Source organism: Methylomonas sp. Uni0009 (assembly GCF_054188105.3).
Map to the genome: position 1 here is coordinate 4,024,175 of NZ_JBTAFN010000001.1, position 54,687 is coordinate 4,078,861.

Annotated in this window: 66 protein-coding genes (2 of these 66 only partly in view); 18 read left to right on the top strand and 48 right to left on the bottom strand. The window is 52.4% G+C overall.

Features of this window, described 5'->3' with window-relative positions; all coding sequences use genetic code 11:
- From thiL to ACWAU0_RS18480, 9 genes are all read right to left on the bottom strand, one after another.
- Window positions 1–97, bottom strand: partial view of a thiamine-phosphate kinase gene (thiL, locus tag ACWAU0_RS18440; protein ID WP_033158639.1) — the beginning only. 836 nt of this gene lie to the left of the window's left edge; 97 of the gene's 933 nt are visible here — the first part of the coding sequence; it begins with the start codon at window positions 95–97; its stop codon lies beyond the left edge, outside the window.
- On the bottom strand, window positions 97–540 hold the full coding sequence (gene nusB, locus ACWAU0_RS18445; protein WP_033158640.1) for a transcription antitermination factor NusB: 444 nt from the start codon (window positions 538–540) through the stop codon (window positions 97–99). Before nusB ends, thiL begins: the two co-directional genes overlap by 1 nt.
- Window positions 540–1,016, bottom strand: a complete 477-nt coding sequence (gene ribH / locus ACWAU0_RS18450; protein ID WP_033158641.1) for a 6,7-dimethyl-8-ribityllumazine synthase — start codon at window positions 1,014–1,016, stop codon at window positions 540–542. The genes nusB and ribH overlap by 1 nt, the downstream gene beginning before the upstream one ends.
- Window positions 1,017–1,078: 62 nt before the next feature.
- Window positions 1,079–2,191 (bottom strand): bifunctional 3,4-dihydroxy-2-butanone-4-phosphate synthase/GTP cyclohydrolase II, encoded by a 1,113-nt coding sequence (gene ribBA / locus ACWAU0_RS18455; protein ID WP_033158642.1) that lies wholly within the window; start codon window positions 2,189–2,191, stop codon window positions 1,079–1,081.
- Window positions 2,188–2,844 (bottom strand): riboflavin synthase, encoded by a 657-nt coding sequence (locus ACWAU0_RS18460; protein WP_458137538.1) that lies wholly within the window; start codon window positions 2,842–2,844, stop codon window positions 2,188–2,190. The genes ribBA and ACWAU0_RS18460 overlap by 4 nt, the downstream gene beginning before the upstream one ends.
- 36 nt (window positions 2,845–2,880) lie before the next feature.
- Window positions 2,881–3,141: a hypothetical protein gene (locus tag ACWAU0_RS18465; RefSeq protein WP_458137539.1), complete on the bottom strand. Its 261-nt coding sequence runs from the start codon at window positions 3,139–3,141 to the stop codon at window positions 2,881–2,883.
- A 4-nt stretch (window positions 3,142–3,145) separates the two neighbouring features.
- Window positions 3,146–4,237, bottom strand: a complete 1,092-nt coding sequence (gene ribD, locus ACWAU0_RS18470; RefSeq protein ID WP_458137540.1) for a bifunctional diaminohydroxyphosphoribosylaminopyrimidine deaminase/5-amino-6-(5-phosphoribosylamino)uracil reductase RibD — start codon at window positions 4,235–4,237, stop codon at window positions 3,146–3,148.
- Window positions 4,227–4,685: a transcriptional regulator NrdR gene (gene nrdR, locus ACWAU0_RS18475; protein ID WP_064037024.1), complete on the bottom strand. Its 459-nt coding sequence runs from the start codon at window positions 4,683–4,685 to the stop codon at window positions 4,227–4,229. Before nrdR ends, ribD begins: the two co-directional genes overlap by 11 nt.
- 84 nt (window positions 4,686–4,769) lie before the next feature.
- Window positions 4,770–8,141: a mechanosensitive ion channel domain-containing protein gene (locus ACWAU0_RS18480; protein WP_458137541.1), complete on the bottom strand. Its 3,372-nt coding sequence runs from the start codon at window positions 8,139–8,141 to the stop codon at window positions 4,770–4,772.
- Between the two features lie 42 nt (window positions 8,142–8,183).
- Between ACWAU0_RS18480 and ACWAU0_RS18485 the strand changes: the two genes are divergently transcribed.
- Both ACWAU0_RS18485 and grxC read left to right on the top strand, forming a co-directional pair.
- Window positions 8,184–8,846, top strand: a complete 663-nt coding sequence (locus ACWAU0_RS18485; RefSeq protein WP_458137542.1) for a class II aldolase/adducin family protein — start codon at window positions 8,184–8,186, stop codon at window positions 8,844–8,846.
- A gap of 37 nt (window positions 8,847–8,883) precedes the next feature.
- On the top strand, window positions 8,884–9,138 hold the full coding sequence (gene grxC / locus ACWAU0_RS18490) for a glutaredoxin 3 (RefSeq protein ID WP_033158647.1): 255 nt from the start codon (window positions 8,884–8,886) through the stop codon (window positions 9,136–9,138).
- Between the two features lie 150 nt (window positions 9,139–9,288).
- Here the strand turns inward: grxC and ACWAU0_RS18495 are convergent, their stop codons facing one another.
- The 14 genes from ACWAU0_RS18495 to smpB form a co-directional block, all read right to left on the bottom strand.
- Window positions 9,289–9,867, bottom strand: coding sequence for a PilZ domain-containing protein (locus tag ACWAU0_RS18495; protein ID WP_458137543.1), 579 nt, complete (start codon window positions 9,865–9,867; stop codon window positions 9,289–9,291).
- An 86-nt stretch (window positions 9,868–9,953) separates the two neighbouring features.
- On the bottom strand, window positions 9,954–11,144 hold the full coding sequence (locus tag ACWAU0_RS18500; RefSeq protein ID WP_458137544.1) for an O-succinylhomoserine sulfhydrylase: 1,191 nt from the start codon (window positions 11,142–11,144) through the stop codon (window positions 9,954–9,956).
- Window positions 11,145–11,155: 11 nt separating this feature from the next.
- Window positions 11,156–12,664 carry an amidophosphoribosyltransferase gene (purF, locus tag ACWAU0_RS18505; RefSeq protein ID WP_033158650.1) on the bottom strand — a complete coding sequence of 503 codons (1,509 nt, stop codon included), beginning with the start codon at window positions 12,662–12,664 and terminating at the stop codon, window positions 11,156–11,158.
- Window positions 12,665–12,676: 12 nt separating this feature from the next.
- A complete protein-coding gene (locus ACWAU0_RS18510) occupies window positions 12,677–13,195 on the bottom strand; it encodes a CvpA family protein (RefSeq protein ID WP_171695309.1) in 519 nt (172 codons plus the stop codon).
- A gap of 42 nt (window positions 13,196–13,237) precedes the next feature.
- Window positions 13,238–14,071: an SPOR domain-containing protein gene (locus tag ACWAU0_RS18515; RefSeq protein WP_458137545.1), complete on the bottom strand. Its 834-nt coding sequence runs from the start codon at window positions 14,069–14,071 to the stop codon at window positions 13,238–13,240.
- Between the two features lie 11 nt (window positions 14,072–14,082).
- A complete protein-coding gene (folC, locus tag ACWAU0_RS18520; protein ID WP_458137546.1) occupies window positions 14,083–15,348 on the bottom strand; it encodes a bifunctional tetrahydrofolate synthase/dihydrofolate synthase in 1,266 nt (421 codons plus the stop codon).
- A gap of 11 nt (window positions 15,349–15,359) precedes the next feature.
- Window positions 15,360–16,298 (bottom strand): acetyl-CoA carboxylase, carboxyltransferase subunit beta, encoded by a 939-nt coding sequence (accD, locus tag ACWAU0_RS18525; protein ID WP_458137547.1) that lies wholly within the window; start codon window positions 16,296–16,298, stop codon window positions 15,360–15,362.
- Window positions 16,299–16,322: 24 nt separating this feature from the next.
- Complete coding sequence (gene trpA, locus ACWAU0_RS18530) at window positions 16,323–17,126, bottom strand: tryptophan synthase subunit alpha (RefSeq protein ID WP_458137548.1); 804 nt, start codon at window positions 17,124–17,126, stop codon at window positions 16,323–16,325.
- A complete protein-coding gene (gene trpB, locus ACWAU0_RS18535) occupies window positions 17,123–18,325 on the bottom strand; it encodes a tryptophan synthase subunit beta (RefSeq protein WP_101052402.1) in 1,203 nt (400 codons plus the stop codon). The genes trpA and trpB overlap by 4 nt, the downstream gene beginning before the upstream one ends.
- 5 nt (window positions 18,326–18,330) lie before the next feature.
- The gene (locus ACWAU0_RS18540; protein ID WP_458137549.1) at window positions 18,331–18,951 is read right to left on the bottom strand and encodes a phosphoribosylanthranilate isomerase; all 621 of its coding nucleotides are present in this window, start codon (window positions 18,949–18,951) and stop codon (window positions 18,331–18,333) included.
- 119 nt (window positions 18,952–19,070) lie between these two features.
- Window positions 19,071–19,832, bottom strand: a complete 762-nt coding sequence (locus ACWAU0_RS18545; RefSeq protein ID WP_458137550.1) for a DUF2231 domain-containing protein — start codon at window positions 19,830–19,832, stop codon at window positions 19,071–19,073.
- A gap of 52 nt (window positions 19,833–19,884) precedes the next feature.
- Window positions 19,885–20,910: an FAD:protein FMN transferase gene (locus ACWAU0_RS18550; RefSeq protein WP_458137551.1), complete on the bottom strand. Its 1,026-nt coding sequence runs from the start codon at window positions 20,908–20,910 to the stop codon at window positions 19,885–19,887.
- Window positions 20,911–20,925: 15 nt separating this feature from the next.
- A complete protein-coding gene (locus tag ACWAU0_RS18555; RefSeq protein ID WP_458137552.1) occupies window positions 20,926–21,492 on the bottom strand; it encodes an isochorismatase family protein in 567 nt (188 codons plus the stop codon).
- Window positions 21,493–21,497: 5 nt separating this feature from the next.
- Window positions 21,498–21,983: an SsrA-binding protein SmpB gene (smpB, locus tag ACWAU0_RS18560; protein WP_020481594.1), complete on the bottom strand. Its 486-nt coding sequence runs from the start codon at window positions 21,981–21,983 to the stop codon at window positions 21,498–21,500.
- Window positions 21,984–22,083: 100 nt separating this feature from the next.
- Between smpB and ACWAU0_RS18565 the strand changes: the two genes are divergently transcribed.
- The 4 genes from ACWAU0_RS18565 to ACWAU0_RS18580 all read left to right on the top strand — a co-directional run bounded on the left by ACWAU0_RS18565 (window position 22,084) and on the right by ACWAU0_RS18580 (window position 24,871).
- On the top strand, window positions 22,084–23,442 hold the full coding sequence (locus ACWAU0_RS18565; RefSeq protein ID WP_458137553.1) for a sodium-dependent transporter: 1,359 nt from the start codon (window positions 22,084–22,086) through the stop codon (window positions 23,440–23,442).
- Window positions 23,443–23,880 carry a type II toxin-antitoxin system RatA family toxin gene (locus ACWAU0_RS18570; protein ID WP_201798987.1) on the top strand — a complete coding sequence of 146 codons (438 nt, stop codon included), beginning with the start codon at window positions 23,443–23,445 and terminating at the stop codon, window positions 23,878–23,880.
- Window positions 23,870–24,151 (top strand): RnfH family protein, encoded by a 282-nt coding sequence (locus ACWAU0_RS18575; RefSeq protein WP_458137554.1) that lies wholly within the window; start codon window positions 23,870–23,872, stop codon window positions 24,149–24,151. Before ACWAU0_RS18570 ends, ACWAU0_RS18575 begins: the two co-directional genes overlap by 11 nt.
- 252 nt (window positions 24,152–24,403) lie before the next feature.
- Entirely contained in the window at window positions 24,404–24,871 is a 468-nt protein-coding gene (locus ACWAU0_RS18580; protein ID WP_458137555.1) for a hypothetical protein, read from the top strand.
- A 164-nt stretch (window positions 24,872–25,035) separates the two neighbouring features.
- Here ACWAU0_RS18580 and ACWAU0_RS18585 read toward each other — a convergent pair whose 3' ends face one another.
- The 3 genes from ACWAU0_RS18585 to ACWAU0_RS18595 form a co-directional block, all read right to left on the bottom strand.
- Window positions 25,036–25,227, bottom strand: a complete 192-nt coding sequence (locus tag ACWAU0_RS18585) for a hypothetical protein (protein ID WP_033158664.1) — start codon at window positions 25,225–25,227, stop codon at window positions 25,036–25,038.
- A gap of 178 nt (window positions 25,228–25,405) precedes the next feature.
- On the bottom strand, window positions 25,406–27,112 hold the full coding sequence (locus tag ACWAU0_RS18590) for an AAA family ATPase (RefSeq protein ID WP_458137556.1): 1,707 nt from the start codon (window positions 27,110–27,112) through the stop codon (window positions 25,406–25,408).
- Between the two features lie 4 nt (window positions 27,113–27,116).
- Complete coding sequence (locus ACWAU0_RS18595; RefSeq protein WP_458137557.1) at window positions 27,117–28,472, bottom strand: (Fe-S)-binding protein; 1,356 nt, start codon at window positions 28,470–28,472, stop codon at window positions 27,117–27,119.
- Window positions 28,473–28,741: 269 nt separating this feature from the next.
- Here ACWAU0_RS18595 and ACWAU0_RS18600 point away from each other — a divergent pair, with 269 nt between their 5' ends.
- The 3 genes from ACWAU0_RS18600 (at window position 28,742) to ACWAU0_RS18610 (ending at window position 30,622) form a co-directional block, all read left to right on the top strand.
- On the top strand, window positions 28,742–29,050 hold the full coding sequence (locus tag ACWAU0_RS18600) for a DUF6156 family protein (protein ID WP_033158667.1): 309 nt from the start codon (window positions 28,742–28,744) through the stop codon (window positions 29,048–29,050).
- A 116-nt stretch (window positions 29,051–29,166) separates the two neighbouring features.
- On the top strand, window positions 29,167–29,769 hold the full coding sequence (locus ACWAU0_RS18605) for a GNAT family N-acetyltransferase (protein WP_458137558.1): 603 nt from the start codon (window positions 29,167–29,169) through the stop codon (window positions 29,767–29,769).
- Complete coding sequence (locus ACWAU0_RS18610) at window positions 29,762–30,622, top strand: carbon-nitrogen hydrolase family protein (protein WP_458137559.1); 861 nt, start codon at window positions 29,762–29,764, stop codon at window positions 30,620–30,622. Before ACWAU0_RS18605 ends, ACWAU0_RS18610 begins: the two co-directional genes overlap by 8 nt.
- Window positions 30,623–30,698: 76 nt before the next feature.
- Here the strand turns inward: ACWAU0_RS18610 and ACWAU0_RS18615 are convergent, their stop codons facing one another.
- Window positions 30,699–30,872 (bottom strand): hypothetical protein, encoded by a 174-nt coding sequence (locus ACWAU0_RS18615; protein WP_458137560.1) that lies wholly within the window; start codon window positions 30,870–30,872, stop codon window positions 30,699–30,701.
- Between ACWAU0_RS18615 and ACWAU0_RS18620 the strand changes: the two genes are divergently transcribed.
- Window positions 30,871–31,470, top strand: a complete 600-nt coding sequence (locus tag ACWAU0_RS18620; RefSeq protein WP_033158672.1) for a hypothetical protein — start codon at window positions 30,871–30,873, stop codon at window positions 31,468–31,470. The genes ACWAU0_RS18615 and ACWAU0_RS18620 overlap by 2 nt on opposite strands.
- Window positions 31,471–31,516: 46 nt before the next feature.
- Here ACWAU0_RS18620 and ACWAU0_RS18625 read toward each other — a convergent pair whose 3' ends face one another.
- Complete coding sequence (locus ACWAU0_RS18625) at window positions 31,517–31,876, bottom strand: hypothetical protein (protein WP_445369170.1); 360 nt, start codon at window positions 31,874–31,876, stop codon at window positions 31,517–31,519.
- A 467-nt stretch (window positions 31,877–32,343) separates the two neighbouring features.
- Here ACWAU0_RS18625 and chrA point away from each other — a divergent pair, with 467 nt between their 5' ends.
- The 8 genes from chrA to ACWAU0_RS18665 all read left to right on the top strand — a co-directional run bounded on the left by chrA (window position 32,344) and on the right by ACWAU0_RS18665 (window position 39,794).
- Window positions 32,344–33,720, top strand: coding sequence for a chromate efflux transporter (gene chrA, locus ACWAU0_RS18630; protein WP_458137561.1), 1,377 nt, complete (start codon window positions 32,344–32,346; stop codon window positions 33,718–33,720).
- Between the two features lie 609 nt (window positions 33,721–34,329).
- On the top strand, window positions 34,330–35,139 hold the full coding sequence (locus ACWAU0_RS18635) for an energy transducer TonB (RefSeq protein WP_523070821.1): 810 nt from the start codon (window positions 34,330–34,332) through the stop codon (window positions 35,137–35,139).
- Window positions 35,140–35,158: 19 nt separating this feature from the next.
- Window positions 35,159–35,935 carry a MotA/TolQ/ExbB proton channel family protein gene (locus ACWAU0_RS18640; protein ID WP_458137563.1) on the top strand — a complete coding sequence of 259 codons (777 nt, stop codon included), beginning with the start codon at window positions 35,159–35,161 and terminating at the stop codon, window positions 35,933–35,935.
- Complete coding sequence (locus ACWAU0_RS18645; protein WP_319960762.1) at window positions 35,935–36,345, top strand: ExbD/TolR family protein; 411 nt, start codon at window positions 35,935–35,937, stop codon at window positions 36,343–36,345. Before ACWAU0_RS18640 ends, ACWAU0_RS18645 begins: the two co-directional genes overlap by 1 nt.
- Window positions 36,346–36,503: 158 nt before the next feature.
- The gene (locus ACWAU0_RS18650) at window positions 36,504–37,397 is read left to right on the top strand and encodes a dienelactone hydrolase family protein (protein WP_458137564.1); all 894 of its coding nucleotides are present in this window, start codon (window positions 36,504–36,506) and stop codon (window positions 37,395–37,397) included.
- 18 nt (window positions 37,398–37,415) lie between these two features.
- Window positions 37,416–38,126: a cytochrome b/b6 domain-containing protein gene (locus ACWAU0_RS18655; protein ID WP_458137565.1), complete on the top strand. Its 711-nt coding sequence runs from the start codon at window positions 37,416–37,418 to the stop codon at window positions 38,124–38,126.
- A gap of 35 nt (window positions 38,127–38,161) precedes the next feature.
- The gene (locus ACWAU0_RS18660; RefSeq protein ID WP_458137566.1) at window positions 38,162–38,623 is read left to right on the top strand and encodes a cytochrome c; all 462 of its coding nucleotides are present in this window, start codon (window positions 38,162–38,164) and stop codon (window positions 38,621–38,623) included.
- A 322-nt stretch (window positions 38,624–38,945) separates the two neighbouring features.
- Complete coding sequence (locus ACWAU0_RS18665) at window positions 38,946–39,794, top strand: EAL domain-containing protein (RefSeq protein WP_458137567.1); 849 nt, start codon at window positions 38,946–38,948, stop codon at window positions 39,792–39,794.
- A gap of 1,701 nt (window positions 39,795–41,495) precedes the next feature.
- On the opposite strand, the gene ACWAU0_RS18670 is transcribed toward ACWAU0_RS18665, so the two are convergent.
- The 20 genes from ACWAU0_RS18670 to ACWAU0_RS18765 all read right to left on the bottom strand — a co-directional run.
- A complete protein-coding gene (locus tag ACWAU0_RS18670) occupies window positions 41,496–42,365 on the bottom strand; it encodes an AraC family transcriptional regulator (protein ID WP_458137568.1) in 870 nt (289 codons plus the stop codon).
- Window positions 42,366–42,568: 203 nt separating this feature from the next.
- Window positions 42,569–43,105, bottom strand: a complete 537-nt coding sequence (locus ACWAU0_RS18675) for a methyltransferase family protein (protein WP_458137569.1) — start codon at window positions 43,103–43,105, stop codon at window positions 42,569–42,571.
- A complete protein-coding gene (locus tag ACWAU0_RS18680) occupies window positions 43,102–43,719 on the bottom strand; it encodes a TetR/AcrR family transcriptional regulator (RefSeq protein ID WP_458137570.1) in 618 nt (205 codons plus the stop codon). The genes ACWAU0_RS18675 and ACWAU0_RS18680 overlap by 4 nt, the downstream gene beginning before the upstream one ends.
- Window positions 43,720–43,836: 117 nt before the next feature.
- Window positions 43,837–44,451 (bottom strand): hypothetical protein, encoded by a 615-nt coding sequence (locus tag ACWAU0_RS18685; protein WP_458137571.1) that lies wholly within the window; start codon window positions 44,449–44,451, stop codon window positions 43,837–43,839.
- 100 nt (window positions 44,452–44,551) lie between these two features.
- Window positions 44,552–44,854 carry an antibiotic biosynthesis monooxygenase family protein gene (locus ACWAU0_RS18690; protein WP_033158685.1) on the bottom strand — a complete coding sequence of 101 codons (303 nt, stop codon included), beginning with the start codon at window positions 44,852–44,854 and terminating at the stop codon, window positions 44,552–44,554.
- A 24-nt stretch (window positions 44,855–44,878) separates the two neighbouring features.
- The gene (locus ACWAU0_RS18695; protein ID WP_051670373.1) at window positions 44,879–45,523 is read right to left on the bottom strand and encodes a glutathione S-transferase family protein; all 645 of its coding nucleotides are present in this window, start codon (window positions 45,521–45,523) and stop codon (window positions 44,879–44,881) included.
- 92 nt (window positions 45,524–45,615) lie between these two features.
- Window positions 45,616–46,101 (bottom strand): protein tyrosine phosphatase family protein, encoded by a 486-nt coding sequence (locus tag ACWAU0_RS18700; protein WP_033158686.1) that lies wholly within the window; start codon window positions 46,099–46,101, stop codon window positions 45,616–45,618.
- A 27-nt stretch (window positions 46,102–46,128) separates the two neighbouring features.
- Window positions 46,129–46,533, bottom strand: coding sequence for a GFA family protein (locus ACWAU0_RS18705; protein WP_033158687.1), 405 nt, complete (start codon window positions 46,531–46,533; stop codon window positions 46,129–46,131).
- A gap of 97 nt (window positions 46,534–46,630) precedes the next feature.
- Window positions 46,631–47,302, bottom strand: coding sequence for a glutathione S-transferase family protein (locus ACWAU0_RS18710; protein WP_101052385.1), 672 nt, complete (start codon window positions 47,300–47,302; stop codon window positions 46,631–46,633).
- An 86-nt stretch (window positions 47,303–47,388) separates the two neighbouring features.
- A complete protein-coding gene (locus ACWAU0_RS18715) occupies window positions 47,389–48,426 on the bottom strand; it encodes an alpha/beta fold hydrolase (protein WP_084153426.1) in 1,038 nt (345 codons plus the stop codon).
- A 64-nt stretch (window positions 48,427–48,490) separates the two neighbouring features.
- Window positions 48,491–49,096: a DUF6624 domain-containing protein gene (locus ACWAU0_RS18720; RefSeq protein ID WP_033158690.1), complete on the bottom strand. Its 606-nt coding sequence runs from the start codon at window positions 49,094–49,096 to the stop codon at window positions 48,491–48,493.
- A gap of 112 nt (window positions 49,097–49,208) precedes the next feature.
- Window positions 49,209–49,364 carry a hypothetical protein gene (locus ACWAU0_RS18725; RefSeq protein WP_165385957.1) on the bottom strand — a complete coding sequence of 52 codons (156 nt, stop codon included), beginning with the start codon at window positions 49,362–49,364 and terminating at the stop codon, window positions 49,209–49,211.
- A gap of 38 nt (window positions 49,365–49,402) precedes the next feature.
- Window positions 49,403–49,990 carry a phosphatase PAP2 family protein gene (locus ACWAU0_RS18730; protein ID WP_051670375.1) on the bottom strand — a complete coding sequence of 196 codons (588 nt, stop codon included), beginning with the start codon at window positions 49,988–49,990 and terminating at the stop codon, window positions 49,403–49,405.
- Window positions 49,991–49,993: 3 nt separating this feature from the next.
- Complete coding sequence (locus ACWAU0_RS18735) at window positions 49,994–50,467, bottom strand: GNAT family N-acetyltransferase (RefSeq protein WP_033158691.1); 474 nt, start codon at window positions 50,465–50,467, stop codon at window positions 49,994–49,996.
- A gap of 24 nt (window positions 50,468–50,491) precedes the next feature.
- Window positions 50,492–51,124 carry an FMN-binding negative transcriptional regulator gene (locus tag ACWAU0_RS18740; protein WP_033158692.1) on the bottom strand — a complete coding sequence of 211 codons (633 nt, stop codon included), beginning with the start codon at window positions 51,122–51,124 and terminating at the stop codon, window positions 50,492–50,494.
- A gap of 40 nt (window positions 51,125–51,164) precedes the next feature.
- Window positions 51,165–51,554: a tautomerase family protein gene (locus ACWAU0_RS18745; protein WP_033158693.1), complete on the bottom strand. Its 390-nt coding sequence runs from the start codon at window positions 51,552–51,554 to the stop codon at window positions 51,165–51,167.
- Between the two features lie 42 nt (window positions 51,555–51,596).
- On the bottom strand, window positions 51,597–51,887 hold the full coding sequence (locus ACWAU0_RS18750) for a DUF1330 domain-containing protein (protein WP_033158694.1): 291 nt from the start codon (window positions 51,885–51,887) through the stop codon (window positions 51,597–51,599).
- Window positions 51,884–52,573: a CTP synthase C-terminal region-related (seleno)protein gene (locus ACWAU0_RS18755; protein ID WP_458137572.1), complete on the bottom strand. Its 690-nt coding sequence runs from the start codon at window positions 52,571–52,573 to the stop codon at window positions 51,884–51,886. Before ACWAU0_RS18755 ends, ACWAU0_RS18750 begins: the two co-directional genes overlap by 4 nt.
- 19 nt (window positions 52,574–52,592) lie before the next feature.
- Entirely contained in the window at window positions 52,593–53,417 is an 825-nt protein-coding gene (locus ACWAU0_RS18760; protein WP_458137573.1) for an alpha/beta fold hydrolase, read from the bottom strand.
- On the bottom strand, window positions 53,405–54,687 hold the 3' portion of the coding sequence (locus ACWAU0_RS18765; RefSeq protein ID WP_458137574.1) for an amidase. The gene runs 193 nt beyond the window's last position; only the last 1,283 of its 1,476 coding nucleotides appear in the window; the start codon falls outside the window, past its right edge; the stop codon is at window positions 53,405–53,407. The genes ACWAU0_RS18760 and ACWAU0_RS18765 overlap by 13 nt, the downstream gene beginning before the upstream one ends.

A 54,687-nucleotide genomic window follows, 5' to 3' on the forward strand; every position in this document is an offset into this window, starting at 1 on the left:
ACGCGCAATCATCGCCTATGCCCAATTGATTAAACGGATGCCTAGGAGCATGCACCGCAAAATAGCGGCGGATCAGATCGAACTCGGCGACTGCCATCAGTTTTGAGATTTCGCCTGCTTGGCGGCAATCTCGACGGCACGCTGTTTCTGTGCGACTTTATCTAGAATGCCGTTGACATATTTATGACTGCCGTCGGCGCCGAAATCCTTAGCCAGATTGACGCCTTCGTTGATGATGACTTTATACGGCGTTTCCAAGCGGTTCATCAGTTCGTAAGCGCCGATGCGCAGAATCGCCCGCTCCACCGGATCGATTTTTTCCACCGGCCTATCGACAAATTCGGCCAGGGCCGCGTCGATCACAGCCAATTGTTTCGGTACGCCATGAAACAATTCGCTGAAATAGGTTTTTTGCGCGCCTTTCAGATGCTCTTCTTCCAGAAAATACGTTTCGATACGGATCAGGCTCTCGCCAGACATTTGCCATTGATACAGCGCCTGTACCGCGCACTTTCTGGCATTGGTTTTTGCTTGACTCATTAACGACCCAGGTTGTTGAACAGACTGACCATTTCGATCGCCGACAGCGCTGCTTCCGCGCCTTTGTTACCGGCTTTAGTGCCGGCACGTTCGATAGCCTGCTCGATGCTGTCTACGGTTAATACCCCAAAAGCCACCGGTACGTCGTATTGCAAGGCAACCTGAGCGATACCTTTCACGCATTCGCCTGCCACATACTCAAAATGCGGTGTACCGCCGCGAATCACTGCGCCCAAAGCGATAATCGCATCGTATTTTTTGGTAGCAGCAATACGTTGCACCACCATCGGCAATTCGAAAGCACCCGGCGCCTTGACTAGAGTGATGTCGTTTTTATCCGCGCCATGGCGCACCAAGGCATCGATCGCACCACCTTCCAATTGTTCGACGATAAAGCTGTTGAAGCGTGAAGAAACGAGGCAAAACTTGCCGCCTTGCGCGGAAAAGTTGCCTTCAAGAGTAGTGACTGCTGCCATGTGTTTACCTGTTGTTGAATGATTAAAATGCTGTAAAACGGGTCGAATGAATCGACCCTGCCTTAATGCGTTGAATCGATATGTTCGACGACTTCCAAATCGAAGCCGGACAAACCGATGTATTTTTTCTGAGCCCCCATCACCTTCAGGCGCCGCACGCCCAAATCCGACAAGATACGTGAGCCGGCTCCCGTGGTGCGCCAATCCGAATCGGCACTTAAATCCTGACTGTTTTTGACGCCATGATCCTGCATTTGATAGGCATGTATCAGTTCCACCAAATCCTTGTTGTTTTCTTTTTGGCGAATGATCACCAAAACCCCGCGCCCGGCTTCGGCGATATTTTTCAAGGCTTCCCGCACCGGCAAACTGCAATCGCTGCGTTTGGAAAACAATAAATCGTCGATCAGGTTGCGAGCATGAACCCGCACCAGCACCGGTTCGTCGCCAGCCACATCGCCCATCACTAAGGCTAGGTGCACATTGTCGTCGTTACAATCCTGGTAGGCATACAATCTGAAATCGCCGAATTCGGTGGGATAAACGCATTCGCTGATCCGCTCCAAGGTGTTTTCGTGTTTGATACGGTAGTGAATCAAATCGGCAATCGTGCCGATTTTAAGATTGTGCTGTTCGGCGAAGACTTCCAAATCCGGCCGCCGTGCCATCGAACCATCGTCGTTCAGAATTTCCACAATCACCGCCGCGGGTTCCACGCCTGCCAACCTGGCCAGATCGCACCCGGCTTCCGTGTGACCGGCCCGATTCAGTACGCCGCCGGCTTGTGCCATCAACGGGAAAATATGCCCCGGTTGCACCAGATCACTCGGCTGGGCGTTTTTTGCTACCGCCGCCTGCACGGTCAACGCGCGGTCGGCGGCGGAAATACCGGTGGTCACGCCGGTAGCCGCTTCAATCGACACCGTGAAATTGGTGGTGTACGGCGTATTGTTGTCGCTGACCATCAAAGGTAAACGCAACTGTTGACAGCGTTCGCGGGTCAAGGTCAAACAAATCAGGCCGCGGCCGTATTTAGCCATAAAATTAATATCTTCCGGCCGGGCAAAGGCCGCCGCCATCAACAAATCGCCTTCGTTTTCCCGATCTTCGTCGTCCATGATGATGACCATCTTGCCTTGACGAAGGTCGGCTATGATTTCTTCTATGCTATTCATTTAATAAAGCCTGCGTTTTGTAATAAGGCCTCGGTGACGCCGCCTTGACTGTAAGCAGCGACTTCCCCTTGCATCAGACGTTCCAAGTAGCGGGCCAGCAAATCGACTTCCAGATTTACCTCGCTGCCGGCTTCGGTCTGACCCAAGGTGGTTTCTTGTAAGGTATGCGGCACGATATTCACGGAAAAATAAGCGCCATCAACTGTGTTGACAGTCAGGCTGATGCCGTTAATGCAAATCGAGCCTTTTTCGGCGATGTATTTGGCCAGCGAATCCGGCGCCTTGAATTTGAAGCGAATCGAGCGGCCATCGGCCTGTTTCTCGACCACTTTACCAATACCATCGACATGACCACTGACAATATGCCCGCCCAACCGACTGGAAGGTGTCATCGCCAACTCCAGATTCACCGGCGTACCGGTACTTGCGGTCTTTAAAGTGGTACGCGACAAGGTCTCATTGGAAACGTCGGCGCAAAAATAATGTTCGCCCAACTCCACGGCGGTCAGGCAAACACCATTTACCGCGATGCTGTCGCCCAACGCGCATTCGCGCAGCGACAGCTTGCCGGTATCGATAATCAACCGGCAATCGCCGCCTTTAGGCTGGATGGCCTTGATTTTGCCGATGGCTAAAATAATCCCGGTAAACATGCTTATCACTCAAAAAAGTAAAAATGTCCGTTACGATCAGCGCGGAACGGTCTCGGTGGATGGCTTTGGGGTTTGGGGGTCCGGGTCTTTATTTGGCGACTTGGCCGGCTTACGATAAACATCAAAGGTTTGATAGGTGCCGCTATGATAATCGTAGACTTCGATTTCGTGCTTTTCGCCGATCACTTTGCCGCCTTGAATCTGCAAGGTGCTGGTTTCCGGTTTATCGTCCTCATCCGCCGTCGCCCAGGCAGGCAGCAGGCCAATTACCAATGCCATTACAATAATACGTTTCATCGTTTCAATCAGTTTTTGCTTGATAACGCAATTTCAAATCCGGTCCAATTTGCCGGGCTTCGATCAGGCGCAGTGTTTTTTTATCCTGCATGGTCAGCATGCCCGACAGACTAAACAAGCCGCGCGCTTGATCTCCCAGCACACAGGGCGCCATGTAAATCAACCATTCATCGACCAGTCCGCTATCGAGCAGCGCACCGTTCAGCGTGGCACCTGCCTCCACCCAAACCGTATTGATTTGTAACTCGGCCAGCAATTTAAAAATCTGCGCCAAGTCTGCACGCCCATTCCGCGCATCGACTTGAAAGACTTTGCAGCCCACATCGCGTAATTTCTGCTGTTTTAGCGCGTCGTCGCTACAGGTCATGATCCAGACGTCTTCCGCATTGTCCAACAGTCTGGCGGATAAAGGCATGCGTAATTGCGAATCCAACACGACTTTGACCGGCTGCACCACGTCGAAATCGACGCGCGCATTCAATTGCGGATCGTCGTACAGCACCGTATCGATGCCGGTGACAATCGCGCTGCTGGCTGCCCGCCAGATCTGCACGTCTTGCCTGGCGTGGGCGGACGTAATCCATTTACTCTCGCCGGATGCCAGCGCCGTACGGCCGTCCAGGCTCATGGCCAGCTTGCTGCGTATCCACGGCAAACCCTGCCGCATACGTCTAAAAAAGCCTTGGTTTAGCGTTTCCGCTTCTTGCTGCAAGACGCCGACCAGCACCTCAATACCGGCTTCGCGGAGTTTCTGCAATCCGCGTCCGGCCACCAAGGGATTAGGATCCTGCATCGCCACGACGACTCGACGGATGCCGGCAGCGATTAATGCCTCGCTGCACGGGCCGGTTTTACCATGATGGCTGCAAGGCTCCAACGTCACATAAGCGGTCGCGCCTCGTGCGTTGTCTGTTTTGGCCAGCGCATCGACTTCGGCATGGGCAAAGCCGGCGCGTTGTGTCCAACCCTCGGCAATCACCTTTTCGTCCTTGACCAACACACAGCCTACATGCGGATTGGGGTCGGTCGTGTATTTACCGTTCTCCGCCAATTTGACGGCTCGCGCCATATAGGCCGCGTCTTGGCTAGGCGTCATGCTTTTGCAGATTTTCGATCATCGCGGTGAATTCGGAGACATCCTGGAAGCTGCGATACACCGAGGCGAAGCGCACGAAAGCGACATGATCGAGTGTTTGCAATTCTTGCATCACCAGTTCACCCAATTCGCGAGCCGGAATCTCGCGCTCGCCTTTTGCCGTTAGGGCTTTCTTGATCCGGCTGAGTGCTGCCTCGACAGCGTCTACTTGTACCGGGCGCTTTTCCAGCGCTCGCTGCATGCCGGCTCGCAGTTTGGCTTCGTCAAAGCTCTGCCGGGCGCCGTTGCGTTTGATGATGCGCGGCAAGGTCAATTCAACCACTTCAAAGGTGGTAAACCGCTCTTTGCAGGCCACGCATTCCCGGCGGCGTTTGACTTGATCGCCATCGTCGGCCAAGCGGGTATCGATTACCCGAGTATCTTGTGCTGAGCAAAACGGACAACGCATAGTTAAAGAGCCAAAGCCAGGTTCAAAGGGCGGCCATTTTATTACAGAATGGCTTTATATTGAAATCGGCTAATAAACCGCACCTCATTCGTTCAATATGCCTTTCGCGACCGAGCGGATGTGTACATCGCGCTGCGGATAAGGTATCTCGATATGATGGTCCAGCAAGGCTTCGTAAATTTTCGTGTGCAGACGATGGGTAACCACCGTCCTATCGCTGAGTTCGCGGACAAATACGTTAATTTTGAACTGTAGGGCGCTATCACCAAAACCAATAAAGATTACCAACGGTTCCGGGTCACTCAGTACTTGTTCGATACTTTTTACCGCATCAGCCAGAATTTCCTCCACCATCTCCACGCTGGTGCCGTAGGCCACGCTGACCGGCACCACCACCCGGGTGACGGTATCCGATAACGTCCAGTTGATCAATCGGTCGGTAATAAAGGTTTTATTCGGCACTACCAACTCTTTTCTATCCCAATCGACAATATGCGTGGCCCGCATTTGAATGCGGCTAACCCGGCCGGTCACATCGCCAACCGTGACCGTATCACCCACACGAATCGGCCGCTCGAACAACAAAATAATGCCCGACACCATGTTCGCGAAAATCTCCTGCAAACCAAAACCTAAACCCACCGACAACGCCGCCACCAACCATTGCACTTGCGACCAACTGCCACCCAGCTCGTTGGCCACCGCCAAAAAGGCCACCGTTATCAGGGAATAACGCACTAATTGGATTAATGCGTAACGACTGCCGGCAGTCATCGCAAACTTGCCTGCGGTTACCAAATCCACCAAGGCCGGAAAGTTGCTGGCAAACACAAAAGCCAGAGCGCTATACACCAAGCAAATCAACAAATTGATCAGTGTGATGGGTTGCAATGTTTCCTTACCTTCTACCATTTCGCTGTGCTGCCACAGCACGACCTGATCGAAAACGGTCAAGGCCGGCAAAATATCGCTCCAGATCATCCAGAAACCCATCAACATGATCACCATCACCACCGTGGTCAAAAGCTTATGGCTTTGCTGGTTGATTTTGGAAATATCCAGTAATTGCTCCTCGATCGCATACCCACCCTCCAGATTGGCGCTACTCACAGCGGCTTGCTCGACTTGTTTGCGTTTCTGCCTCGCGTTTTTTAAGGCTAATTGCCGCTCGGTATTGCGCAACCAACGCAATACCAGGCCCTGGAACAATACGGTGATAAAAATCAAACGTAGGGTCAGTAGTAGCTTAGCCTGCAATTCCAATGCGCTTTGGTAATAACCCGCCACCGCAAAGCCGATGATGACCAACGGCGTCAGCACGGCAATGCCATACCAGAGATAACGCATACTGCTGAGCCAGCCGGCGGATTGTTGATAGAAGTTCTTGCCTAAACCGGTCAAGGGTTGCGTAAGGCGATGCAACACATAGCTCATCATCAACATCATCACGATCATTGCCGTTCTACCCAAGGCATGACTGTGTTCCGAAAACAAATCGCTACCGGTCATCGCAGTGATAAACACGCAAGGTACGAGAACGAATCGCGCCCATTTCATCTGCGCGTAAAGTAATCGAACCGCATGTTGCGGCCATTGCAACAAGGTGTCCGCGACGCCGCCCGGTTTAAACAAACGAAACACAAATTGCACCATGCACAAGGACACGGCCGTAGCGGTAAGGCCTTCGGCAAAAGCATGGCTAAACAGATCGGCCCGGACATTCAGGATCAACACCCCGGCCATCCAAGCCATCAGCAACGGACCGGACAAGGAGAGCATTAACAGATAAAGCAAGCTGGATAAAATGTCCGCAAACTCTCGATTGGCGGCTTTTTTTCCTAACAACTCCGTCAAGCGCTGTTTGACGCCGGCGCGAAAGCGCCAGTGAAATATCACGACACTCAAACCACCGAGAGCCAGCAACGGGAAATGACTGATACCGTCCCAAAAGCCACTGAGCACTCCCAACCAGTTGCCAGGACTCATAAACCACAGCAAGGAGGAGAAAATATCTTGCAGGAAATATTTGTCGATCACCCGAGCGCTGGGCACCCAAAGCAAGCGTTGATCCAAATACGCGCTAAATTTGTCGGCTATACCCAGCATTTGCTGCAAACTAAAATCGACATCGCCCAGCACGCGGCCATATTCGTTGTAACCGTTAGCCAATCTTGCCACCAGATCTTTCTGATCGTTCAGCAACATTCGCAATTCGGTGCGCACCCGCAGTTTGTCCGACTCAGGTGTGGCTTCCGGCAACTGCGCCATCCGCGCCAACAACAGCTGATTTATATCGACCAGACCTTTTTTGGTTTCATCCAGCTTGAACATTTCCAGGCTCGCCAGCGCGATCTGATTTTGAATCTCATCGCCCAAGCTGCTGTATTGTTTGCGTTGCGGCAAATTGCGGCGCTGTTCCCGCAGTAAATTACCCAAGGCCGGGCTTAAACCCGCCAGACTGATTTTTTGCTCGGCACTTTGGAAATCTTTTTCCAGCTGTTTATAACGAACGTCTATTTCATTTTTTTGGAGCGAGTATTGCTCCATGTTTTTATTGATTTCCTGCAAACTGCGGTTGAACTGCATGTTCTCTTTCGTGGCAGCGCGAATTAACGGATGCTTGCCCTCGGCTTCTTTTTCAGCTTGCAATAACGCCGCCTGTTCTTTGTCGGTTTCCTGCTGACGCCGCTCAAGCAGGAAATTATCGAGGTCGGCAATCACCAAGCTCTGCTGCTCGCGCTGCAAGGTCAACAGATGGACACGATCTTTATTGGTTTGTAATTGCAGAGGATTGCTAAGATTTTCCAGCTCCAGCGTTTTCAGCGTGCTGTTTAACAAGCGAATCCGGCTATCCAACTGTACCTGTCTGGCTTCTTTTTGATAGAGATTATCGCCGGACTCAGACGCCAAGACTTGTTGTTCATGCTGACTCGCAGCCTGCTTGCTTTTGATTTCGGATACTTTTTCCCTGATCAATTGCGGGCGGCCGCTCAGTTCGCCCAACGTGGCTTCGATACGGCTGATCTCCGCATCCATATCGCTAAGCCGGGTTTTTTCGATAAGCAGACGTTGCTCCAACTCATCCGTCGGAAAAATCGTGAGCTTTTCCGGCTTACGAGTTTTCAAATTGCTTTCGGCCTCGGCTATTTGTCTTGCCAATTGCTTCACTTCTAGGGGCAAGCTGTTTAATGCCTGCTTGAACGACTCAGCCTGTTTATCCTGGGCCTCCAGTTCATTGAGGTTATCTTCGCTCTCCTGATAAGCGGCCAGAATCCGTTTTTTTTGTTCTTCAGGCAGATTTTGCTTGTCTTTGACGGTCTGAATACGTTGTTGTATGTCGGCAAGCGATAGCACTTTAATCGCTGTATTTTGATTTGCGGCGTGGGCAAGGTTTAAACTGATCAACAAAAACAGCAAACAAAAGGTAAAGCCGGGTCTTAAAAAATTTGGTTTCATGCGTTGGTTGGATAAAAATAAATCTTAAAACACATTATAAGAATGGAAAACGGATTGAGCGAACTGGAAGGTGTTATTAAATATCGCCTTGATCATCAGCATGGCGAGTTCGCGGCAGACATTGATATCAGCGAACTCAACGCCTGGCGCAGCCTGTTTTATCGCTTGCGGCTGATTGGGCAAATCGCCGAAAAATACGCTGGGCTGGGATTTGGCAATATCAGTCGACGCTTGGCTCCCGGTGGTCAGGCGTTTTTGATCTCCGGCACACAAACCGGACACTTGCCGGTTCTTAACAAGCAACACTATGCGCTAATCGAAAGCGCATCGCCGGAGCGTAATACCATCAAGTCGCGCGGCTTATCTCAACCGTCCTCGGAAGCACTCACCCACGCCAGCGTTTATCGTCAACACCCGGCGATTAGTGCCGTGATACATGTGCACTGCCCGGAGTTGTGGTTGCAGACCGACCGGCTGAATCTGGCTTTTACTGCGGCAGAGGTGCCCTACGGCACCCCGGAAATGGCCAACGCCGTTGCCGAGTTATTTGCCTCAGGTAGACTGCAACAAACAGGATTATTCAGCATGCTTGGTCACGCTGACGGGATTGTGGCGTTTGGCGCGACCTTACCCGCAGCGTCCTGCTTATTAATCGAGGAACTCGCCAAGGCCATGACTATTGAGCAAAACCGGCCGTCGCTTTAGAATACCTTCATTCATTAGCATTTATTAATTTTTTCTCATGCCGGAAATTATCATTTACACCGCGAAGCTCTGTCCGTATTGCACCATGGCAAAAAAACTTTTTGATCGCAAAGGCGTCGGCTATACGGAAATCAATGTGGATGCCGAACCTGGACTACGCCAGCAAATGATGGAAAAAACCAAACGTCGCACGGTACCGCAAATCTATATCGGTGAGCGGCATATTGGGGGGTTTGATGATTTGCATGCGCTTGATATGAGCCACGAACTGGATCCGCTATTAAACGCTTAAGCAGGCCAGCACGAGTTTTGACATGAATTTTTGGACTCGTTTCTAACTAAATGAGTCCAACGGCGATATACATATTCGTATTGTACACGTTAACGTCTGGCCCAAAACTCCCCAGAGTGAATGAACCGGCGCAAGCGGGTTAACCTGACTTTATTTAACGATGACCAGTTGCAGACCGAGGCGGGTGACCAGCTCGCTGCTCTCTACCCAAACCACTTTGCCCAAAGCGCTCAATCCCAGTTCAGCAGCCAACAACTTAACCGGAGCGTTGACCTTAATACAGGAATGATGACCGGTTAATTTTAGGCACATACCCTGTACCGAACGATTCACACCTTCCACGTTGAAGCGCTCCTTGTCGATAAACAATTCGGCTTTAAACGCTTCGAGTTTGCGGTAACCGCACCGCTTGCGCCAGAGTTTGTGGGCGTTATGCACGACATCCCGAAACTCCAGGCCCATCATGATGCGGTTACGTTCCCTTTTAACCCAAACAATATCCACCTCGCCGGCCAACATTAATTCGGCGACAAATATTTCAGCTTGCCGGTCTTCGTTCAGCAACGCTTCGAAATCCTGGATAGTGGTGAGCAAATCGCCAGGACTGACTTCGACCATCGCGCCTTTCAGCGACACATCGTAGCAATTTAACTGCAAGGTTTCGCCACCCACAAACAGTTGGCCTTCCGCGTTAAAGTTTTTTCGGTACTCTTTTCTATCCTGAAACATGATCGCAATCTCTCTATAACGTCGGTCAAAGATAGCTTAATTTTGGATTTGCGTGGCGCGACAGCAGGCTTGACCGACCCGCACCATCAGTAACTTGTCAGTCCGTTAAGCAAATCGGCCTTGATGTCATCGACATTTTCCAAACCCACCGAAATTCTCACCAAGCTGTCTTTGATCCCCGCTTCGGCTCTGGCCTCCGGGCTCAAGCGGCCATGTGTAGTGGTCGCTGGGTGAGTGATGGTGGTTTTAACATCGCCCAAATTCGCCGTGATCGACAACATGCGTGTCGAATCAATCAGCTGCCAGGCGTGATCTTTACCGCCTTGCAATTCGAAACTGACCACTGCGCCGAAATGCGTCTGCTGGCGCTTAGCCAACTCGTGCTGGGCATGCGATTCCAATCCGGGGTAATGCACCTTGGCTACCGCCGGTTGTTGCTCCAGCCACTTGGCCAGTTCAAAAGCATTGTCGCAGTGTGCTTTCATGCGCAAAGCCAGCGTTTCCAGTCCACCCAGAAACACCCAGGCATTGAACGGACTCATCGTCGCACCGCCGGTACGCAGATAGGGATACACGTATTTTTCGATTAATTCTTCGTTGGCTACCACCGCGCCGCCGACGCAACGCCCTTGGCCATCGATGTATTTGGTCGTGGAATGCACCACCAAATCGGCGCCCAAGGTCAATGGCTGTTGCAAAATTGGCGTGCAGAACACGTTGTCGACCACCAAGAGCGCGCCATGCCGATGTGCTATATCGGCTATGGCCCAAATGTCGGCGATTTCAATTAACGGATTGGACGGCGTTTCCAGAAACAGAAGCCGGGTACTAGGCTTAATCGCCGCTTCCCAAGCCGCCGGATCGGTCAAGCTGACGAAATCGGTCTCGACGCCAAATTTGCCGAAATAATTCTGGAAAGTCAGCACTGTATTACCGAACACACTGCGCGAACAGACTACATGGTCGCCAGCCTTCAGCAGAGCCATTCCCACCGCCATGATCGCGGCCATGCCCGACGCAAACGCCAGGCAACGCTCGCCTTTTTCCAGATACGCTAAACGCTCTTGAAACGCGCTGACGGTAGGATTGGTGAAGCGCGAGTAGATATTGCCGGGTTGCTTTCCGGTAAAGCGCAGCGCCGCTTCCTCAGCCGATTTGAACACATAGCTGGAGGTAGCAAAAATCGGGATGCTATGTTCGTCTTCGTGAGTACGCTTGTGCCCAGTGCGGATGGCCTGAGTTTCCGGTGCATAATCTCGCCAATCGAATTCACTCATTTCGGGTCCTGTTACTTTGCAACCTGCATCTCTATGATAAAGCTGCTGCTGTTGCGCAATTCCTGTGCATTGTCATTGCGCAAGGCTTCGATGCGCGCCAGATAAGCATCGTCGATATCACCGGTAATGTAATCGTGGCTGAAGCATGAGGTATCGAAATGCTTGATGTCCGGATTACCTCTACCGACCGCTTCGATCAGATCGTCCAAGCTTTGATAAATCAGCTTATCCGCGCCCAAGGCCTGGCAAATTTCCTCCTCGGTACGGTCGTGCGCTATTAACTCATGCGCGGCCGGCATATCGATGCCATAGACATTGGGATAACGTACCGGCGGCGCCGCAGACGCAAAATATACTTTCTTGGCACCGGCATCGCGGGCCATCTGGATGATCTGCTCGGAAGTCGTGCCGCGCACGATGGAATCGTCCACCAGCAATACATTCTTGCCGTCGAATTCCAGCGAAATAGCATTCAGCTTTTGTTTGACCGATTTTTTACGCATTTTTTGCCCAGGCATGATGAAAGTCCGGCCGATATAGCGGTTTTTCATAAAGCCTTCGCGAAACTTCACACCTAAATCATGAGCAATCTGCGACGCGGCGGTGCGGCTGGTATCCGGAATCGGAATGACCACGTCGATGTCGTGGTCCGGCCATTCCCGTTGAATTTTTTCTGCCAGTTTTCTGCCCATCCGCATTCTGGCTTTGTACACCGAAATATTGTCGATGATCGAATCCGGCCGGGCGAAATAGACATATTCGAAAATACACGGGCAATGATCGACTAATTCGGTACATTGCCGGGTATGTAACTGACCATCCGCTTCGATGAACACGGCTTCGCCCGGCTCGATGTCGCGTATCAATTGAAAATCCAACACGTCCAGCGCCACGCTTTCGGAAGCGATCATGTAATCAGTACCCTCCTCGGTTTTGCGTTTGCCGAACACAATGGGGCGAATGCCATGTGGATCGCGGAAACCGAGTACGCCGAAACCGGCGATCATCACCACTACCGCGTAAGCGCCGCGAATCCGCTTATGTACCGCGCTAACCGCTTGAAACACATCGTCCACGGTCAATTTGAGTTTGCCGAATTGCGCCAATTCATGCGCGAATACGTTCAACAATACTTCGGAATCTGAATCGGTATTGATGTGACGTTGGTCATCCATGAACACCTGATATTTCAGTTCTTCGGTATTGGTCAGATTGCCGTTGTGCGCCAGCGTCAAGCCAAACGGCGAGTTCACGTAAAAAGGTTGGGCTTCAGCCGAACTGGTGCAACCGGCGGTCGGATAGCGCACATGGGCAATGCCCATATTGCCTTTCAGCTTCATCATTTGCTTGCTGGAAAATACATCCCGCGCCAAACCGTTATCCTTACGCAAATGCAAACGGCTACCGTCGCACGTGACAATACCGGCGGCATCCTGACCCCGGTGCTGAAGTACCGTCAGGGCGTCGTATAAATCCTGATTAACACTTTGATTGGAAACAATAGCGGCAATACCACACATAGCAGACCCAAGTTATCGATAATGGATGTAATCCGCCAAACCGGTCGGCATGTGGGTTTTCAACCACATCGCCAAGGCTTGGAACGGAGGAATGAGAAGGGATTGTTTCCACCAGGGATCTTCCGGCAACGGCGTTAGCCCGGCCAGCATCACCAACAAGGAAACCAGTACCGCCCCGCGGGCAATACCGAATAACATACCCAGCAGACGATCACTACCGGTCAAGCCGGTCTTCTCGATAAGCTGACTCAGCAAAAAACTGATTAAACTACCCAAAATTAAGGTGGCGAAAAAAAGCAACGCGAACGCGGCGGCGATTCTGGCCGAAGGATAGCTGATGGTCGATTGCAACAATACCGAAACATCGCGGCAGTACTGCGTTGCCACCCATACCGCCACTATCCAAAGCACCAAAGCAAACGCTTCTTTAACAAATCCTCGCAGTAGGCCCATTATCGCCGAAATCAAGATAATGGAGATGACGACGTAATCCACCCACAGCAACTTGGCCCAGGGTACAAAATCCAACATGGTCTAGCCGGCTAAATCAAACAAAACGACGTTGGCAAAGGGCTATTCGTCCGCCGAAACAAAACTGTTGACGTTAATTTGTGCCAATTTGGCCTTCACCGCCTGAGCCTTGGCTTTATCGACGATAGGCCCTATGCGTACTTTAAACACAGTACCTTTATCGCTGGCTACCTCTCTGACCGATGCGGCGAAACCTTGTTGCTTCAGATTATCCTGCAAACTGATTGCGTTTGGTTTTTGACTGAAGGTACCCACTTGCAAATACCAGCGATTGCTATCCTCGGCTGCTGCCGCTTTGCTGGCCGGTGTAGCCACCTGTGCAGGAGCCGGAACTGCCGCTACCTCTGCTTTTGGTTCTGGTAATTTGTTAACCGGTTTAAGCACTTTCGGTGTTGGGCTCACCGCTTGTAAAGGCTGGACGGCAGGCACAGGCGATTTGCTCGGTTTAGTGAGGACTGCCGGCGGCACATCTTCCGCTTCAGCAGGTTCTTCATCGACTTGCGCGACCGCCGCCGATGGCGCAGCGGGTTTGGCGGCCGGCAGACTCCGTGGCGCCGGCGCGGTCTCTTTGGCAGTCAATTTAACTTGCGGCTTGGGCGCTTCCAACTCGGCTTCCGATTCGCCTTCTTCCAGCACTTTCATCGTTTGTTTGGGCACAGTCTCGGCCGGCAGAGTTTCCGCTACCTCTTCAACTTTTTCCGGCAGAGGCATGATTTCCACATCTTGAGCCTTGGCAGGCAGCTCGGGAATTTTCAATTCATTGATGCTTTTGCCTGTTTCGTCTATCGGGTCGTCAAATAACATCGGTACGAAAATCGCCGCCAACGCGGTAATGACCGCCGCACCAATCAATCGCTGCTTTAACTCTTGATCCATTCTGATCACCTCTATGAAAATTTCGATAAATATTCGGATACTAGAAAAAAAGAACCAAAAATCAAAAGCAAGTCGTCCTGTCCGGTATTTTGCCGGGCGGCTTGAAATGCCTCGGTAAAATCGGTAAAACCGCTACGGACATTATCCAGGCCTTGTTGCTGAAAAATGGTTTCTAACATATCCGGAGTTGCAGCGCGAGGATTAGCAAGTGGCGCTAAATACCACGTAGCCACTTTGTCGCGCATCATGTTCAATACGCCGGCAATATCTTTATCCCGCATCATCGCAAAAACTGCATGTATTCTGATCTCGGGGAAGTATTCAGACAAATAGTTGATCAATGTCTGCACAGCCTGCGGGTTGTGCCCCACGTCAAGCAAAATGCGCGGCGCGCCGGCAATCAACTGGAAACGTCCTGATAGCCGGGCACTTTCCAATCCTTGCCGAATTGCATCGTCACTGACCGCTAATTGAGGCTGTAGGGTGTTTATAGCCATAATCGCCGCGGAAGCATTTCGATATTGGTGTTCGCCCTTAAACGCCGGCGCCGGCAAGCGATCTATTTGCTTATCCGCAGAGCGCCATTCCCAGCTATCGCGCTGTTTTTGATAACTGAATTCGCTGTCCATTTGCAGCGCAATGGCTCCGACTTGCTCGGCTACTTCGACTACTGAGCGTGGCGCTTGCGCATCGCCGATTATAGCCGCCACACCGGCTCTAAAAATGCCGGCTTTTTCCCGACCGATGGCTTCTTCGGTATGCCCCAGCCAATCCACATGATCAAGTGCTATCGTCGTCACAATCGCTGCATCGGGGTCAATAATATTCACCGCATCAAGTCTGCCGCCTAAACCGACTTCCAGTAACTGAATATCCAGATCTGCCTCGGCGAAAATACCCAAGGCTGCCAACGTGCCAAACTCGAAATAGCTCAAACTGGTCTCGCCGCGCGCCGCATCAATGCGGGTAAAAGCATCGCAAATCAAGGCATCCTCGACCGGCACACCATCAATACGAATGCGTTCGTTATAGCGCAAAATATGCGGCGATGTGTAAGCGCCAACCCGGTAGCCCGCGGCCCGATAGATCGCTTCCAGAAACGCCACGCAGGAACCCTTGCCGTTGGTACCGGCAACGGTGATGGTTAGCGGTTTTTTTTGTTCGGGATTAAGCTGCCGATATACGCCTGCAACTCTTCCCAACCCTAAATCGATAGGCCGAGGATGTAGTTTTTCCTGCCAATTCAACCAGGCTTGCAGCGAATCAAAACGTGTCATTTCGACCGTATTTATTCCTGATACTGCAGATTATCGCTCTCACCCTGATTGCTTAATGGCTCGCTGGTGGCAATCACTCCGACCACGTCGGCGCTGCTGTCGGCGCACATAATAGCCAGGATGCTGGCTATTTTATCGCGCATCTCGCGGCGATCAACGATCATGTCTATGGCACCATGTTCCTGCAGGAATTCGCTACGTTGGAAGCCTTCCGGCAATTTTTCCCGCACCGTTTGCTCGATGACTCGCGGTCCGGCAAAGCCGATCAAGGCATCCGGCTCTGCGACGTTAATATCGCCCAACATCGCCAAACTGGCGGACACACCGCCCATGGTGGGGTCGGTCATGAAAGAAATATACGGAATCCCGGCTTCGGCCAGTTTGGTTAGGGCCGCGCTGGTTTTGGTCATTTGAAACAGCGAGAACAAAGACTCCTGCATTCTGGCACCGCCACTGGCAGTAAAGACGATGAACGGCACACCCAAACGCAAACTTTCGTTGACGCCACGCACAAAACGCTCGCCAACCACCGAACCCATTGAGCCGCCCATGAAACCAAAATCAAACGCCGCCGCAACGATACCGACACCTTTTAGCGTGCCCTTCATCACTACCAACGCATCGTTTTCGTTGCTTTGTTTTTGCGCCTGACTAATCCGGTCTTTATAGCGCTTGCTGTCCTTAAATTTCAAAGGATCGCTCGGTTTTAATCCAGCACCGATTTCTTGACGGCCGTCTTCATCCAAAAACATATTCAAGCGTTTACGCGCCGAAATGCGTAAATGGTGATCGCATTTTGGGCAAACGCTTAAGTTTTTCTCCAGCTCGGCGTTAAACAAAATCGCATCGCAACGCGGACATTTATTCCACAAGCCTTCCGGCACGGTGGTTTTCTTCTGCGAGGATTCGGTTCTGATGGCAGAGGGAACCAGTTTTTCAAACCAACTCATTCGGTGTAGTCTCCGCTTGAAAGCTTAAACATCCATGGCTGCGCGCATGGATTTCAATAAAGTGATGATCTCATGCTTGGCTTGCTGAGGATCATCGAGATTCGCTTCTATTTTACTGATCAGCGCGCTACCCACCACGACGCCGTCGGCAATCGCTGCAATGGTTTTCGCCGTATCGGCATCTTTAACACCAAAACCAACACCTACAGGCAGTGCAGTATTCTGGCGAATGAGTTGCAACTTTTCTTCGACATCGGCGGTATCCAGATGGCCGGCACCCGTGACGCCTTTCAGAGACACGTAATACAAGTAACCGCTGCCCACTGCATCCATTTTCTGGATCCTTTCGGCATTGGTGTTCGGCGCCAGTAAAAAGATCTGATCAATGCCGCGGTCGCGCAGCATGCGAACACAAGACTCGGACTCTTCCGGCGGCAAATCCACCGTCAATACGCCATCAACCTCAGCGCGCTGTACGGCATTCGCAAAGTCTTCGTAACCCATGATTTCTATCGGATTTAAATAGCCCATCAACACCAATGGGGTGTCCTGATCGGTTTTACGAAACTCCATCGCCATGCTCAATACTTTCCGCAAGCCGACATGATGAGATAAAGCCCGCTCGCTGGCGCGTTGTATCACTGGTCCATCAGCCATTGGATCGGAGAAAGGTACGCCTAGCTCGATCACATCGGCGCCAGCTGCCACCATTTCATGCAGCAGTGGTACGGTAAATTCCGGATAAGGATCGCCGGCTGTAATAAAAGGGATCAAGGCTTTGCGCCCGGAGGCTTTTAATTCAGCAAATTTGTTGGCTAAACGGCTCATAGACTGATGCCCTCGCGTTGCATAATGGTGTGCATGTCTTTGTCGCCGCGTCCGGACAGATTGACGATAATAATTTGATCCTTGCGCATGGTGGGCGCCAGTTTCATCGTGTAAGCCATCGCGTGGCTGGACTCCAACGCCGGGATAATGCCTTCCATTTTGGTCAAGGCATGGAAGCCTTGCAGCGCCTCATCGTCGGTAATATTCGGATATTGAGCGCGGCCGGTATCTTTCAACCAGGCGTGCTCCGGGCCGACACCGGGATAATCCAGACCGGCGGAAATCGAATGGGTTTCAATAATCTCACCGTCGTCGTCGGCCATCAGATAGGTGCGATTGCCGTGCAATACGCCGGGTCTGCCGGCCGATAACGGCGCGGAATGACGACCGGTTTCGATACCGTCGCCGGCAGCCTCGACACCATACATCTTCACGCCGGCATCGTCGATAAACGGATAGAACAAGCCAATGGCATTGGAACCACCACCAACGCAAGCGACCAAGGCGTCGGGCAATTTGCCGGCTTGATCCAGGCATTGTTGGCGCGCTTCCCGGCCTATCACGGCCTGGAAGTCACGGACCATGGCAGGATAAGGATGCGGACCAGCTACGGTGCCGATAATGTAAAAAGTATTGTCGATATTGGTGACCCAATCGCGCAAGGCTTCGTTCAGCGCGTCTTTCAGGGTTTTGGAACCTGACTCGACCGGCACCACGGTAGCGCCAAGCAACTTCATCCTATAAACATTCAAGGCTTGGCGCGCGACATCGACAGCGCCCATGTAAACCACGCATTCCAAACCCAGGCGCGCGGCTACAGTGGCAGTAGCAACGCCGTGCTGGCCAGCGCCGGTTTCGGCGATGATACGAGTCTTGCCCATGCGCTTCGCCAGCAAAGCTTGCCCAACAGTGTTATTTACCTTGTGCGCGCCGGTGTGATTGAGATCTTCACGCTTCAGATAAATCTGCGCACCGCCCAGATGCTGGCTCCAGCGTTCGGCGTGATACAGCGGCGACGGCCGGCCAACATAATCGCGCAGATCCGCATCCAGCTCGGCAATAAACTCCGGATCCAGCATATAGCGCTGGTAGGCTTCGTTCAGTTCGGTTATGGCCGGCATCAGCGTTTCCGCAACAAAAATACCGCCGTAAGGCCCGAAATGGCCCCGGGTATCCGGCATATCGTATCTATCTGTCATAGTTCTCAAGTCGCTTGATTAGTTATTCTTATGAAAGCAGCCATTTTCGCCGCATCCTTGATGCCTTTCCCGGCCTCAACACCGCTGCTGACATCCAGCGCATACGGTTTTACCGCTTTAATCGCTTCCCCGGCATTTTCCGGCATCAATCCACCCGCGAGAATGATCGGCAAACTGCGGGCCTTAGGAATCAAATCCCAGTCAAAACTGCTACCGCTGCCGCCCTGCACGCCCGGATGATAAGCATCCAACAGTAACCCGGCCGCATCGTGGTACTGCTGTTGCAATCCTACGACGTCGGTATCGGATTGCATGCGAATGGCTTTGATATACGATTTATCGTAAATCCGGCAATCCTCAGCAGGCTCGTCGCCATGAAATTGCAGGCAATCCACCCTTACTTTATTCAATACTTCGCGGATCAAAGCCGGCTCAGCATCGACGAACAAGGCTACCACGTTAACAAAAGCTGGCAACGCCCTACTGATGCTTGCGGCTTGTTCAATACTGACGTTTCTTGGACTAGGCGGATAAAACACCAAACCAATCGCGTCGACGCCCAAATTGGCCGCATAAAGCGCATCCCCCACCTGGGTAAAGCCGCAAATTTTAACGCGGGTACGCATCGAAAGCCTCATAAAAAATGGCGGCGTAGAATAACACAGGTATCCGATATGTCATGTCCGCGCCAATAAAAAAAGGCTGACCCTTGTCAGCCTTCGTCCGGTGGCTCCTAAGGTGGGCGTCAATGCGCATGATCATGGTCGTGATGATGACCGGCAGGGCCATGCGGCGTTTCATCCTGATGGGTATCTTCCGGATTCAAATCTTCAACTTCGGTTTCGTCAGACGTTGCAGGCAAATTCTGCGGCGCAACGCCCTCGTGTTCATGGGCCAGTGCTGCCGCGCGATTGACCTGATCTGCCGCTTGCACGGACACACCATGCTTATAAACCATCAGCCCACCCAGATCGGCGGTAAACGCCAGCAAAGCCGATAAAATCGCCGCCAGTAATAAATACAGCGTGTTTGCCGATCCGGCTATCAGCCCTTTGCTAAACAAACGCCACGCCGACAGTAGAGTAGCCAAACTCAATACCGAGATACCCAGATGTTCGTGATGCTCCATGATCTCGTGAACATCACCGCCATGCGCAACACTCCCTGCCGCCACCAAACCCGCCGCCACGGTAAGCGCGGCAAACACAGTACCCAGATACAAAAATGCGCCGGCTATCTGCCGCCACTCCGAGCGCTTCGCCAAGCTGCCGATTACATCCAGGGTAAAGAACAAGGTCAGCAACGCAATCGGAAAATGCACCAGCAAGGGATGAATATTCTGAAGCGCGGCAATGCCTGGCAACACACTATTAAAGCTTTCCGCCGGAGATTGCCGCACCAGGACTTCCAGGAAGGACAATAAGCTCTCCACCCCGCCGGCCACTCCGCCGCCGTTGTCGCCGCCACCATGCACGGCGAACGTCAAGTGATCGTTTAGACCCCACATAAAATCTCCCCCGATTTAGTTTTGCGCGGATACTACCACGATAGAACTAAGCCTAGTTAATCGTCACTTGGGTGGACATGGTCAAGGCTCTAGTTTTACTTTCCAAAAACTCGGTGCCTTGCTGCTGAATAAACATCACCTGCAATTTCTCGGCATCGGCAAGTTTCATCCCCTCCTCTTGCCCCAGGCATAACAAAGCGGTAGACCAGGCATCGGCGATAGTGGGGCTTTCATTAAACACGCTGACCGCCACTAAGTCGTGAGTAACCGGCGCGCCGCTACGGGCATCAAGGATGTGGCTGTAACGTTTACCTTTGACATCGAAATAATGCCGATACGTGCCGGAAGTCATCACCGACATCGGGCTGTCTTTGGGCAAGGTCACGACCTTATGCATTTTTTGTTCGCCAGGTAGCGGTTTTTCCACTGCAATCCGCCAAGCCTTGCCGTCCGGTTTGCTACCCAGCGCTTTCAACTCGCCGCCTATTTCCACCAAATAGTTTTGGATACCCATAGCTTGCAGCGCATTGCTGATTTTCTCTACGCTGTAACCCTGGGCTATCGACGACACATCGACACGCAACCTCGGCAGTTTTTTTGATATATGGCTATCGTCCACCAACTGCAATTTGTCCATGCCGACATTCGCCAAAGCGGCCTGTAGCGTTGCATCGTCGGGAATAGTCAAATCATCACCCATGAAGCCCCACAGCTCGAACAAAGGTTTGATCGTCAAATCGTAACACCCCTGGCTCAGGGCGCTGACGTTCTGCGCGATTTTAACCAAAGCCACGATTTCCTCGCCGACTGGCTGAGCATCGGTCGAAGCGTTGGCATTGAACTGCTCGATTAGCGAGTCAGGTCGGTAGTTGGATAAGGTTTTATCCAAATCCAGGAAAACCTTTTCAACTTCAGCGGTGATTTGCGCCTCGTCCAGGGCTTGCGGCGCCCAATAGCTAATATGGTAAGTGGTCCCTTGCGCAAAACCGCTAAAAGTATGCAACGGCGGCAGCGGCTCCGCACAACCTTGTATCAGCAACAGTCCCAGTAAGACCGCGTTCCATCCCTTCCTTAGCATTAACCCCCCGTAGCACTAACGCAAAAGCGCCGAAATAGTTTTGAAATGACTATGCCGAGCATCCCGCAACCATTCGAACAACACGGATTCGTGACAACTCAACGCAACACCTTGCTGCTGCATGCGCTGCAAGGCGTAATCTTTGTGCTGGACTTGGCGCGAGCAAACTACATCCGCCAACACATGCACTTGATAGTTTGCACTTAACAACTCAAGCGCGGTTTGCAACACGCACACATGCGCTTCCTGACCGATGATCACCACTTGCTGCCGACCGGTGTCAGCCAGGGCTTGCTTGAAACCGTCCGCGGCGCAACAAGAAAAACCGGTTTTACTGAAAATCCGGGCACTACCGGGCAAACACTCACTAATCTCTGCTTGAGTAGGCCCTAGCCCTTGCGGATACTGTTCAGTCACTAACACCGACACATCCAACAGCTCGGCGGCTTTCAGTAAGCGCTGACCGTGCGAGAGCATTTGTTTCAAGTCGGTAGCCGGCATCGCCGCCGACAAACGCTGTTGAATGTCCACCACCAGCAATACGCTGTTGTCTGCCTCCAGTAAATTGGGATGCGTCGCCATCGAGCTTAGCCGTGCTTCATGATGCGCGCTCGGTCGCGCTGCCAATCCTTATCTTTGGATGCGGCGCGTTTGTCGTGCAATTTTTTACCTTTCGCCAAACCGATTTTCAACTTGGCACGGCCCTTAATCCAGTACATCGACAACGGAATCAAGGTATAACCCTTGCGCTCCACGGAGCCGATTAATTTGTTCAATTCACGTCTGTGCAACAACAATTTTTTCTTGCGCACAGCATCGGGGTTGACGTGGGTAGATGCCGACAATAAAGCCGACACATGCGCACCGCTCAACCAGGCCTCGCCACGCCTGATCTCGACATAACTTTCCTTGAGCTGAATCCGACCGTCGCGCAAGCTTTTAACTTCCCAGCCTTCCAATACCAAACCGGCCTCGAAAGTCTCGTCTATCGTGTACTCGTGGGAGGCCTGGCGATTAACCGCGATGGTGTTATCGGTGGCTTTGTTGTCCTTCTTGGATTTTTTGGCTGCCATTACGTAGCGAAGATTTTTTAAACTGACTGAAAACGTGAATTTTGATATTTTACTCACACACCCGTTAAATAACGACATAAAAACACAAGGGCTCTCCAACATGACCGATAAAACCCCATCCATCCACGGCGAATGGTCCTCCCGTTTCGCCTTTATTCTGGCCGCCACCGGTTCGGCGGTCGGTTTGGGTAATATCTGGAAATTTCCTTACATCACCGGCCAAAACGGTGGCGGCGCTTTTGTGATGGTGTATTTAATCTGCGTGGCAGCGATCGGCATACCGATCATGATTGCGGAAATTATGTTGGGCCGCCGCGGCCGGCAAAGCCCCATCAATACGATGCAATCTCTGGCTACCGAAGCCAAAGTCGATCCGCGCTGGGGCTATTTGGGCTGGATGGGCATGATCGCCGGTTTTTTAATCCTGGCCTACTATAGCGTGATTGCCGGCTGGGCTATGGCTTACATCTTCAAAGCGTTTTTCGGTGGCTTTTTCGGAACCGACGGCGGCGAAGTTAAGGAGATATTCGACAATTTGATGGCCAGCCCTATCCAGCAAATTTTCTGGCACACCGTGTTTATGTTCATCACCATGCAAGTCGTAATGCGCGGTGTAAAAGGCGGCCTGGAAAAAGCCGTACGGTTTTTGATGCCTGCCTTGTTCGTGATCCTGATCATTTTAGTGGCTTATGCGATGGCATCAGGCTATTACGCGCAAGGCATCCACTTTCTATTCAGCCCCGATTTCAGCAAAATCACCGCTGACGCGGTGCTTACCGCCATGGGCCACGCCTTCTTTACGCTTAGCTTGGGCATGGGTGCCATTATGGTGTATGGCTCTTACCTGCCCGGTCATGTCTCGATTGCCAAAACCACGTTTTTCATCGCCGGCGCGGATACCGCCGTAGCCTTGCTGGCCGGCATCGCCATTTTTCCCTTGGTGTTTGCCAACCAGTTAGAAGTGTCTACCGGGCCTGGTCTGATTTTTCAAACCCTACCCTTGGCCTTTGGGCATATGAGCGGTGGTTGGCTATTCGGCGTGCTGTTTTTTGTACTGCTTTTTTTCGCCGCCCTCACCTCGTCCATTTCCTTGATCGAACCGACCGTAGCCTGGCTGGTGGAAAACAAAAATATTGATCGGCAAAAAGCCTGTGTCTGGTCCGGCACTGCCTGCTGGGGCTTAGGCGTGGCCGTGGTGTTTTCGTTTAATATTTGGTCCGACTTTAAAATCTTCGATAAAAACCTGTTCGAGCTTCTGGATTACCTGACCGCCAACCTGATGCTGCCCTTGGGCGGTTTGTGCATCGCGGTGTTTGCCGGCTGGATGATGAAACAAGCCCATGCCGAACAAGAGTTGGAACTGCCTGCGCAAGGCTTTCAAGCCTGGCAATTTTTGATCAAATACGTGGCGCCGGCTGCCGTATTCATCGTCTTCTTACATGTACTCGGGGTGCTGTAAATGATCACGGTTGTACAAAAAAGCGCCTTGGTCAAGTTTTCTGCAAAGCAGATGTTTGATCTGGTGGATGACATTGAGTCGTATCCCAAATTCTTACCCTGGTGCTCCGGCAGCAAAATCTTGAAGCGTGAAGGCAATATCGTCGAAGGCCAAATCGACATCGCCAAGGCCGGCTTTCATAAATCCTTCACTACACGTAACAAAATCGATCAAGGCGGCAGAATCCAAATCAGTTTGCTGGACGGGCCTTTTTCCTCGCTAGAGGGCTTTTGGAGTTTCATGCCGCTTCGCGAAGACGCCAGCAAAATCTCGCTGGACCTGGAGTTTGAAATCTCCGGCATGCTGGCCAATTTGGCCTTTGGTCCGGTGTTCAATCAAATCTGCAACACCATGGTCACCTCCTTCACCCAACGTGCCAAAGCCTTGTATGGCGGATGATTTGATAGCGGTGGAAGTGGCTTACGCCACGCCGGATCGACAACTGCTTATTCCCATCAGCCTGGCGGCGAATTCCACCGTCGAACTCGCCATAGAAGCTTCCGGTATTTTGCGGGAGTTTCCGGAAATCGATTTAGGTCAGCAGAAGGTGGGGATTTTTGGACAGGTTTGTAATTTGGATAAAGTCATTAGTACCGCTGATCGTATAGAGATTTACCGGTCTTTAAAGCAGAATCCGATGGATGCGAGGCGGGGGCGGTTGCAGAAATAGTTTGGGTAAAATTTGATGGTTAACCCATTTGATTTAGGCAGTGCTAAATGCAGACACACAGTTGAAATGAAAGGATATTTCTATTTTTTAAAACGTTTTGACATCGTTTTGACGCAATGTTTTGCGTCATTTAGGATGCCTAATTTTAGTTAGGCGCCACAAATGCCATCAGACTCCAAGTCAGACTCTCTTGAACTCACTGAGTTGCCGCCAGAACTTCAGCCGCAAATGCGCTTGTATCGGCGCCTATACTTGGCACGCATCGACCTAGACGAAGCCAAAGCCGCAGCAGAGGAACTCCTCGAACGCCGAATCCCACTCCCAAGACGTAAGCAACCCGTACCACTTCTCATGTCGTTAACCACCGCTCTGGTCGTCTCTTACGCTCGCCCATTTGTGGCCTCGCGTCGGAACTCCTCAGTTGCAGATACCACAGTTCCTGGAGTCCTGCTGAGAACGCTAAGCAGTCGCCAGCGCGAACTTCATGAAGCGCTGATCGAGCTTCGGAACAAACAAGTGGCTCACTCCGACGCGGAAGTTCTAGACATGCACATAAGGCTGATCCCAGATGGAGATGTCGGCATATTCCGTGATCCGCGGTCGCCATTCAGACGCGACGCATTGCATACAATTCTGAAGGTCATCGCAAAACTTGAAATCGCAATAGACGAGAAGTGCGAGAGCCTTCGCGTCGAGCTACCCAATGGTGTGTGGCTTTGAGCCGAGCGGCGCCCAACCCCTCGGTCCAGGCGAGGCCCAACGGCAAGGCAGGACCGTCGATTGGGATGAACAACCCGAATCCCAGCATAAAAGCCGTAAAGCCGGGCATCGCTACCCATTAGTTTTCCTAAACTTCAAGCAATTGGCAAATATGCCAACCGGAATTAATGCCGATCAATTTCCTTCGCTTGTGCCCCGCTATCAATGGCTTTATCAATCAACATCACGCTACCACGCATCAATGCGGCAAAGAGCAATATGGAAAACACCAACCCCATCGGTAGTATGCCGAGCAAACCGGCAATGACAACGATCAGCATAGCTATGCCGGTATTTCCTATCTTAGCGATCTTCATTTGGCCTCCCGGACCGTTTATCGGTCGAAACGAAATCTCGCATTCACTATATCGGCTTATTTAAATTCAACAATACACGCAAGCGGTAATATATTGTTTTACTTAATAAAACAGTAACAATATTAAGTGTATTTGTAATTCACCCCTATTCGAGGAAAACAGACACCCTCTTTTCAAACTAGGCGGCTTCGTCCAGCAACTCCAGGCCTCTAAACACCGAACAACGCTTGAACACCTCCAACTCCGGCGCCAGTTGTTTTTGCTGGCAGAATTTAGCGACCAGTTTGGTCAAGCCCTTGATGTCGCGCCCCGTAGCCCCGGGAAAGATGGCCGCCAGTTCGTCGATCAATTCTTCCCTGACCGGCAAGCTAAATTGCTCGGTCATGACCCGCCAGATTTTGCATCTGTCCGCATGATCCGGGGCGTGGTAGCGCAGCATGGCGATACAACGGGAAATGATGGCTTCATCGATGTCATCGACCCGGTTGGTGGTCAGAAACAACAAGCCGTTGAAATACTCCAGCACCCGCAAGAACACACCGACTACGGCATTGGAAGCCAAATTGTCTGCCCGGCTTTTGATGTACACGTCGGCTTCGTCAATCAGCATCACAGCCCCCCAGCGCTGGGCACGGATCAAAGTGTCCTTCAAGGTTTTTTCCATCTCCGCGACGTTTAAACCCAACTGCCCGGAATGCACCCGGTATAAAGGCCGCTTGATGATTTCCGAATACACTTCGGCGGTCAGCGTTTTGCCGACCCCCGCCGGACCGGCGCACAGCACCGTGGTACCGCCGGATTTGCCGGCGACGATGTCGTCCATCAGCATGTCCATTTCCGCGGTCAGAATGTCGATCAGATCGGTTTGTTCGGGCGGCAGGATCAGCTTTTGTTTCAACTCCGGCTGATACACATAAGGCTGGGTATCGTCGACGTGTACCCAAACGTGGTGATGCAATTCCAGATGAAACATCAGGATATAGCCATGCACCGGCATTTCCGTGAACATACCTTTAGGTACATCGGCTTTGGCGGCTTCCATGGCGCTTTCGGTTTTGCTGTCGTAGCGCATGCTTTTGCCGGCTTTACGCAGATAAGTGCCCAGAATGTCGCCGGATGCGTCCAGACTCAAAGCCCGTTCGCTGAGGATATTTTCGTCGTTGACCAAGCGGCAGATCCCGCCACCCGAGGACATGACTACCGTATTCTTGCGCGTCCAGTCGCTGCTGCGATGGCTAGCGGTGGGGTCCTCGGCGTATTCGCCGGTGCCCCACCCGGAAAACTGTTCACCATACCGAGCGCGCCAATCAAAATACCGAGCGGTAGCCTCATCGTAACTGGCGATTAATTCCGGGGTTTCTTTTAAATAACCTTTGGTGGCAAAAATCTCCGGGATGGTTTTGTTCGCCAGATCTTTGCTCCGAATGATGAGGCTCTCAACCATGATTTTACCCTTGGTGTTGGCCTTCAATTCGATCAGGATCCGCCCGGCTTCTTCTTCTCCCGGTGGGGTGTAATCCAGGCGAGTGATCAGATAAGCCAAGGTTCTGCCGGAAGGCTGCACATGAAATAGCCAACCACGCAGCCCGCCCTCCAATAAATAATTGGCAATGGCCGGCAACAACATTTCCAGTTGATCGACGTTGTAGCGATGGCTGTTGTCGGCCAGCGCCGCTTGCAAAGCTATCAATAGCGCTGCTTGCTGTTGTAAGGCTTCACCGTGTTGCAAGTAGATGTCGGCCAGACTGGCTAATTCGGCCTCACTGAGTAAATCGTAAGGCACTTGCGCCTTGGTGCCAAAACGCAATTGCTCATTGATGCTTTGCAAGCGGGGGTGATCGTTAAGCAGTTGTTCGAGATGACGTTTGTCGATGGTTAATTTCATGGCATCAATCCTGTGACGGTAAGGCTAAACAAAGTACTTCGGCTAAATGCAGCGGCTTGGCAAAGCCGCCATTACCGATCTGCTGCTGACAAGAGAAACCGTTGCTGACTAGCAATGCGTCAGGTTCGGCGCGCAGCGCTGGAAATAAGGCCAACTCGGCCATGGCTTGGGATTGGTCGAAATGCTCGGCTTCGACACCAAAATTGCCGGCCATGCCGCAGCAAGACGATTCGATCAGCTCGAATTTCAAATCCGGCAGTTGCTTGAGCAACTTGCGAACCGACTTGATGGCGCCGACTGCTTTTTGATGACAGTGGCCGTGCAATAACAAGCTGTTAACGCCGGGGATGGATTGAAACTCTATAGGCCAGCGTTTGCCGGCTTGTTCGCGTACGATAAACTCTTCCAATAACAAGACCTTTTCCGCCAGTTTTTGTGCCGGTTCGCCCAAGCCGAGTTTTAAATATTCGTCGCGTAAACTGAGAATACAAGAGGGCTCCAGACCAATAATCGTGCGCCCCGCAGCGACATGCTCGGCGAGAGCCTCCAGCATGCGCTGCGCTTCGATGCGGGCTTTATCGATCAGACCATTGGAAAAGTAGGTGCGGCCACAGCACAAGGGCCGGTCTGATTCATCATCGGCTAGGGGCGTGGCGATGTGTACGTGATAGCCGGCGCTATGCAGCAACTTTTTAGCCGCTTCTGCAGCAGCCGGGTTGAAGTAATAGTTAAAGGTATCGACCAGTAACACGACCTGTTTGTCGGCTAACTCCGGATGCAAACTTAATTCGGATTGCGCCGGTACCTGAAACGCTTGCGCGGCAGGTTCCGGCAAGCGGACTTTGGCGCTGACGCCCAGCCAGGCTTCGCCCAAGCGCGCCAGCAGCGGCATGCGATTGCGCCACTGGATCAAAGGCCGGAGCGCGCGCCAACGTAGTATTTTCGGCAACTCCGCCCACAGGCGCCGCCGCATCGTCAAGCCATTGCGCTGCACTTGCTGCGCCAGAAACTCGGCCTTGATCAAGGCCATGTCCACTTCGTTTTCGCACTCGCGCTTACAACCCTTGCAACTGATACACAAGGCCATGGTTTCGGCCAGTTCCGGATTGAAAAAAGCCGCATCATTATCGGCGTTCAAAGCTGCCTTCAACGCCCTTACTCGTCCGCCCGGCGACAGACCGGGATTTTGCGTCACCCTATAACTGGGGCACATCACCCCTTTCGCATCCCGTTCGCATTGCTTGCTGCCGATGCACACCGCCACGGCCTTGGCGAAATCGGCGCCATGCTTGGGAATATCGGCATAGGCGTCGCCCATTCCGGCGTTTTCATAAGACGACCAATCCAGAAACAGTTTCATAGGCACCAGGCTGAATAAAAACCTGGGTCAAGCAAAAACGAAGCCAGACTTTGCTTGACTGATGCGCTATGCGTATCGGCCCTGTCATAGGTGCAGTTGTGACATTTCCAAGCTAACCCGCCATGTAGCAAATCCGACAATCAAAACCCGTAGCGGACGATTTACCACAGCGTTATCCACTTAGACCGGCAAGAAACCCAGACAATTCGGCCCGCTTATTCCGGCACAAATATTGCGGAAATTAGTTTCTTTGACTTGGGAAAATTGAAGTGGAATTAGAAAACTGCGATACCCGCTATTTCATTAGCTATAGCGGCGTAAAACTACCCTTGAAACTGGTCAACGAACTGGCAGACGAAAGCCATCTGGAAAACCGCAACACCTACTTCCGCGGCTGCTACGCTGCCGATGAACGCCTAATGTTGCTGGAAAAACTGGTCTATGGCGAAGTGGAATTACGTCATGTCTATACCTATCATGCTAACGGGGTTCTAGCCGAGGCGGAAATAACGGATGCGGACGGCGAGATCGACCTGTTACGCTTTGACGAAACGGGAGCTGCATTGAAATTTGATTAGCTGGCTGGTTCATAAACCTTTGCCATAGGCAATTTGCTACCGCCTACAATACAATATGTCTCTCGCGCCTTAAGCTTGGCGACCGACATTTTGTTTTCATTCAACCGCAAACCAGCATGAGCAAAGACATCCGCATCCAGCGCCTCAGCGGCGACGCCTTGATTCAATACATTCCGGAACTGGCGCGCCTGCGCATTGAGGTGTTCCGGGATTTTCCGTATCTGTATGACGGCGATTACGAGTACGAGAAGAAATACCTGCAAACTTACATAAACTGCCCGGAAAGCGTCATCGTGCTGGCGTTCGATGGCGACGCCATCATCGGCGCGTCGACGGCGATCCCTTTGAAATACGAAACCGACGAGGTCAAAAAGCCGTTCATCGAACATTGCTACGATCCGAATCAAGTGTTTTATTGTGGTGAATCGGTGTTGAACAAGGCCTACCGCGGCCTCGGCATTGGCGTAAAGTTTTTCGAACAACGCGAAGCCCATGCCGAAGATTTGGGCGGTTTCAGACACATCACCTTTTGCTGCGTGGAGCGCCCGCTTGACCACCCGCGCCGGCCAGCCGATTATGTGCCGCTGGATGCGTTCTGGAACAAGCGCGGCTACTTCAAACATCCCGAGTTGAAAACCACCTACACCTGGAAGGATCTCGACGACATCGCCGAAACCGCCAAACCGATGACTTTTTGGTTGAGAGAAGACCGTGCCTAAAATTGCCAGCGCCCAATACGACATCAGCTTCCTGGAAACCTGGGAAAACTTCGAAACAAAGGCCCGCCGTTGGGTCAAAGAAGCCGCCGATAACAAAGCCGACATTCTTTTGTTCCCGGAATATGCCTGCATGGAACTGGCATCGCTGTTTCCCAAGGAAGTGTATTCCTCGTTGAACGGCCAGTTAGATGCTTTGCAAACCTTGCTGCCCGGCTATCTGGACCTATTTAAAGCGCTGGCCGCCGAATACCGGGTCTACATTCAAGCAGGGACTTACCCGGTCAAACACGCCAACGGCGAATTTCGCAATCACGCCTATTTCTTTACCCCGCAAGGCGACGTGGATTATCAAGAAAAGCTGACCATGACGCGCTTTGAAAACGAGCAATGGCATATTTCCCGTGGCTTGGACATCAAGTTATTCGATACCGTGTTTGGAAAAGTCGCGATCAATATCTGCTATGACAGTGAGTTCCCACATTACGCCCGCCAACAAGCGGAACGCGGCGCCACCTTGATTCTGGTGCCTAGCTGCACCGATACCGAGGCCGGTTATTATCGAGTGCGCATCGGCTGCCAAGCCCGTGCGCTGGAAAATCAATGCTATGTCGTACAAGCCTCCTTGGTTGGCAACGCCGATTGGTCGGAAGCGGTGGACGTCAACTGCGGCGCGGCGGCGATTTACACGCCGGTGGATCGCGGCTTTCCCAACAATGGCATTCTGGCGATAGGCGAATATAACCAGACGCAATGGGTTTATGCAGATGTGGATTTGGCGGCGGTGAATACTGTGCGCCAAGAAGGTCAGGTGTTCAATTATCGGGATTGGCCTAAGCAGTTCGATTGCCGCTAGGCACTCACAACCCATCTCTAAGCAGTACGCCAGGCAGCACGAGGCCTGGCGTATAACGCCGGTCAATTAAGGCATTTCAGCGATCTAAACATACATCATCAAGGCCACTTGCTTTAACAACGCTTACTTCCTTGGTTTTTGCGCCAATTCTCCTAAACTTGCGCAGTGCCGAAAAATCAGTGCCCGCAATAGCCAAAGCCCGGTTATTATTGGCCGTTGTCCATTTACACGCCCCGGTGGAGATATGCATGCTTGACTCAATCGCTCTTGATATTCAGGCTCTGGTCAATCTGCTCAGCAGGTTAAGACCGGAATTGCTGGATCAAATTTGCGCGAAGCATCCCGGTTACACCGAAACCCTTAGGCCCGGAAAATTAATCGGGCAAGACAATTCGTCGCAATCCCAGTTACTGGTCGATTTAGCCATGAGCACCAAAGGCCTGGTCAGACAGGAGTGTTTGAGTATCTATAATTTGCTGAGCACACGTTTGCGAGGCTCGGTGCGCTTGCGTTTGATCGGCAGCACCATCGCCACCCTGTCGGCGGGCGCATTGATAGCGGCATTAACCCAGGGTGTCCCAAAATTGGTATTGGCTTTTGCAGTATTGACGGTGTTTGCGGCAGCATTCATGCTGGTGGGCGAGTGCCTGGAGGGTTATTTCGGCCGGCAGCGCGGCTTGCGAGAAATGCAGGATAGACTGCTGAAAAATCTGCTGGAAGTAGCCGATATTGAAGCCGAACTGCGTCTGATGGAATTTCGTGGCAATTTCGACGGCATCGAACCGCAAATCCGCAAATTAAATACCGTCGCGATTACCAGTCAGCAAATCCAACATTTGGTCGGCTAAGCGCATTTCCAGACTTGAATCTTGTCCAACCAACAGATACCTTATTTCAGTAACGAAACTTCAAATCGCATGCCCCAACCAATCGACTGGACAGGGAATTGTCTTCACTGGCGAATTGGTTTACATCGACACCGCAACCCAAGTTTACTGGTCGGCTTTTGCGTTTTTCAATCGGATTAGGATTTGCCGTGCTTCGCCCGGCATTACTTAACAAAAGATTCGAGCTATCAGTGGCATCGGCTGTCAGTGCTTGATCCGAAGGAGTCAGAATTAACGCGGAAGGCGTTTCAAAACTTACCGGCGGCGCATCTGCGAGGACATTTAGCGCACAAATAACCAGCCAGCCGCCAATGACGGCGGAAATGGGTTTGGACTGCTTCAGAAACGAAAAATCATGGGCTTTCATGATTTCCTCCTGTTCCAAAGTTGGCATTATGAGCTCGGCGAACAAATCCTCCTGTTGAAGACGCTTGTCCAACCCGCTCGGTCTAAGCTATCTGCCGGTAGCGGCCAAAATTACCCTTACGATTAACAATCCGCTATGACAAATGCGTTCCTATCTAAGCATCGATCGCTTAACACATTTTTAATTCCGTACTGCGAACCAGGCCGCAAAAGCATTCCTGGAGACAGGACTAATAATAGTCCGATACCCGTTGCGTGGCGAATTTTAAAACGCTTAGTTGCAAAATTTTTCTTATGATAGTCAATTAGTTGACGAACAAATCTCATAAATTTTCGAGCATAATTGATGCCAAACAGCAAAGACACGCACCAAACCAGGCAAAGTCATGGCAAGCCGCGTTTGCTTCGCAGATCAAAACCGGGAAATATTTTCGACACTTTTTGTAAGGCCCTCTCAGGAACAAACAGATGAACAACAATCAGGCATCCAGCAATCCACCGCCGCCCGTGAGTTTGAAACAGGCTTTTGGGTATTGGCTGAAACTGGGCTTTATCAGCTTCGGCGGTCCCGCCGGACAGATCGCCATCATGCATCAGGATCTGGTAGAAAATAAGCGCTGGATCTCCGAGCGCCGTTACCTGCATGCCTTAAATTACTGCATGCTGCTGCCCGGCCCGGAAGCCCAGCAATTAGCAACCTATATCGGCTGGCTGATGCATCGCAGCTGGGGCGGCATCATGGCCGGCGGCTTGTTTGTATTGCCATCCTTGTTGATTCTAATCGGTTTGGGTTGGGTTTATATGGCTTACGGGCATTTACCAGCCGTGGCCGGGGTACTGTATGGCATAAAACCCGCCGTGACCGCGATTGTGCTGTTTGCCGCGTATCGAATTGGCTCCCGGACCTTGAAAAACGCTTGGTTATGGGCAATCGCCGCCCTAGCGTTTCTGGCTATTTTTGCGTTGCGAATACCGTTTCCGCTAATCGTGTTCGTCGCCGCCTTGCTTGGCGCGCTCGGCGGTAATTGGGCCCCCCAATATTTTAATTTAGGCGGGGGGCACGGCAAATCTAACCCACGTTTCGGCCCGGCATTGATAGACGACAACACGCCTCCCCCCGAGCACGCCCGTTTCAATACCGGTAAGCTGGTCAGGCTGGCCTTTATCGCTTTGGGATTATGGGGCGGTGCGCTCGGTTGGCTTTGCACTCAGTACGGCTGGGACGGCGCATTAACGCAGATGGGTTGGTTTTTTACCAAAGCGGCCCTGCTCACGTTCGGCGGCGCCTATGCGGTGCTGCCTTATGTGTACCAAGGCGCGGTGGAACATTACCACTGGCTGACACCAACGCAAATGATTGACGGTCTGGCCTTGGGCGAAACCACGCCCGGTCCGCTGATCATGGTCGTCACCTTCGTCGGCTTCGTCGCCGGCTGGAACCAAACACTATTCGGCGGCGAGCATTTATTTTTAGCGGGCGCGCTAGCCGCTACCGTGGTGACTTACTTCACCTTCCTACCCAGCTTTCTGTTTATTTTGGCTGGCGGACCGCTCGTGGAATCAACTCACAACAATTTGAAATTCACCGCACCATTGACCGGCGTTACCGCAGCCGTGGTAGGTGTCATTCTGAATCTGGCTGTATTCTTTGCCTATCACGTCTTCTGGCCCCAAGGATTTGAAGGCGTGGCGGATAAGGTCGCTCTAGTAATCGGGCTGGCCGCCATACTGGCTTTGTTTCGTTACAAAGCCGGGGTTATTCCGGTCATTGTCGGTAGCGGTACGGCCGGGCTGTTATTGAGCTTTCTGAAGCCATGGCTAAGCCAACACGGCATAAACTTGTAGCTGCCGGCAAACTATTAACCCCGCCCTTACATACCGTTAGCCTTTATGCCTTTTGCGAAACGGCAACGATTGCAATCCCAAACCGCCTAACAAAGCTTGCGGCAGGTATTGAAATTGCTGGCGGACAAAAGCTCCAACCAAACCCAAAGGTTTTCTGTAGCTGTCGGCATTGGCGACCCAAGCCGACAGCAGCGCGGCCTCGCCGGCTTACTTAGGCCCACTCCACACTCAACGCAAGTTGTCGTTTGCGGCTGAGGCAACTCTGCCACTCAACAACTGTTGCCCTGCAAACACCCTTTAAACACAAGCTCCGGAAAATTGGTGCTCAGCAAGCAATGCGGGATTGAATACCCGCTGAAACGCCTAGCAATCCGTTCGCGCACCGCCCGGCGTTTTCCCTGAAAAACAATCGATAAATAAACCACTTAGCGTTCTAACTCGCCATCCAAGCCAGATATAGCGAAGCCATCCGACAATCTGGCACAGCTCGTGCTCTATTAGAAATCAATAGCAGCGATCAAAGCCTATTCACCATTTTAAACAATCGCTTACTTTACGCGGCACAACGGGGAATATGGCCTTTATATTTAAGAAATGGGGAACATTGGCATGAGTAGTCCTTTAGCAACTTTTAATAAAATGGTACCGGCAGGAGCCCCCGCGGATTGGGACGCGGCAGAGGTGGTTTCATTAAAATCGCCTGTCACTCAGTTGTCAGAAGGTTTAACGCATTCACGGGTTGCAGTAGCCTTGGGAGACTTTAAATACGTCACCGAAACCCGCGATCACAAATGGGTCGATTTTCTACTAATCGGCGCACTAACAATCTTTATCCACAACACGGTAGTCGATCACTTCAGCGGTGCGGCGTTTGAACAAGAAATTGTGGAGCCGATCAAGCCCGAGACCAAAGTCCAAATCACCCTGACTAGGCCGCAACCGAAACCGGTGCCGCCACCGCCGCCAAAAGTTAAACCGCAACCGCCCAAACCCAAGGTCGTACCGTTAAAGCCGCCAAAAATCCAACCGGTGCCTAAAGTCGTTGAGGAAGCGCCTGCGCCGGCGCCTGTTGAAGGGCCGGTAGTAGACAACGCTCCACCGGCTCCGCCGGCGCCTCCCGCGCCGGTGGTTGAAGAAAAAATCACCGAGCCGGTAGCCGACGCGGCTTACCTGCACAACCCGCTGCCGGAATACCCGGAAGTTGCGCAAGAACGCGGTTGGGAAGGCAAAGTGGTGATGAAAGTACACGTGCTGCCCGACGGCACCGCCGATAGCGTGACCGTCAGCAAATCCAGCGGCCAGAAAGTCCTGGACGATGCTGCGGTTAAAGCCGTTCTCAAGTGGTCTTTCGTGCCGGCCAAACGCGGCGATACGGCGATTGCCCGTTACACCACGGTTCCATTCACTTTTAAATTGTAATTATTTTTGAGGATCAAAAATGTCTGAGATAGCAACCAACGTCATCGTCGATGGCACTCTGAACACCTTAATCGCCGCCTCGGTAGTCACCTGGGGCTTAATTCTGATCAAAGGCGTGCAACACATCCGCATTTCCTATCACAACCGTCGTTACAACAAAGAATTTTGGAGCGCGCCCAACATCCAGGCTGCCGCGCATTTGGAAAATCAGGATGGTCCGGCCGCCAGAGTTGCCGGCATCGGTTTCTCCACGCTGATCGAAACCGACGGCGGCGCCTCTACTCACGATCTGGAACACACTTGGGATAGACAGGAGTTGCTGGACAGACGCTTGCGTCAACAAATGCAGAAAGAACGCGGCTCGTTGGAAAGCGGCCTGGCGGTGCTGGCGACCATCGGCAGTATCTCGCCGTTCGTCGGCTTGTTCGGTACTGTCTGGGGCATCATGGGGGCGTTGACCAATATCAGCAAAACCGGCTCGGCCAGTTTGGAAGTCGTTGCCGGTCCTATTGGTGAAGCCTTGATCGCCACAGCAGTCGGTATCGCGGTCGCGGTGCCAGCGGTTGTGGGTTACAACTTTTTCATCCGCCGCAATAAAGTGGTTTGGGCATTTCTGGACGACTTTGCCATCGACTTTGTGCACTTGGCCCTGAAAAGCTCGTTCATCATCGAACGCGCCGGCAGCAAACCGGCAGCGGCGGCAGCTTCCGCACGTTTGACCGATGTCAGCGGCGGTAAAAAGCCCAACATCAGAGATAACCACGAAGACTTAATCGCGAAAGAGGCGCACGCATAATGGCATTCAATACTAAAGACGACGGCGGCGATGACGTCATGGGTGAAATCAACGTCACCCCCCTAGTGGATGTGATGTTGGTACTGCTGGTGGTATTTATCGTCACCGCGCCCTTATTAACCCAGGCGGTACACGTCAATCTGCCGAAAACCGCGGAAACCGCGCCGCCGGATGACAAACAAGCGTCTTACCTGAGTGTCGATGCCCAAGGCAAAATCTACATCGACAAACAGGAGTTTCCGTTGGAAATCATCGAAGGCGAATTGAGAAACCGCCTGGCAGCCAATCCGGAGTTTGCGTTAAACCTGAATGCGGATGACGCGGTGCAATACGGCATCGTTGCCAAGGTTATGTCATCCATCGAACGAGCCGGCGTCACCAAGCTGTCGGTTCTGACGGTTCCGCAATAAATCATGATCCGGCCGGGTAACAAGTTTGCCCGGCTGGCTAATCGCGGCACCAAACGCCGTGGCACAAGCACAATCCGAACCACGCCAAAACCAAGGATGCAGACGCTGCGTCCAGGGTTTCCTTGCGTTTAGGAACAAACTTTTAGAGGAACTGTAGGATGGCGCGCAAGACCGCTCAAGACTTTCATCCGGAAGCGTTACAAGCTTTTGACAAATATATGCACGGCGATATTTCCCGACGGGATTTTTTATCGTCGGTGCCTAAATACGCTTTATTAGGCCTGACCGCCGAAGCGCTGCTGGAAGCGCTGAATCCGCGTTTCGCTGAAGCGAAACAAGTCGCCGACAACGATCCGCGCATCAAAGCCACTTACGTGGAATACCCCTCCCCCCACGGTAACGGCAGAATACGTGGCTACTTGGTGCAACCGGCCAAAGCCGCCGGCAAACTACCCGTGGTGTTGGTTATCCACGAAAACCGGGGTTTGAATCCGCATATCCAAGACATCGCCCGGCGCCTGGCGCTCGACAATTTCATTGCCTTCGCACCGGACGCGCTGTTTACCGTGGGTGGTTATCCGGGCGACGAAGACAAAGCCCGCGAATTGTTCCAAAAACTGGATAAAGAAAAAACCCAGGCCGACTTTTTGGCAGCGGCGCAAGCCATCAAAAAACTGCCGCAAGGTAACGGCAAGTTGGGCGCGGTAGGATTTTGCTACGGCGGCGGCATCGTCAACTTCCTGGCTACACGGCTACCGGATCTGGGCGCTGGCGTACCGTTCTACGGCGCGCAACCCGCCGCCGATCAGGCCGCAAAAATCAAGGCGCCGTTACTGATCCATTACGCCGGCGTCGACGACCGCATCAATGCCGGCTGGCCAGCCTATGAAGCGGCCCTGCAAAAAGCCGGCGTCAATTACGAATCCCACACCTATCCGGGTGTGCAACACGGTTTTAACAACGACACCACCCCACGCTACGACGCCGCCACCGCCAAGCTGGCCTGGGACAGAACCATCAGTTTCTTCAACGCTTATCTACGCGACAGTTAAATCATCGGGAGGATTTCAATGAAAGTGGAAGTGCATATTTGGGATTGGCCATTACGATTGTTTCACTGGTTGCTGGTCATAGCCGTGGCTGGCGCTTACGCCACGGGCAAACTAGGCGGCAATCTGACCGACTGGCATGCCCGCTTCGGCAGTTTGATTTTGGGCTTGCTGGTATTTCGATTGATCTGGGGCTTCATCGGCACGACCCATGCCCGTTTCGCCAGTTTCTTTCCGACCTTTTCCAGACTGGTGGAATACGTTAAAGGCGAATGGCAAGGCGTCGGCCACAATCCGGCCGGTGCGATAGCGATTATTGCTTTGCTGGCAGTCTTGAGCTTTCTGGCCGTCACCGGCTTGTTCGCCAACGACGATATTGCTTTCGAAGGCCCGCTGTTTCATAGCATCGATAAAGAGCTCAGCGATAAACTGAGCGGCTGGCATATATACGCGGTGAATATCCTACTGGGTTTGGTAGCCGTGCATGTCAGCGCGATTGTCCTGTACCAACGCCTGAAAAAAACCAATCTGGTCGGCGCGATGCTGACCGGCAAAAAGCAATTGCCCAGATCCTTGGCGCCCTCCCCGATCAAACCGGTCGGTCCGTTCCGTTTCGTCATCACTTTGTTGATTTCGGTGACGGTGGTCTGGGGCGTTTGGAGCGGCGGCTTTGTGAATTATCTGGCGCCGTTGGCCAGCTTCCAAACGGCTACGGCCCATCCAAAAACTTAAACGTTACATTTTCTACAACCACAAGGAGTTAACCCATGAAATTGAAACTGATATTCGCACTGGCGCTGGGCGCTGCCACGACGGCGGCCGTGGCCGGCGACATGGAAGATCAAATCCGCTTCCGCCAATCCGCCTACTCGTTCTTAGGCTGGAATACCGCAAAAATCAAAGCGCAGGCAGCCGACCATCCGGAAACCTTTAACAAGGATCAGGTGATCGCGGCCGCGAATGCCGTTGCTGCGGTCGCTAATTCCGGCCTGCTCAGCCTTTACGGCCCAGGCACCGATAAAGGCACCGGCTGGAAACCGACCCGTCTGAAACCTGAATTTTTCGAAAAGCAGGACGAGGTGAAAGAAATTGAAGCGACCTTCATCAAGGAAGCCAACGAGTTGCAAAAAGTGGCGGCCAATGGCGATGCGGCGGAAGTTAAAGCTCAGTTCGGTAAAGTCGGCGCATCTTGCAAAAGCTGCCACGATTTGATTCGGGTTCGCGAATAATTCCATCGGCTCCAAACGCCAAACATCCAGCATTAAGGCATTTCCAGCCAGCAACCCGGCTTGTCGGGACTTGTCCGAGCCCCACTCGGACGAGTTCCATTTCCAAACCACGCATAGAAACAACCGCCCGTGCAGATCGACCTACACGTCGCATTGCGTTTGACCACTTTCCTAAAAATCGGCATGCCTGGCTTTGCGGCTGCACTTCTAATTTAGGCATATTAATTTCAAATATTATCGTTTTATTTAATGAGTTAGTTTCACTACCCTCTGCGTTAATTAGCAAACCATCAGTTATTAGGGATTTACTGGACAGATACTCATGCCTTTACAACAATTAGTCGAATATTTTAACGATAGACTGGAGCAGGAACACAATAACGGCTTACGGCCGTTTGTGCTGGATAACGGCGCGGTGCACGGGGTCTTCGGCCCCATCTGCATCGGCAGCAGATTGTCACCACTGCGCCAGACTTTGCGCACGGCCAATGTTATAGGTCACATTGCGCAACTGAACGTATCCACTATCAACAAACAAACGATACAAAGCAGCGAGCTGGAACAATACCTGGCCCAGCCCCAGGCCGAACAGGCTAATGTCGAGTCCATCATCAACTTCGACCGGATGTCGCGAGCCGTGCATATGCTGAATTATTTGCCGCAAGCGCATCTCGACGAATTATTGTTTCTGGAAGTCGACCCGCGGCACATTCTCGGTGTCAAGGAAGATCATGGCGCTTATTTTGAAGAGGTGATAGTGGCCTGCGGCCTGCAAACCACCAACGTCGCCATCACGCTGACCGCCAACAACGCCTATGCCGGTTTTTATCAATTGCTGCTGCGCGGCCTGCAAAATTATCAACGCCGCGGTTACCAACTGGCATTGAAGTTTGATTATCACTCGCTGGAAAAATCGGCCTTCGAGTTAATTACTCGCGCGGCGCCCGACTTCGTCGGCATCTCGGCGCTGGAATTGGACCGCATCCGCGACAATAAACTCCTGGAAAAACTCCAACAATTAAGCAGTTTGGCAAGCTCGATCAACAGCCGAAGCTTCATACTGCAAATCGATGACAAACGCACAGCCGCATTGGCTCGCAATACCGGCTTTGATCTGATACAGGGAGACTATTTCGAACGAAGCGTCGAGCTCTCTGCGGCCAACGGCTAATTCAAAGCAATCCGCACAAAAAAGCCCGCGTAAAGCGGGCTTAGCTTTTAGACACGGCTTGGTAAATGGGCTATTTGCGCTCATAAATCTTGTCGCAGACGCCAAAATTAAGCGCCACCAATCTACCGCGGCTTCAGGCAGTCTGCCAGCATCCATTGCATAATCCAACGCAGCGCCAGCTCGCATCGTAATATTCCAGCCTGCACGAGCGATACTGCAGCGTACTTTTGAATCAAATCAAAAGCCATTGCTCGGCTAATTAAAGTGAATCGTAAATCCGCCATGTCGCTTAGCATCGTGTAAAACATCCTCGCAATTTCAGCTGAAGCCTTTGAGGCACTATGGCGGTAAACATGTCCAGTTGGCTTCTAATACTGGATCACTGCGAGAATCACACTGGTTTTTCAAAGCCTCCCAGGCGACAATAGCCAATAGAAACGACACAGCCGGCCAATGACCAATCGATACCTGCCGAAGACATCCATCAATACAGCTTCTATAGCGACAAAATCAGATTCTCACCTTCGCAGACAAACATATTCCAGGGTAACCATCAAAAGCCATTCCCGCCCAGGTTGCAAAGCTGTTGCGGTGCAGGCGTAGAATTGCATTTGGTATAGGTTTTTTTAACGAATTAAGGCATGTCTACAACCTGAAGAAACCCATACTAAAACCTACACTACCCGCTAAAGTGCAGATAAATTTTTATAAGTGTCGATAATGTTCCAATAAAAATATAAAACAAATATTGTTTATATATCAATTAATTAAAAAATGAATAACCAGAAAGCGCAAGGCGCCAAGCAAGACGAGAAAATGCAACACACGCCCATGATGCAGCAATGTATTACCCATGAAATATAAGGATTTTTTTATATTAAACTTAATTTACTATACTAAAACCTATACTGTCACTAATGAAACGCCTCATCGTCTCAATTCCTTGGCTTTTAGGTGCCAGATCTTCACAACACACTCTTTGTTGTCAGAAAATTTCACACTGAAATTATGATGTTTTTCTGCTGACTCCGCATCCCTGTGGCTCGCCACTAAAGTCCAAGTCGCTCACGTTGGCTTTGACTCATTATCGGATGGCATGGTTGGCAGCACCATTGATTCGATTCTGTTGACGGATCTGGCCGCCGTCGTTAGCAATCGCTACAACTATGACGTCTCGGAATGGCCCGTGGCTGTCTTTGTCCACGAGGCGACGTAAGTCTCATCAATGATCTCTTCATTCAGGTTTTGAACAAAGGCCGAGGCGCCAAGATTCACCCGTTCATCGCCACGGAAAGCAGTTGTTTAACTTGATTCTCTGATTATTGGATAGTGATGATTGGCTTTTTGGAATCTCAAATCCGCTACACCACACAACGCTGGTTTGATCGATCGATTGTTCGTTACTACCGGCTTTCTAGTCGATGTCGCCGGCCGAGAACACGTGGCTTATTCCGGCTATTTATTGCGGAAGAAATCGGCGTAGGTCGACCAAGCGCAGGTGTTTACCAAGGCGATCGCAGTTCTGATTTTTTTACACCGATGACACGCCTGCTTACTCACTCTTCTCCCTGGAGGCCATCGGAAAAGCTAAATCTTAGTCTTCCGCTTTTTCACAAGGGATGGCAAAGATTATCTTCACCCGGCCCTGCTCTCCACGCACCCCGAGTTTTACCCTAGCTCGGCAGTTAGACCGCTTTCCGCTTACACCAAAGGCAGATAAACATCGGTAACCTGTTCGTGTTCGGCCGTTTCAGACACGCGTTTGATGTAATGAAAAAATACCGGAAATTCCCGAAATTCCTCACCACTTTCCGGCAGCCACTCCCGGTAGAGGTAATAAACACTGTCGCTGATACGGTCGGTTGAACCGATATGGCGCACCACGGCGTATCGCCCTTCCGGAATCTGCTTGTTGACCACGCCGTGCAAATTGGCCGGCACGGGTTGCTTGACCTCCCCGCAGACATCGAATCGGAATGAGTCCGTGGGCGTGTTAGTCGGGTCGTCATACGCGATACCAAACGTCCGACTGCTGATGATCGGCGACAAGCCGCTTTGCTTACGCCAGGTTATGAATTTTCTGACCGTGTCCATAAGCAGGCTGGGTGATGCACGGTGCTCCAGCGCTGCGACTAGGGTTTCTGAAAAATCGACGATGGTAACGTTCATCCGGGGACTCCTTAGGCGTTTGGGTAATAGCATGCGCTCATTCCATGGCTGCCATGCCGGGTGCTTTCGAAATTGAGTAGGCGTTTGTCCAATGCATTTTTTGAACGCGCGGGAAAACGATTCCGCATTCTCGAAACCGGCGTCCAGGCCAATATCGGTAATGCTGCGCCGCTCCTGAAATACCAGTTGGTAAGACGCCTTGCGTAAGCGCAATAACCGAATGTAGCGCGTCGTGCTCAACCCGGTGTAAGCGGAGAACTGGCGTTGAAAGTGAAATCGGGAAAAATTGGCCTGTTTGCTCAGTTCGTCGACCGACAACGGCTTGAACAGATGTTGGTCTATGTAATCGAAAACCCTATCGAAACGCATGGCATAGGCCGCGCTGGCCGTTTTATCGTCCACTTTCATACCTCCTCAATCGAGCGCTACTGTAACAAGCGCCTAATCTTCGCGCCTTACTCAACGTGCTCAATTGATACCGGAAATGCGTAGAACAAATGGAATGCACTGGCGCGAGTGCGGCAGATCGTCGGACGCCACCGTTTTGCCGACCACACGGGAGGCGGGGCCTGCCAGGGATGCAAGCGTGACAGAAGTATCGCCACTCAAGTTTCGGCGACACAATGGCCTGCTGTCCGCTGCGAGTGGCTGTCCATGTAGTCGTAAAAAGCCTGCCCGTGCGCCAATTCGAACGGCACGCCGCTGCGCACGCCCTGTTCCAATTGTTCGAACCACGGCCGGCTCATTTCCGGCGAATTGTGCATCAGCACCATCGCCCGCACGCTTTGGGGATGATCCGGGCGCAAACAAGACGAAAGCTTGTTATTTTGGAAGCAACGCGGCGAGACTTCCTCGAACACGCCCATCGCCGCCAGCATGCGCAGCAAGCGGTAGAGCGCATCGGCATCGGCTGCCACGCGTTCGGCAAGGGTTTCGGCGCTCAATTCGCCGTCGGCCAGCGCGCCGGCGATGTCCAGCCGCGCGGCGACATACAGCGCCCGCGATTGCCAAAAGGCCGAACCAATTTGGATCAAGCGGAACGGGGCCGGCACGATTTTGTTGGGCAGGTTTTGCAGCCAGGTGCCAAATCGAGCGAGTTTGGCGAAACGGCGCACCGCGCCGGCATTCTTTTGCAATCTCATGTCAATGCTCCCGGTTGTGCGATGGCCATGCCAGCCGCCAACAGTTTGCCGTTAAGCGCGGCGAGTTCGTCGAGGAAGGCTTCGTCCATCTGCCCGCCCATCTGTTCCTCGAAGATGTCTTTCAGCAGCATGGGCATCATGGCAAGGCTGACGAAAGCTATCCGCGCCACGTCGGGATTGATCGCCTGATCGACCTGACAGCTTGCCTTCAGTTGTTCCAGCCGCCTTGCGCCGCCGCTTCGGCCACGTTCCAACAATTGCAGGATAAAACGTCGGCCCGGTCCGTGGTTGAGGGCAAGCACCTTGAGAATAAGCTTGGGAAACTCGGGATGCTTGCGCATGGTGTCGTAATAGAAGCGCAGATATTCGGTGAAGCCGCCGACGTCGGACAGCGTATCGCTGTCGAGCATGTCCAGGATGGGCTTGAGCGTCTCACGTATCATCTCTTCATAGAGACCTTCCTTGTTGCCGAAGTAATAACGGATCATCGAGACGTTCACGCCTGCCTTGTCGGCAATTGCACGAGTGGTAACCTTGTGGTGTTCGTCGGCAAGGAAACACTCCAGCGCCGCCTTGAGCAGTCGCGCGTAAACCGGATCGCGAATATCGTTCATCGTAAAATTCCTGCAAGCCAAGATGGCGGCAGATTAGCACCGGCGGCTCAGGGGCTCTAGCGTTTTCGCCAATCAAGATGCGCGGTTTGATTGAACTACGAAAGGAAGCCGTCGCAGTCAGCGTAGCAAGCGAACCCCAAGCAACATACAGCCCATGGCAAAGATGAAAATCCCAACGATAGACACGAATACCGAAATCGCAGGCCCTAGCGCGTAAACCAAAGCTCCGGTGAAGATCAATACCGCCGCGGGTTTGGGATAGATAGTCGAACGATAGATCGACAGACAAAACAACACGATGCCGATCAATATCGTCGCGGATGCCGAAATTCTAAACGCCAACACCGCCGGATCGTTTTTGATGACGGCGTCTCGTAACAGAAAAGCGGTTTCCGGATAGCGGGCGATCACTGGGTAAAGAAACAGCTCCCAAGTCACCTTGCAGGCCTGCAACAAATAAGCCGCCTCCACGAATAAAAAACCGACGGCACCGCGCAATCCAGCCGTGTCACGCATCTTGGTATAAACGGCATAAAACCCCACCAACAACGCTAACACACCAGCGAAGGCTACCATGGCTAAAGGCACCCAGCCTGGACTGCGCACGACCTCGGCATAGTCGAAAGCCCCCGTCCCTAACGGTAACAAGATCGGGAACAAGACCGCATAGGCGCTGAGCAATAAAGATCCCACGATGATGGCGATGCCGCCGAGTTTTTCGAAAATGTGCATGTTGTGTTTGCCTAAATATTGGGGCGTTGGTCGAAGTCGATAAAGACCATAGCCATTGTTATTAGGAGTACCGTTTTCCTCAGTAACACAGGAAGAAGTGTTAGAGGTGATTTTCCATCACCAGCGAGTAATGTTCTACCGTCGGAAACGGTTCATAGAAGTGATGCAGTAAGGCACGCCATTCGTCGTATTGGATTGAGCCGCGAAAGCCTTCGGTATGATCCTCCAGCGAATCCCAATTGACCAACAATACATATCGGTTGGGGTTTTCTATGCAGCGCTGTAATTGATGCGAAATATAGCCGTTCATTGAGGCGATAATGCCTGACGCCTTACGAAAGGCAGTCTCAAACTCCAGCTCCCGTCCGGCAATCACGTTGAGTATTGCAATTTCCAAAATCATTTTTTTCTCTACTTGCCAACGGCATTAAAACGTTTGTCGAGCGTACAACTCATCAAAGGTGGTCATGATATGTTCGCGGTAAGCTTTACGTTCGCAAAGCGCAGCGTACCATCTGCGAACATTAGGTATTTTCGGAGTGGGAATGCCCATTTCAAAATATCGATAAAGCGAGGTGGCGACGGGAATATCGCCCATACTGAACGCATCGCCCGCCAAAAAAGCCTGTTCGGCAAGATGCGCATCCAAGATGGCAAAATGTTTTTGGCAGCGCATAGCGGCATGCTGAATTTTCTGCTGATCCCGTAGTGCCTCCGGCGTGCGGTAAAATCCCCAAAACAAATCCAGAAAATCTGGTTGCAGTGTTGCCAGCTCCCAGTCCATCCAGCGCTCCGCCAACGAGCGTTTTGCCGGCGCTTCGGCCCACAAATGATCACGACTGTAATTGGCGCACAAATAGCGGACGATGCTGTTGGACTCCCAAACTGTCAGGTCGTCATCGACCAACACCGGTATACGGCCATGCGGATTCATGGCTTGAAAATCGGGCTGATCGAGACCGCCCGCACTGCCGCCGGCATCAATATGCTGATATGCCAAACCCAACTCACCAATAGTCCATAACACCTTCTGCACATTGTATGCGCTACGCCTTCCCCAAATTTTAATCATGTCGTGATGATTCCTTAGTACATTTAAAACGATATGCCATTCAAACCCCATCAGGTTGGCGCTTTGCAGAAACAACCAGCCCAGTGAATGAGCTAGAGCGCTGTACTCAGTACATTACGAATAAACGTTTGCCAGATGGGATTCGGCGCCCAGATTTCGCTCATCGGATACGATGCAATCACCTCCTCTTCCGCCAAGTACAGCCTGCGATAGAGATAAATGAACGAGGATGCTCGCATATTTTTTGCGCAATGCACCCAGACTTTATGTCCTTCGAATACCTTGATAACACCCAAGAACTGTTCCAACTGATTAAGTCTGGGGTGTTCCCACGCCACGGGAATTTGCATATATGCAATGCCTTGGGCTGCAACCAATTCTGCTTCGCCTGGCAATGCGTTGCTAGCCGTTGGCGGCGCCAAGTTAATCACCGCCTCTATGCCAAGCGCCGGAAGTTTGGCGATGTCCTTCTCAGTCAGTTGCGCGGAACACCAAAGCCAATCGAAAACCTGATATACGTTTTCAGCTTCCATGCCATGGTGTCTCGACTGCAGCGGAGCGTCTTGGAAATTAGACATAAAAAATCTTGACCGATAGCTCGCTGATCAACGCGACTGCCGGTCCGCCGGATGATTGATACCGTCACCGGTTCGCACTTCGCCCAAATCAAACGGATTAACACCTTCCAGGCAGCCGACGTTGTAGCCGTACTGGCTAGGCATCGAACGGCGTTGATGGTGGGTATAGATGCCGCAATTCGAACAAAAATAATGTTTGGCGCTCATGGTGTTGAATTGATAAAGCTTTAAGTGCTCTTGACCCTTAACGACCCTGATTCCCGATAGCGGAACCGATGCCATAATGGCGCCTTTGCGCCGGCATAGCGAACAATCGCAACGGCGTGGATCGACAATGCCGTCGAGAAGATCGAGTTCGAGTTCCACCGCGCCGCAATGGCAGGTGGCGCGGTGTTTGGCATTAATGATTGTGCTACCTACTTTTTTGATCATATCGTGGTTGTCGGTTAGGTTTAAGTCGATGGTTCTAATGCTTTCGGCTGGGGCGACTGGCGTATTTCATGACATTGTTTAAATTTTGCAGCGGAGGTTACAAGCCAACCTTACGATAGTCGTCTAGCCAAGTTCCGGCGTTTCTGGCCATCTGTTCGTGTTCTTCATCTCGCCAGGTCTCGCTTAGCGCAGCCGCATACCAGTCACGCATGGCGGGCAAGGCCAACAAACGATCGACGTAGGTTCGGCAAGCCGGAGTCATTTCCAGTCCATAAGTTTGTACGCGAAACGCGACGGGCGCGAAGAAAGCGTCGACGGCGGTAAAAGCAGGTCCAGCCAGGTAGGGACCGCCAAAGCGAGTCAGGCCCTCATGCCATAGGTCATTCAGTCGCGCCAGATCCTTTTCCAAGGCCGGCGAAGGCGATGCAATTTGAATTCGTAATCCGCACCGCAGTACCTGAAACCCCGAATGCATTTCCGCAACCGCGCAACGCGCCCAGGTTCGTGCCAAGGCATCGGCCGGCCAAACCGCCGGCGTTCGCTCGGCTAAATATTCGGTAATCGCCAGCGAATCCCAGACCACTGTTTCGCCGTCGATCAGACAGGGTACCTTTCCGGTCGGCGAAAAACTGTGGAAGGCGTTAGTTTCATCGGTTTGGGCAAACGGGACGAGCTTTTCGACAAATGGTATGCCGAGCTCACGCATCAGTATCCAAGGTCTTAGCGACCATGATGAGTAGTTTTTATTGGCAATGTAGAGTTCGAACACGAGCGATATATCCCCTTGGTTTCTTAAACGTTGATTTTGGCACTTCGCGCAAGCCCGGCGGAAAAATTGGTCAGCCGTTCGCCATCCTATTTCTGAGCAAGAGGTTTCGCAAACTCGCTCACGGCGCCGACAAATTCATCGGCTTGATCCTGCATGATGAAATGGCCGCTGTTGCTGACGATGATAAGCCGTGAATGGCTGGACAGATGGACTAGTTCGTCCTGCTCGGCCTGTTGAATTTTGGCAAGTGCTTTTTCCGCTTCGACATCTTTGCCCGATCTCTCCGCTTCGCGCGCGACATAATCCAGGTCCACCAAGTTGCCGGCGGTTAGAACCAATAACACGAGATTGCCTAAGCTGCCCGGAGGCGGTGTGGCCGGATCGAGCCCTCGGCGCATGACGGCAATTTCATTGACCACCGCATGAGCGGTATCGGTGCGATTCTGTACCGCCGTTTTCGCTGCCAGGATTGCCGCCGGTAGCGGAGAAGGCTTGCGGTCGGCATCGGCAATCCCCAACAGCCTTACGAGACCAATTCGCGATAACGGCTCGGCCACTGCAATCTGTATGGCTTGTTTGCGGTAGTCCCACGAGGCATAGGGATACTGGTGCATCGGGCTTTGCTCATGCGTCGAATCGACAAGAACGATACCCTGCGTATCTTCGGGAAACTGGTGATAGAAAGCACGCACGTAGATTCCGCCACGAGAATGACCGACCAGCACAAAAGGCGGCGTAATACCGGCATCGTTGAGTAGCGTATGCAGGTTTTTAGCTACATCTTCCGGGTGGATGGCTGTGTCTACGGGATCGCTCCAGCCCAATCCGGGGCGGTCGTAGGCACAAACGCGCATGGTCTGTGCAAGCTTGGCTTGGACCGGATGCCAACTCAACACGTTTTCGCCAAGGCCCGCTTCGAGAACCAGCGTTGGCGAACCGGAACCGATGCGGTAAAGATGAAGCTTCACGCCATTCACCGAAATCATGCGCCCAGGTGGCGGGAATGCGGCAAGGTCGGCCACGGTTCTTTCGGCTTGATAAACGGCTCCCGATAGCGCGGCAAAACATGTGATTGCCAACCCGAAGCACAAGAAGCGAAAGCGCCGAGACCATACCAATTTCATGTCAGCCAACGGAGGGTTGGATGGTACGAGAAAATCGAACAATATCCGAACCGGTTGTCGGGCTTCAACTTGCGACCCTCCAGCCCACGGAATAAAGCCATTGTTGATATTGCGCGTCCAGGTCGGGCGGGGTTGAAATATTCTCGCGAGTGCTTTGCGCTGTTAATTCGGCGGTTCTTTCCTCGATGGTATTCAAACCGACCGCAAGCCGTCGATCGTTGACGGATTCCGGATTCTCGATTGGATACGGTTCCAGTTCGCCGTTCTTATTCGGCTGGAATTGAGTCCCGTAACATTGAGGTTTTCCCTCATACATGCGAATGCGGTCTTCCAGAAACGCAACTTGCCAAGACATCACGTCGTTGTTGGCAGCGGCTTGCTTCAGCAAAGATAGGCAATGCCGCATGAATGGGGGATTGCCGATAGCATGTTGCACGATCAACCAGGCCGCCCAAGCTCCCTCCTCGCCCACCAGACTGTTTCCGGGCCAACCATATTGGTCCATGATGGCCATCAGGCGAGCGGCATTGCTGATATGTACGGCTTCCATATGCGGGTGATAGAGAGCGTGGCCTAGAGAGCCATCGGCGACCAACGCCTCCCGTACTGAAAGGTCGTTTTTTGCCATCGCCACCAGTTCCTGGCTTAACATTTCGTTTGAATGGTGCATCGGGGCTCTGTTTTGGCAATTAGTAAGAGGCGCTTCAGCTTGTGCCCACCGGTGAACGATCTGCCGCGCGCCACGTACCCGGCTGCCAATCAGCGTCGAACACTAATCTGCTTTAAGCGGACGGACGTTTGATCAAGAGCCGAATCCAAAACCACGTCTCGAAGCCTGCGCCAACGATGAAGGCGGTTTTACCAACACCGGAATAGCCGGCCAGATAACAAGCCACGGCTACCGCTAAAATCATTACGGTGATGATGTGATGTTTCATATTCCCGTTCTCCTAAGCATTACACATCTACAGTATTTTCATCTTAGCCGACTCATAACGGCCTTATTGGCAAGCAAGCCGCCGACTATCCCACAGACATAACCCGCCAACACATCAGCCGGAAAGTGGGCTCCCACATTGATTCGCGATAGGCCTACCCATAGCGTCATAACGGCTAACAACAACCGATCGCGAATTGTTAATAACGGCCAAAACATCGTCATGATCAGCATCGCAAACGCAGAATGACCACTGGGGAAACTGTGTCTTGATTCCGGCAGAGCCAAAACGGTAACACGTCCTGAGGGCAGCACGGCACTAGGTCTAGGCATGTCGAACCCGATCTTCAACAGTGCCACAGTTCCCGCAGTCACCATATAACCGAGCATTAAACGCATTAGCAGCTGTTTCAAGCCTGGCAGCGATGGGAGCCGCTCCGCATTAAACGGAAATAGTTGCTGAAAGGCGATCGCAAGGAGTATTACACCAAGTATCCAAGGCATATTTCTGAAGTCACCAACCGCTGTACCAGTCAACATCAACGCATCAATCAAAGGTCCATGCCAGCCATTAACGGCGTAAAAAATTTCTTGGTTCATACCGAACCAATCATACAAAGCATTCATGATTTATTCGCTTAAAAGTTCAATGGCCGGGATCGGCAAATGGTAGACATAAAACTGTTCGTCGCGCGTCCAGCCTGTTGTTCGATAAAGCCCCTGCGCCTCGGTGTTGATTACTGCCGTTGACAAGGTCAGGCGAACAGCGCCCAAGCTGGCCGCATATTCGACTGCCGCAGCTATGAGCCGACCGGCAATGCCTTGCCTACGAAATCCGGCATCGACGAATAGATCGTTGAGAATGAAGGTTCGAGCCAGCGAGACGGACGAAAAGCTGGGGTATAGCTGGACAAAGCCGGTGGTTCTATTGTCCTGCTCGGCCAGGAACAGTACCGATTCGCCGTGTTCGAATCGATCCCGCAAAAATGATTTCGCCGCATTCGGATCGCTGGGTTTACCGTAAAACCGGCGGTAACTGTCGAATAACGGAATGAGTGCTTCCAGGTCGGACAGCGTAGCTTGGCGAACTGCAAATGGCTTCATGACGACTTCTCTCAATGGTCGGACTCAAGGCTTGGCTGCATCGGCGACCAAACTCGCCATGGCCGACTGGCCGGATTCTCGCAAAGCTTTGATCACGCTATTTTGGTTTTCCGGCGGCTGGTTTTGGCTGACTTTCCACTTGCCTTGCAGCCGCGTCACGCTGATTTCTATGCCGATAATCTGTGTGATCAAGCGTTCGGTAAAATCGGCAGGCGCGTCCGATACAGACCAGGGCTCGGGAAAACCAGCTTCGAACTCCCGCGTCATAGACTCCAATTGCCGGCGAATCCAAACTGAATCATCAATCACCCGTAGCCTGCCGTAAGCATGCACAGCGGCATAATTCCAGGTGGGCACCACCTTGCCGGTTTGGGGTTTGGTCGCATACCAGGATGGCGAGATGTAGGCGTTTTCTGCCTGAAACACCGCAAATACTTCGGTTTGCGGGTCGAAGTCCGTCCACAGCGGATTCGAGCGGGCGATATGACCTCGCAAGCTGCCGTAAGGTGAACCGCCCTCCTCTACCCAATGCAACGGAATGTGGTTTGCGTTCAAACCACTGGCGGATGAGGCGACCAATGTTGCTAGCGGATAATCGCGTATCAATGTCTGCATGACATCGATGCTGGGTTCTTCGAAATGCTTAGGTATATACATGTGTTCTTGCTGGATACTGGCCGCTTAAGTGTTGCTGGCACTAGACATTGATTTGGTAATTCAAGGTCACTTCGTCGCCGTGCATGCCGCGGAATCCCCAATTGCAGGCAGGACTTTCATATATGCAAATTTCGATGTCCTGGTGGGCAATGCCGATCTGTTCCTGAATGCGGTCGAACAGCAAACGGATGAGTTTTTTCTTGGTGGCGGTCTCCCGGCCGGTGATCATGCTGATTTCGATAATCGTGTAGGCGTCGGTCCTGCCGCATGGCGCGAACAGGTCGTCTTTTTCCATAGGAAAGAATCGATGCGCTCTCTTATCTTGCGGAAACTGCAGCGCTTCCACCACACACTCATGAATCACATCGGACAATGGCCGTTTGATGGGGTTGAGATGGTCTTTGATGCCGTATATTTTGATTTGCGCCATTTTGATGATCTAACCATTGATATGTTGGACTTTACGATTGCGTTACAAACATCCATCCACTAAAACGAGTTTGCTGGTAGTCGTTTGATGGCGCAATGAAAAAAGCGGTTGCGCTTCGGGGTCTTGAAGAAAGCCGTTAGCTTGTTCTCGTGATGGAAACTCGATGACAACAACCCTTTCAGGCGTCCAATCACCCTCTATAACGGTAGGCTGTTCGCCCCGGACCACGTACCTTCCGGAATGTTTTTCTATGACTGCCGGTATTTTCAAGATGTATTCTCGGAATCGATCAAAATCATGGATCGTTAGATCCAAAATGAGATAAGCATTCATAGGTTTTCCACGGCCCTTAAAAAAGCCGAAACCAAAGGGTGCGGTCGTTCCGGCGTGGATCGGGCTTGCGGCACGAACAGCGTACCGACGAAAAATGGATGTCCAAGCCACTCGATCACCCGGATATCACCTTCGGCATCGGCACCGCTAATTTGCATGGGACCTTGTTTCAGCGCATCGACATAGTCCGGGTTGATGCCGAAATTACAGTAATACTGCTCGGTAGCCGTCGTTGCACCGTAAATGGCTGCCACGCGAGAGTTGGGTTCGAAGCTCAGTTGCATCTCGCGTCCGGCCAGCGAACAAGCCAACTGCGAGATAAATAAATTCGAGGCATACGGATCGTACTCGGCATGCTGTGCGTCTTTAAATCCCAACACGTTGCGAGCATATTCGATAATCATATGTTGAAAGCCGCCGCAGGTACCGAAGCATGGGATGTTGTTTTCTCTGGCATGGCGAATTGCCGCCAATGTTTTGTCAATGTTCTTATATGGGCTGCCGGGGGCGATCCAGATACCGGAACAGCGCTCGAACAGCGTTTGGTCGATGTCGGCAGTTGAAACCCAGTCGGAGCTAATATCCAAACCGAACGCCGCCTTGACATGTTCGATGGCGGTATTGGTCGACAGATGCGGCGAAAATGTCGGAGTGTATTCGCCAAGCAGTGCGATTGATTTGGTCATGGGTGCGTAAATTCCTCGGCTAATTTAAGGTGTTGATCGACATACAGATCGTCGGCGCACTTCGATGCAGGCAGGAATAATGGGAAAGCCCGTCCAGTACCGTGATGTTCGAACAGTCAGGCAGCGCCGATGCCCAATAATCCGCCATCGCAACCGGCGACCAGTTGTCTTCCGCGCCGTGCCAGATATGAGTATCGGTGCTGACATCGGCCAGCGTCGCTTTCCAGGGCTGCACGTAGGCGATGATGTCGCGAGCATAGCCTAGCGAATCGCACTTGAAACAGGTTTTGAGCATTTTGGTCATGGTGGTCCGAAACGTCTTGTCCTCTGCTAAAACCTTGTCTTCGCCGGCCGCGCTGGAAAACAACATCCGCAACAACAGGCCGGGAAACCTACTCGCTAGCCATCCTTGTACTCGAGCCAGCCACATAAAAGCGGACGGATGATTTTGAGCCAATCGGAAAACGGCGTTTCCCGCCGCTGCGTCGATGAAGTTGCCAGCATCCAGCGGCGCAGCCGCGGAAACCAAATGCAGGCTGCGGACTTTGCCGCTCATCGCGCGGCAGACTTGCAAGGCAATAAAAGCGCCGATCGAAAAGCCGATAAAATCGACGGGGTTAGCGCCAACCTTCTTGGCAATCTCATCGGCTATGCATTGGTAATAAACGTCGCCTTGCAAGCGAGGAGCTATGGTCGAGCGGTCATAACAAATGATGGTCAGATGATGTTGTTTGCCATGAAGATCAAAAATTTCGCATTCGTCAGGCGAACCCGGCGTACCGTGGAAATAGATCACCGGCTGACCGTCGGCAGCGCCGTATTGGCTAAATTTTATTGATTGCATAACGGCGGCATCCTGTGTTTCCAAGGTTCGGCTTGTTCGAGCTGGGCGGCCAGTTGGAACAACAGCCGGTCGTTACCGGTTGCGGCCATGAACTGCACGCCGTGCGGCAAGCCGTCGTCGCTCCAATACAGCGGCACCGACATGGCCGGTTGGCCGGTAATGTTGGCAAGCGGGGTGAACGGCGTTTGCTGCACGGCTTTACTGATGATCGCATCCAGCAAGCGGTTGGAGAACAATTTGTCGGCCAAGCCGGTTGCCAGCAATCCGCGCATAAGCCATCGTTCCACAACTGTGGGATCGAGGGCGTCGGCCGCCAACGGCGGCGTCGCGACCGTCGGCGTCAGAATCACATCGTAGCGGCGATGAAACTCCGCCAACCGTCCGGCGATCCGCTGCCAAACCGCCAAGGCCTGCTGCAGCTGTTCGTCGCTCACGCCTTTGCCGATGCCGGCCAGCAGCCGGGTGTTCAACTCGATGGCCAGCCGAGGCTCGGTCAGCTCCAGCAGTTGCGCCATGTTGGCGACATCCCGTGCGGTATAGTAAAAAACCACGGTCAGAAAGGCCCGCATCAATTCGCGGCCGTCGAAATTCCAGACCGCCTCCTCCACCACGTGGCCGAGTGCTTCGCAGTGTTTGGCGGCTTTGGCCCCGGCCGAGAGACAGTCGCGGTGTATCAAGGTCTCGACCGGCGCTTGGTTGATCAGCGCTATTTTCAGCCTTTTCGGTGGCTGGCTGGCGGCGTGCAGGTAAGACGTGGAAGCCGGATCGGAGTTGCCGGCTACCCAATCCAGATAGGCGGCGCTGTCGCGGACGCTGATCGTGCAGACGTGGCTGACCACCGCCCCGCCCCAAGCCTTAGAAAAATCCTCGAAGCGGTTCGAGCCTCGGGACGGTTTGAAACCGAAGATGCCGCAATAGGACGCCGGCAATCTGATCGAACCGCCGCCGTCGCTGGCATAGGCCATAGGCACGATGCGGGCGGCCACAGCAGCGGCGCTACCACCGCTGGAGCCACCCGAATTGAGGTTTAAGTCCCAGGGGTTGCGAGTGCTGCCGAATACGGCATTGTTGGCTAGCGACGATGCGCCCAGCTCCGAGGTGTTGGTCTTGCCGAAGGAAATTAGTCCGGCGGCATTGAGCCGAGCGGCCATCTCGCTATCGGCGGCGGGACGGTAATCCTTCATGGCCACACTGCCGTTCGACATAGGGATACCCGCGAAACGCAGCATCAAGTCCTTGACCAGAAACGGCACGCCGGTAAACGGTCCAC

Bases quoted from the DNA above. Each gene is read 5' to 3' on its own strand.
- ACWAU0_RS18515 (WP_458137545.1), bottom strand. From the start codon at position 14,071: ATGGATCAAGAGTTAAAGCAGCGATTGATTGGTGCGGCGGTCATTACC.
- ACWAU0_RS18645 (WP_319960762.1), top strand. From the start codon at position 35,935: ATGGCATTCAATACTAAAGACGACGGCGGCGATGACGTCATGGGTGAA.
- ACWAU0_RS18745 (WP_033158693.1), bottom strand. From the start codon at position 51,554: ATGGCGCAAATCAAAATATACGGCATCAAAGACCATCTCAACCCCATC.
- folC (WP_458137546.1), bottom strand. From the start codon at position 15,348: ATGACACGTTTTGATTCGCTGCAAGCCTGGTTGAATTGGCAGGAAAAA.
- nrdR (WP_064037024.1), bottom strand. From the start codon at position 4,685: ATGCGTTGTCCGTTTTGCTCAGCACAAGATACTCGGGTAATCGATACC.
- ACWAU0_RS18540 (WP_458137549.1), bottom strand. From the start codon at position 18,951: ATGCGTACCCGCGTTAAAATTTGCGGCTTTACCCAGGTGGGGGATGCG.
- ACWAU0_RS18725 (WP_165385957.1), bottom strand. From the start codon at position 49,364: ATGAAACATCACATCATCACCGTAATGATTTTAGCGGTAGCCGTGGCT.
- ACWAU0_RS18510 (WP_171695309.1), bottom strand. From the start codon at position 13,195: ATGTTGGATTTTGTACCCTGGGCCAAGTTGCTGTGGGTGGATTACGTC.
- ACWAU0_RS18650 (WP_458137564.1), top strand. From the start codon at position 36,504: ATGGCGCGCAAGACCGCTCAAGACTTTCATCCGGAAGCGTTACAAGCT.
- ACWAU0_RS18625 (WP_445369170.1), bottom strand. From the start codon at position 31,876: ATGAAAGCCCATGATTTTTCGTTTCTGAAGCAGTCCAAACCCATTTCC.
- ACWAU0_RS18730 (WP_051670375.1), bottom strand. From the start codon at position 49,990: ATGAATGCTTTGTATGATTGGTTCGGTATGAACCAAGAAATTTTTTAC.
- ACWAU0_RS18660 (WP_458137566.1), top strand. From the start codon at position 38,162: ATGAAATTGAAACTGATATTCGCACTGGCGCTGGGCGCTGCCACGACG.
- ACWAU0_RS18555 (WP_458137552.1), bottom strand. From the start codon at position 21,492: ATGGCGACGCATCCCAATTTACTGGAGGCAGACAACAGCGTATTGCTG.
- ACWAU0_RS18590 (WP_458137556.1), bottom strand. From the start codon at position 27,112: ATGAAATTAACCATCGACAAACGTCATCTCGAACAACTGCTTAACGAT.
- ACWAU0_RS18705 (WP_033158687.1), bottom strand. From the start codon at position 46,533: ATGATCAAAAAAGTAGGTAGCACAATCATTAATGCCAAACACCGCGCC.
- ACWAU0_RS18565 (WP_458137553.1), top strand. From the start codon at position 22,084: ATGACCGATAAAACCCCATCCATCCACGGCGAATGGTCCTCCCGTTTC.
- ACWAU0_RS18700 (WP_033158686.1), bottom strand. From the start codon at position 46,101: ATGTCTAATTTCCAAGACGCTCCGCTGCAGTCGAGACACCATGGCATG.
- trpB (WP_101052402.1), bottom strand. From the start codon at position 18,325: ATGACAGATAGATACGATATGCCGGATACCCGGGGCCATTTCGGGCCT.
- chrA (WP_458137561.1), top strand. From the start codon at position 32,344: ATGAACAACAATCAGGCATCCAGCAATCCACCGCCGCCCGTGAGTTTG.
- ACWAU0_RS18665 (WP_458137567.1), top strand. From the start codon at position 38,946: ATGCCTTTACAACAATTAGTCGAATATTTTAACGATAGACTGGAGCAG.
- accD (WP_458137547.1), bottom strand. From the start codon at position 16,298: ATGAGTTGGTTTGAAAAACTGGTTCCCTCTGCCATCAGAACCGAATCC.
- ACWAU0_RS18465 (WP_458137539.1), bottom strand. From the start codon at position 3,141: ATGAAACGTATTATTGTAATGGCATTGGTAATTGGCCTGCTGCCTGCC.
- ACWAU0_RS18750 (WP_033158694.1), bottom strand. From the start codon at position 51,887: ATGAATGCTTATCTCATTTTGGATCTAACGATCCATGATTTTGATCGA.
- ribH (WP_033158641.1), bottom strand. From the start codon at position 1,016: ATGGCAGCAGTCACTACTCTTGAAGGCAACTTTTCCGCGCAAGGCGGC.
- ACWAU0_RS18755 (WP_458137572.1), bottom strand. From the start codon at position 52,573: ATGACCAAATCAATCGCACTGCTTGGCGAATACACTCCGACATTTTCG.
- ACWAU0_RS18715 (WP_084153426.1), bottom strand. From the start codon at position 48,426: ATGAAATTGGTATGGTCTCGGCGCTTTCGCTTCTTGTGCTTCGGGTTG.
- ACWAU0_RS18460 (WP_458137538.1), bottom strand. From the start codon at position 2,844: ATGTTTACCGGGATTATTTTAGCCATCGGCAAAATCAAGGCCATCCAG.
- ribBA (WP_033158642.1), bottom strand. From the start codon at position 2,191: ATGAATAGCATAGAAGAAATCATAGCCGACCTTCGTCAAGGCAAGATG.
- ACWAU0_RS18570 (WP_201798987.1), top strand. From the start codon at position 23,443: ATGATCACGGTTGTACAAAAAAGCGCCTTGGTCAAGTTTTCTGCAAAG.
- ACWAU0_RS18675 (WP_458137569.1), bottom strand. From the start codon at position 43,105: ATGAGATTGCAAAAGAATGCCGGCGCGGTGCGCCGTTTCGCCAAACTC.
- ACWAU0_RS18685 (WP_458137571.1), bottom strand. From the start codon at position 44,451: ATGCACATTTTCGAAAAACTCGGCGGCATCGCCATCATCGTGGGATCT.
- ACWAU0_RS18545 (WP_458137550.1), bottom strand. From the start codon at position 19,832: ATGTGGGGTCTAAACGATCACTTGACGTTCGCCGTGCATGGTGGCGGC.
- trpA (WP_458137548.1), bottom strand. From the start codon at position 17,126: ATGAGCCGTTTAGCCAACAAATTTGCTGAATTAAAAGCCTCCGGGCGC.
- ACWAU0_RS18720 (WP_033158690.1), bottom strand. From the start codon at position 49,096: ATGCACCATTCAAACGAAATGTTAAGCCAGGAACTGGTGGCGATGGCA.
- ACWAU0_RS18635 (WP_523070821.1), top strand. From the start codon at position 34,330: ATGAGTAGTCCTTTAGCAACTTTTAATAAAATGGTACCGGCAGGAGCC.
- ACWAU0_RS18740 (WP_033158692.1), bottom strand. From the start codon at position 51,124: ATGTATATACCTAAGCATTTCGAAGAACCCAGCATCGATGTCATGCAG.
- ACWAU0_RS18620 (WP_033158672.1), top strand. From the start codon at position 30,871: ATGCTTGACTCAATCGCTCTTGATATTCAGGCTCTGGTCAATCTGCTC.
- ACWAU0_RS18595 (WP_458137557.1), bottom strand. From the start codon at position 28,472: ATGAAACTGTTTCTGGATTGGTCGTCTTATGAAAACGCCGGAATGGGC.
- ACWAU0_RS18485 (WP_458137542.1), top strand. From the start codon at position 8,184: ATGGAAAACGGATTGAGCGAACTGGAAGGTGTTATTAAATATCGCCTT.
- purF (WP_033158650.1), bottom strand. From the start codon at position 12,664: ATGTGTGGTATTGCCGCTATTGTTTCCAATCAAAGTGTTAATCAGGAT.
- ACWAU0_RS18760 (WP_458137573.1), bottom strand. From the start codon at position 53,417: ATGCAATCAATAAAATTTAGCCAATACGGCGCTGCCGACGGTCAGCCG.
- ACWAU0_RS18655 (WP_458137565.1), top strand. From the start codon at position 37,416: ATGAAAGTGGAAGTGCATATTTGGGATTGGCCATTACGATTGTTTCAC.
- ribD (WP_458137540.1), bottom strand. From the start codon at position 4,237: ATGACGCCTAGCCAAGACGCGGCCTATATGGCGCGAGCCGTCAAATTG.
- ACWAU0_RS18615 (WP_458137560.1), bottom strand. From the start codon at position 30,872: ATGCATATCTCCACCGGGGCGTGTAAATGGACAACGGCCAATAATAAC.
- grxC (WP_033158647.1), top strand. From the start codon at position 8,884: ATGCCGGAAATTATCATTTACACCGCGAAGCTCTGTCCGTATTGCACC.
- ACWAU0_RS18575 (WP_458137554.1), top strand. From the start codon at position 23,870: ATGGCGGATGATTTGATAGCGGTGGAAGTGGCTTACGCCACGCCGGAT.
- ACWAU0_RS18495 (WP_458137543.1), bottom strand. From the start codon at position 9,867: ATGTTTCAGGATAGAAAAGAGTACCGAAAAAACTTTAACGCGGAAGGC.
- ACWAU0_RS18550 (WP_458137551.1), bottom strand. From the start codon at position 20,910: ATGCTAAGGAAGGGATGGAACGCGGTCTTACTGGGACTGTTGCTGATA.
- ACWAU0_RS18605 (WP_458137558.1), top strand. From the start codon at position 29,167: ATGAGCAAAGACATCCGCATCCAGCGCCTCAGCGGCGACGCCTTGATT.
- ACWAU0_RS18500 (WP_458137544.1), bottom strand. From the start codon at position 11,144: ATGAGTGAATTCGATTGGCGAGATTATGCACCGGAAACTCAGGCCATC.
- ACWAU0_RS18680 (WP_458137570.1), bottom strand. From the start codon at position 43,719: ATGAACGATATTCGCGATCCGGTTTACGCGCGACTGCTCAAGGCGGCG.
- ACWAU0_RS18690 (WP_033158685.1), bottom strand. From the start codon at position 44,854: ATGATTTTGGAAATTGCAATACTCAACGTGATTGCCGGACGGGAGCTG.
- ACWAU0_RS18640 (WP_458137563.1), top strand. From the start codon at position 35,159: ATGTCTGAGATAGCAACCAACGTCATCGTCGATGGCACTCTGAACACC.
- nusB (WP_033158640.1), bottom strand. From the start codon at position 540: ATGAGTCAAGCAAAAACCAATGCCAGAAAGTGCGCGGTACAGGCGCTG.
- ACWAU0_RS18735 (WP_033158691.1), bottom strand. From the start codon at position 50,467: ATGAAGCCATTTGCAGTTCGCCAAGCTACGCTGTCCGACCTGGAAGCA.
- ACWAU0_RS18585 (WP_033158664.1), bottom strand. From the start codon at position 25,227: ATGAAGATCGCTAAGATAGGAAATACCGGCATAGCTATGCTGATCGTT.
- ACWAU0_RS18695 (WP_051670373.1), bottom strand. From the start codon at position 45,523: ATGATTAAAATTTGGGGAAGGCGTAGCGCATACAATGTGCAGAAGGTG.
- ACWAU0_RS18480 (WP_458137541.1), bottom strand. From the start codon at position 8,141: ATGAAACCAAATTTTTTAAGACCCGGCTTTACCTTTTGTTTGCTGTTT.
- smpB (WP_020481594.1), bottom strand. From the start codon at position 21,983: ATGGCAGCCAAAAAATCCAAGAAGGACAACAAAGCCACCGATAACACC.